56 protein-coding genes and 2 riboswitches (2 of these 58 only partly in view) are annotated in these 57,671 nt (G+C 42.2%); of the genes, 45 read left to right on the top strand and 11 right to left on the bottom strand.

Features of this window, described 5'->3' with window-relative positions; translation table 11 throughout:
• The 4 genes from C6Y01_RS13870 to C6Y01_RS13855 all read left to right on the top strand — a co-directional run.
• Nucleotides 1-516, top strand: the 3' portion of a protein-coding gene (locus tag C6Y01_RS13870) for a MurR/RpiR family transcriptional regulator (protein ID WP_034660518.1). It extends 342 nt beyond the left edge of the window; the window shows 516 of its 858 coding nt (coding positions 343-858); its start codon lies beyond the left edge, outside the window; the stop codon is at nucleotides 514-516.
• A gap of 184 nt (nucleotides 517-700) precedes the next feature.
• Complete coding sequence (gntK, locus tag C6Y01_RS13865) at nucleotides 701-2,245, top strand: gluconokinase (protein ID WP_106038335.1); 1,545 nt, start codon at nucleotides 701-703, stop codon at nucleotides 2,243-2,245.
• Between the two features lie 24 nt (nucleotides 2,246-2,269).
• On the top strand, nucleotides 2,270-3,598 hold the full coding sequence (locus tag C6Y01_RS13860; RefSeq protein WP_095285595.1) for a GntP family permease: 1,329 nt from the start codon (nucleotides 2,270-2,272) through the stop codon (nucleotides 3,596-3,598).
• An 89-nt stretch (nucleotides 3,599-3,687) separates the two neighbouring features.
• Nucleotides 3,688-4,794 (top strand): DNA alkylation repair protein, encoded by a 1,107-nt coding sequence (locus C6Y01_RS13855; protein ID WP_106038334.1) that lies wholly within the window; start codon nucleotides 3,688-3,690, stop codon nucleotides 4,792-4,794.
• Nucleotides 4,795-4,825: 31 nt separating this feature from the next.
• On the opposite strand, the gene C6Y01_RS13850 is transcribed toward C6Y01_RS13855, so the two are convergent.
• Nucleotides 4,826-6,163 carry an amino acid permease gene (locus C6Y01_RS13850; RefSeq protein ID WP_106038333.1) on the bottom strand — a complete coding sequence of 446 codons (1,338 nt, stop codon included), beginning with the start codon at nucleotides 6,161-6,163 and terminating at the stop codon, nucleotides 4,826-4,828.
• Nucleotides 6,164-6,482: 319 nt separating this feature from the next.
• Between C6Y01_RS13850 and C6Y01_RS13845 the strand changes: the two genes are divergently transcribed.
• A complete protein-coding gene (locus C6Y01_RS13845; RefSeq protein WP_095285597.1) occupies nucleotides 6,483-7,997 on the top strand; it encodes a methyl-accepting chemotaxis protein in 1,515 nt (504 codons plus the stop codon).
• Between the two features lie 42 nt (nucleotides 7,998-8,039).
• Here the strand turns inward: C6Y01_RS13845 and C6Y01_RS13840 are convergent, their stop codons facing one another.
• Entirely contained in the window at nucleotides 8,040-9,023 is a 984-nt protein-coding gene (locus C6Y01_RS13840) for a Gfo/Idh/MocA family protein (RefSeq protein ID WP_106030695.1), read from the bottom strand.
• A 144-nt stretch (nucleotides 9,024-9,167) separates the two neighbouring features.
• On the bottom strand, nucleotides 9,168-9,527 hold the full coding sequence (locus tag C6Y01_RS13835; RefSeq protein WP_034660511.1) for a MerR family transcriptional regulator: 360 nt from the start codon (nucleotides 9,525-9,527) through the stop codon (nucleotides 9,168-9,170).
• A gap of 310 nt (nucleotides 9,528-9,837) precedes the next feature.
• Between C6Y01_RS13835 and yidA the strand changes: the two genes are divergently transcribed.
• Complete coding sequence (gene yidA / locus C6Y01_RS13830) at nucleotides 9,838-10,650, top strand: sugar-phosphatase (RefSeq protein WP_034660510.1); 813 nt, start codon at nucleotides 9,838-9,840, stop codon at nucleotides 10,648-10,650.
• 36 nt (nucleotides 10,651-10,686) lie between these two features.
• On the opposite strand, the gene C6Y01_RS13825 is transcribed toward yidA, so the two are convergent.
• Nucleotides 10,687-11,694: a helix-turn-helix transcriptional regulator gene (locus C6Y01_RS13825; protein ID WP_106038332.1), complete on the bottom strand. Its 1,008-nt coding sequence runs from the start codon at nucleotides 11,692-11,694 to the stop codon at nucleotides 10,687-10,689.
• A gap of 129 nt (nucleotides 11,695-11,823) precedes the next feature.
• On the opposite strand from C6Y01_RS13825, the gene C6Y01_RS13820 reads away from it, so the two are divergent.
• Both C6Y01_RS13820 and C6Y01_RS13815 read left to right on the top strand, forming a co-directional pair.
• The gene (locus tag C6Y01_RS13820) at nucleotides 11,824-12,531 is read left to right on the top strand and encodes a class I SAM-dependent methyltransferase (RefSeq protein WP_034660508.1); all 708 of its coding nucleotides are present in this window, start codon (nucleotides 11,824-11,826) and stop codon (nucleotides 12,529-12,531) included.
• On the top strand, nucleotides 12,528-13,625 hold the full coding sequence (locus tag C6Y01_RS13815; RefSeq protein WP_106038331.1) for a saccharopine dehydrogenase family protein: 1,098 nt from the start codon (nucleotides 12,528-12,530) through the stop codon (nucleotides 13,623-13,625). Before C6Y01_RS13820 ends, C6Y01_RS13815 begins: the two co-directional genes overlap by 4 nt.
• A 229-nt stretch (nucleotides 13,626-13,854) precedes the next feature.
• Here C6Y01_RS13815 and C6Y01_RS13810 read toward each other — a convergent pair whose 3' ends face one another.
• A complete protein-coding gene (locus tag C6Y01_RS13810) occupies nucleotides 13,855-15,678 on the bottom strand; it encodes an acyltransferase family protein (protein WP_106038330.1) in 1,824 nt (607 codons plus the stop codon).
• A 240-nt stretch (nucleotides 15,679-15,918) separates the two neighbouring features.
• Between C6Y01_RS13810 and C6Y01_RS13805 the strand changes: the two genes are divergently transcribed.
• The 11 genes from C6Y01_RS13805 to C6Y01_RS13755 all read left to right on the top strand — a co-directional run bounded on the left by C6Y01_RS13805 (nucleotide 15,919) and on the right by C6Y01_RS13755 (nucleotide 26,236).
• On the top strand, nucleotides 15,919-16,794 hold the full coding sequence (locus C6Y01_RS13805) for an aldose 1-epimerase family protein (protein ID WP_034660504.1): 876 nt from the start codon (nucleotides 15,919-15,921) through the stop codon (nucleotides 16,792-16,794).
• Nucleotides 16,795-16,854: 60 nt separating this feature from the next.
• Entirely contained in the window at nucleotides 16,855-17,799 is a 945-nt protein-coding gene (gene deoR, locus C6Y01_RS13800; RefSeq protein ID WP_106038329.1) for a DNA-binding transcriptional repressor DeoR, read from the top strand.
• Between the two features lie 83 nt (nucleotides 17,800-17,882).
• Nucleotides 17,883-18,554 carry a deoxyribose-phosphate aldolase gene (deoC, locus tag C6Y01_RS13795; protein WP_034660502.1) on the top strand — a complete coding sequence of 224 codons (672 nt, stop codon included), beginning with the start codon at nucleotides 17,883-17,885 and terminating at the stop codon, nucleotides 18,552-18,554.
• A gap of 166 nt (nucleotides 18,555-18,720) precedes the next feature.
• Nucleotides 18,721-19,902, top strand: a complete 1,182-nt coding sequence (locus tag C6Y01_RS13790; protein ID WP_034660501.1) for a NupC/NupG family nucleoside CNT transporter — start codon at nucleotides 18,721-18,723, stop codon at nucleotides 19,900-19,902.
• A gap of 25 nt (nucleotides 19,903-19,927) precedes the next feature.
• Entirely contained in the window at nucleotides 19,928-21,229 is a 1,302-nt protein-coding gene (locus tag C6Y01_RS13785) for a pyrimidine-nucleoside phosphorylase (protein WP_095285603.1), read from the top strand.
• Nucleotides 21,230-21,410: 181 nt separating this feature from the next.
• Nucleotides 21,411-21,854, top strand: a complete 444-nt coding sequence (locus tag C6Y01_RS13780) for a MarR family winged helix-turn-helix transcriptional regulator (protein ID WP_106038328.1) — start codon at nucleotides 21,411-21,413, stop codon at nucleotides 21,852-21,854.
• Nucleotides 21,855-21,868: 14 nt separating this feature from the next.
• Nucleotides 21,869-22,507: a nitroreductase family protein gene (locus tag C6Y01_RS13775; RefSeq protein WP_034660498.1), complete on the top strand. Its 639-nt coding sequence runs from the start codon at nucleotides 21,869-21,871 to the stop codon at nucleotides 22,505-22,507.
• 25 nt (nucleotides 22,508-22,532) lie between these two features.
• Complete coding sequence (locus C6Y01_RS13770) at nucleotides 22,533-22,826, top strand: putative quinol monooxygenase (protein WP_060597613.1); 294 nt, start codon at nucleotides 22,533-22,535, stop codon at nucleotides 22,824-22,826.
• A 189-nt stretch (nucleotides 22,827-23,015) separates the two neighbouring features.
• Nucleotides 23,016-25,397, top strand: a complete 2,382-nt coding sequence (locus C6Y01_RS13765; RefSeq protein WP_034660496.1) for an immune inhibitor A domain-containing protein — start codon at nucleotides 23,016-23,018, stop codon at nucleotides 25,395-25,397.
• 208 nt (nucleotides 25,398-25,605) lie between these two features.
• Nucleotides 25,606-25,863, top strand: coding sequence for an ORF6C domain-containing protein (locus C6Y01_RS13760; RefSeq protein ID WP_034660495.1), 258 nt, complete (start codon nucleotides 25,606-25,608; stop codon nucleotides 25,861-25,863).
• A 1-nt stretch (nucleotide 25,864) separates the two neighbouring features.
• Complete coding sequence (locus C6Y01_RS13755) at nucleotides 25,865-26,236, top strand: DUF1304 domain-containing protein (protein WP_034660494.1); 372 nt, start codon at nucleotides 25,865-25,867, stop codon at nucleotides 26,234-26,236.
• Nucleotides 26,237-26,269: 33 nt separating this feature from the next.
• Here C6Y01_RS13755 and C6Y01_RS18980 read toward each other — a convergent pair whose 3' ends face one another.
• Nucleotides 26,270-26,434 (bottom strand): hypothetical protein, encoded by a 165-nt coding sequence (locus C6Y01_RS18980; RefSeq protein WP_003214630.1) that lies wholly within the window; start codon nucleotides 26,432-26,434, stop codon nucleotides 26,270-26,272.
• A 254-nt stretch (nucleotides 26,435-26,688) separates the two neighbouring features.
• Between C6Y01_RS18980 and C6Y01_RS13750 the strand changes: the two genes are divergently transcribed.
• The 11 genes from C6Y01_RS13750 to bglH all read left to right on the top strand — a co-directional run bounded on the left by C6Y01_RS13750 (nucleotide 26,689) and on the right by bglH (nucleotide 39,107).
• The gene (locus C6Y01_RS13750) at nucleotides 26,689-27,345 is read left to right on the top strand and encodes a type 1 glutamine amidotransferase domain-containing protein (protein ID WP_106038327.1); all 657 of its coding nucleotides are present in this window, start codon (nucleotides 26,689-26,691) and stop codon (nucleotides 27,343-27,345) included.
• A 138-nt stretch (nucleotides 27,346-27,483) separates the two neighbouring features.
• Entirely contained in the window at nucleotides 27,484-28,611 is a 1,128-nt protein-coding gene (locus tag C6Y01_RS13745) for a hypothetical protein (RefSeq protein ID WP_106036379.1), read from the top strand.
• Between the two features lie 56 nt (nucleotides 28,612-28,667).
• Nucleotides 28,668-28,771, top strand: a riboswitch (TPP riboswitch).
• Between the two features lie 86 nt (nucleotides 28,772-28,857).
• Nucleotides 28,858-29,544, top strand: a complete 687-nt coding sequence (gene tenA, locus C6Y01_RS13740) for a thiaminase II (RefSeq protein ID WP_034660490.1) — start codon at nucleotides 28,858-28,860, stop codon at nucleotides 29,542-29,544.
• The gene (locus C6Y01_RS13735; protein ID WP_034660488.1) at nucleotides 29,541-30,140 is read left to right on the top strand and encodes an ECF transporter S component; all 600 of its coding nucleotides are present in this window, start codon (nucleotides 29,541-29,543) and stop codon (nucleotides 30,138-30,140) included. Before tenA ends, C6Y01_RS13735 begins: the two co-directional genes overlap by 4 nt.
• Nucleotides 30,115-31,713: an ABC transporter ATP-binding protein gene (locus tag C6Y01_RS13730; protein ID WP_106038326.1), complete on the top strand. Its 1,599-nt coding sequence runs from the start codon at nucleotides 30,115-30,117 to the stop codon at nucleotides 31,711-31,713. The genes C6Y01_RS13735 and C6Y01_RS13730 overlap by 26 nt, the downstream gene beginning before the upstream one ends.
• Nucleotides 31,703-32,437 (top strand): energy-coupling factor transporter transmembrane component T family protein, encoded by a 735-nt coding sequence (locus C6Y01_RS13725; protein WP_034660485.1) that lies wholly within the window; start codon nucleotides 31,703-31,705, stop codon nucleotides 32,435-32,437. The genes C6Y01_RS13730 and C6Y01_RS13725 overlap by 11 nt, the downstream gene beginning before the upstream one ends.
• Nucleotides 32,438-32,586: 149 nt before the next feature.
• Complete coding sequence (locus C6Y01_RS13720; protein WP_034660484.1) at nucleotides 32,587-33,426, top strand: methyl-accepting chemotaxis protein; 840 nt, start codon at nucleotides 32,587-32,589, stop codon at nucleotides 33,424-33,426.
• A 171-nt stretch (nucleotides 33,427-33,597) separates the two neighbouring features.
• Nucleotides 33,598-34,413 carry a YwqG family protein gene (locus tag C6Y01_RS13715; protein ID WP_034660483.1) on the top strand — a complete coding sequence of 272 codons (816 nt, stop codon included), beginning with the start codon at nucleotides 33,598-33,600 and terminating at the stop codon, nucleotides 34,411-34,413.
• 235 nt (nucleotides 34,414-34,648) lie between these two features.
• Nucleotides 34,649-35,482, top strand: coding sequence for a BglG family transcription antiterminator LicT (gene licT, locus C6Y01_RS13710; protein WP_034660482.1), 834 nt, complete (start codon nucleotides 34,649-34,651; stop codon nucleotides 35,480-35,482).
• A gap of 327 nt (nucleotides 35,483-35,809) precedes the next feature.
• Entirely contained in the window at nucleotides 35,810-37,717 is a 1,908-nt protein-coding gene (locus C6Y01_RS13705; RefSeq protein ID WP_095285609.1) for a beta-glucoside-specific PTS transporter subunit IIABC, read from the top strand.
• Nucleotides 37,689-39,107, top strand: coding sequence for an aryl-phospho-beta-d-glucosidase (gene bglH, locus C6Y01_RS13700; RefSeq protein WP_106038325.1), 1,419 nt, complete (start codon nucleotides 37,689-37,691; stop codon nucleotides 39,105-39,107). The genes C6Y01_RS13705 and bglH overlap by 29 nt, the downstream gene beginning before the upstream one ends.
• 53 nt (nucleotides 39,108-39,160) lie before the next feature.
• Here the strand turns inward: bglH and C6Y01_RS13695 are convergent, their stop codons facing one another.
• Nucleotides 39,161-40,285, bottom strand: a complete 1,125-nt coding sequence (locus C6Y01_RS13695) for a 5-methyltetrahydropteroyltriglutamate--homocysteine S-methyltransferase (protein ID WP_106038324.1) — start codon at nucleotides 40,283-40,285, stop codon at nucleotides 39,161-39,163.
• An 87-nt stretch (nucleotides 40,286-40,372) separates the two neighbouring features.
• Nucleotides 40,373-40,485: riboswitch (SAM riboswitch) on the bottom strand.
• A gap of 211 nt (nucleotides 40,486-40,696) precedes the next feature.
• Here C6Y01_RS13695 and C6Y01_RS13690 point away from each other — a divergent pair.
• Nucleotides 40,697-41,374, top strand: coding sequence for a DUF3298 and DUF4163 domain-containing protein (locus C6Y01_RS13690; RefSeq protein WP_106038323.1), 678 nt, complete (start codon nucleotides 40,697-40,699; stop codon nucleotides 41,372-41,374).
• Nucleotides 41,375-41,457: 83 nt separating this feature from the next.
• Here C6Y01_RS13690 and C6Y01_RS13685 read toward each other — a convergent pair whose 3' ends face one another.
• The gene (locus C6Y01_RS13685; RefSeq protein ID WP_003215411.1) at nucleotides 41,458-41,637 is read right to left on the bottom strand and encodes a hypothetical protein; all 180 of its coding nucleotides are present in this window, start codon (nucleotides 41,635-41,637) and stop codon (nucleotides 41,458-41,460) included.
• A 287-nt stretch (nucleotides 41,638-41,924) separates the two neighbouring features.
• On the bottom strand, nucleotides 41,925-43,157 hold the full coding sequence (gene pepT, locus C6Y01_RS13680; RefSeq protein WP_034660475.1) for a peptidase T: 1,233 nt from the start codon (nucleotides 43,155-43,157) through the stop codon (nucleotides 41,925-41,927).
• 226 nt (nucleotides 43,158-43,383) lie between these two features.
• On the opposite strand from pepT, the gene C6Y01_RS13675 reads away from it, so the two are divergent.
• From C6Y01_RS13675 to C6Y01_RS13655, 5 genes are all read left to right on the top strand, one after another.
• Nucleotides 43,384-43,707: a WXG100 family type VII secretion target gene (locus tag C6Y01_RS13675; protein WP_034660474.1), complete on the top strand. Its 324-nt coding sequence runs from the start codon at nucleotides 43,384-43,386 to the stop codon at nucleotides 43,705-43,707.
• A 4-nt stretch (nucleotides 43,708-43,711) separates the two neighbouring features.
• Complete coding sequence (locus C6Y01_RS13670; protein ID WP_034660741.1) at nucleotides 43,712-44,908, top strand: DUF6861 domain-containing protein; 1,197 nt, start codon at nucleotides 43,712-43,714, stop codon at nucleotides 44,906-44,908.
• A gap of 12 nt (nucleotides 44,909-44,920) precedes the next feature.
• Nucleotides 44,921-45,679, top strand: a complete 759-nt coding sequence (locus tag C6Y01_RS13665; protein WP_095285611.1) for a hypothetical protein — start codon at nucleotides 44,921-44,923, stop codon at nucleotides 45,677-45,679.
• 21 nt (nucleotides 45,680-45,700) lie between these two features.
• A complete protein-coding gene (locus C6Y01_RS13660) occupies nucleotides 45,701-46,228 on the top strand; it encodes a YfjD family protein (RefSeq protein ID WP_106038322.1) in 528 nt (175 codons plus the stop codon).
• Nucleotides 46,229-46,326: 98 nt separating this feature from the next.
• Nucleotides 46,327-46,794: a helix-turn-helix domain-containing protein gene (locus C6Y01_RS13655; RefSeq protein WP_095285613.1), complete on the top strand. Its 468-nt coding sequence runs from the start codon at nucleotides 46,327-46,329 to the stop codon at nucleotides 46,792-46,794.
• 61 nt (nucleotides 46,795-46,855) lie between these two features.
• Here the strand turns inward: C6Y01_RS13655 and C6Y01_RS13650 are convergent, their stop codons facing one another.
• Nucleotides 46,856-47,203, bottom strand: coding sequence for a helix-turn-helix domain-containing protein (locus C6Y01_RS13650; RefSeq protein ID WP_095285614.1), 348 nt, complete (start codon nucleotides 47,201-47,203; stop codon nucleotides 46,856-46,858).
• Nucleotides 47,204-47,410: 207 nt separating this feature from the next.
• Here C6Y01_RS13650 and C6Y01_RS13645 point away from each other — a divergent pair, with 207 nt between their 5' ends.
• The 6 genes from C6Y01_RS13645 (at nucleotide 47,411) to C6Y01_RS13620 (ending at nucleotide 53,136) form a co-directional block, all read left to right on the top strand.
• Nucleotides 47,411-48,400: an asparaginase gene (locus C6Y01_RS13645; protein WP_003215391.1), complete on the top strand. Its 990-nt coding sequence runs from the start codon at nucleotides 47,411-47,413 to the stop codon at nucleotides 48,398-48,400.
• Nucleotides 48,401-48,428: 28 nt separating this feature from the next.
• Complete coding sequence (aspA, locus tag C6Y01_RS13640) at nucleotides 48,429-49,850, top strand: aspartate ammonia-lyase (protein WP_034660470.1); 1,422 nt, start codon at nucleotides 48,429-48,431, stop codon at nucleotides 49,848-49,850.
• A 143-nt stretch (nucleotides 49,851-49,993) separates the two neighbouring features.
• Nucleotides 49,994-51,400 carry a Na+/H+ antiporter NhaC gene (nhaC, locus tag C6Y01_RS13635; protein ID WP_095285615.1) on the top strand — a complete coding sequence of 469 codons (1,407 nt, stop codon included), beginning with the start codon at nucleotides 49,994-49,996 and terminating at the stop codon, nucleotides 51,398-51,400.
• Between the two features lie 295 nt (nucleotides 51,401-51,695).
• Nucleotides 51,696-52,121: a YwqH-like family protein gene (locus tag C6Y01_RS13630; RefSeq protein WP_106036382.1), complete on the top strand. Its 426-nt coding sequence runs from the start codon at nucleotides 51,696-51,698 to the stop codon at nucleotides 52,119-52,121.
• Between the two features lie 38 nt (nucleotides 52,122-52,159).
• Nucleotides 52,160-52,423, top strand: coding sequence for a YwqI/YxiC family protein (locus C6Y01_RS13625; protein ID WP_060597596.1), 264 nt, complete (start codon nucleotides 52,160-52,162; stop codon nucleotides 52,421-52,423).
• 287 nt (nucleotides 52,424-52,710) lie between these two features.
• Complete coding sequence (locus C6Y01_RS13620; RefSeq protein ID WP_034660466.1) at nucleotides 52,711-53,136, top strand: YwqH-like family protein; 426 nt, start codon at nucleotides 52,711-52,713, stop codon at nucleotides 53,134-53,136.
• A gap of 48 nt (nucleotides 53,137-53,184) precedes the next feature.
• Here the strand turns inward: C6Y01_RS13620 and C6Y01_RS13615 are convergent, their stop codons facing one another.
• On the bottom strand, nucleotides 53,185-53,397 hold the full coding sequence (locus C6Y01_RS13615) for a hypothetical protein (protein WP_223249929.1): 213 nt from the start codon (nucleotides 53,395-53,397) through the stop codon (nucleotides 53,185-53,187).
• Nucleotides 53,398-53,533: 136 nt separating this feature from the next.
• Between C6Y01_RS13615 and C6Y01_RS13610 the strand changes: the two genes are divergently transcribed.
• The 3 genes from C6Y01_RS13610 to uxuA all read left to right on the top strand — a co-directional run.
• Nucleotides 53,534-55,492 (top strand): BglG family transcription antiterminator, encoded by a 1,959-nt coding sequence (locus tag C6Y01_RS13610; protein ID WP_034660465.1) that lies wholly within the window; start codon nucleotides 53,534-53,536, stop codon nucleotides 55,490-55,492.
• A gap of 89 nt (nucleotides 55,493-55,581) precedes the next feature.
• Nucleotides 55,582-56,892, top strand: a complete 1,311-nt coding sequence (locus C6Y01_RS13605; protein WP_034660464.1) for a PTS sugar transporter subunit IIC — start codon at nucleotides 55,582-55,584, stop codon at nucleotides 56,890-56,892.
• Between the two features lie 14 nt (nucleotides 56,893-56,906).
• Nucleotides 56,907-57,671: the 5' portion of a mannonate dehydratase gene (uxuA, locus tag C6Y01_RS13600; RefSeq protein ID WP_034660463.1), read on the top strand. The gene runs 300 nt beyond the window's last position; the window shows 765 of its 1,065 coding nt (coding positions 1-765); it begins with the start codon at nucleotides 56,907-56,909; its stop codon lies beyond the right edge, outside the window.

Below are 57,671 nucleotides of genomic sequence, written 5' to 3'. Positions count from 1 at the left end.
AGCTTTCAATTGTTGAATCCAGAGGATGTAGAAAAGGCCATACAAATCATACATGAAGCGAAACGCTTAGAGTTTTATGGGAGTGGTGGGTCTGGACTCATTGCAACAGACGCTTTTCATAAATTTATGAGGACAGGTATCAACTGTATTGTTCACACAGATTCTCACTTTCAAGCGATGTCTGCTGGTCTCCTTGACCAGCACAGTACAGTGATCGGTATATCTCATTCTGGACGTAATAAAGATTTACTCGATGCGATGAAAACAGCAAATGGAAAAGGAGCCAAAACCATCGGCATTACAAGCTATCAGCGCTCTCCATTGAGTCAGCTTGCAGATGTCACGTTGTATACAGCGACGCAAGAAACGGCTTTTCGAACAGAAGCGATGTCTGCAAGACTTGCTCAGCTGACTGTCATTGACGTTCTATATTTTGCACTTGCTCACTTAAGGCAGCAGGAAACAATAACAAATTTAAAGCAAATGCGAGAAACCATATCACAAAAAAGGGTGTAATGATTCCAAAAATAAATTTTTCTGATGATGAAAAATGCTGCCATGGTAACGATTGTGAGCTTTTGGATGAAAATAATTTTCTTTACGGTCGTTGAATGTCGAAAAAAATATTTTTATAATGGGATTTACAGGTATATCAAAAACTACATATGTGATTTCAAATCAATGATTGGGCGTGATACAGATGAAGGGAAACCAGGCGGTAATTGGTTTGGATATTGGAACAACAAGTACAAAGGCGGTTCTGTTTGGACCACAGGGGAAAGTAATAACGAAGCATTCAGTACCTTATGATCTCATTCAGCCCCAGCCAGCATGGGTTGAGCAGGACCCTGAAAAGATATTAGAAGCCGTCATTGCGAGTGTAAGAGGTGCATTGATGACAGCAGCATTTGATGTAGCAAATCTCATCGGTATCGGGATTAGTACTGCGATGCATTCCTTAATTGTGATGGATGAGGATGGCAAGGCGTTAACGAACAGTATCATTTGGGCAGATAACAGAAGTGCAGAACAAGCGAAACGAATCTTATCAGATATGGATGGCTTCCACATTTATAAAAGGACAGGTACACCGATCCATCCAATGTCACCGCTTTCAAAAATACGTTGGATCAAGGAAATGACACCTGATCTCTTCAAGAAGGCAGCGAAATTTATTTCTATCAAAGAATATATTCTTTATCATTTCTTCGGTCAGTATGTCGTCGATTATTCAATCGCTTCAGCAACAGGTCTGTTCCATTTGGAAACGCTTCAATGGGATGAACAGGCGCTTCGTATTGCTGGAATTGAAGCCAGTCAACTGTCTGAACTTGTCCCAACGACGTATCAGCTGAGAGGACTTCAGCCTGAGATTGCACTGCGCATGGGCATTAAAGAAGATACACCATTTGTGATTGGTGCGAATGATGGCGTTCTAGCGAATTTAGGTGTTGGCGCGATTGGAAAAGGAGAGGTGGCTGTTACGATTGGGACAAGCGGTGCGGTCCGTACGGTTGTAGACAAACCAATCACAGATGAGCAATCAAGAACGTTCTGCTATGCGCTGACAGATAAACATTGGGTTGTGGGAGGACCGACCAATAATGGCGGGATCATGCTGAGATGGCTGAAGGATGAATTTGGATCTTCAGAGGTGGAGGTAGCAAAGCGCCTTGGTGTGGACCCTTACGATTTAATGATGGATATTGCGGAAAAGATTCCAGCAGGCTCAGAGGGACTGCTGTTTCTGCCATTTTTATCGGGTGAGCGTGCACCTTATTGGAATCCAAATGCGAGAGGCACCTTCTTTGGGATCGGTCTCCAGCATAAGCGGGAGCATTTTATTAGAGCTGTGTTAGAAGGCGTCATTATGAGTGTTTTCTCGATCGGTGTTGCCTTAAGAGATTTAACCGGTTCTGCAAAGGATGTCAGAGCTTCGGGCGGATTTGCACGATCACCGCTGTGGCGGCAAATTTTAGCGGATACGATGGGCAGAGAAGTACTTGTTCCAGAAAGTTATGAAGCGTCAGCACTTGGGGCGGCTGTCCTCGCACTTCATAGTTTAGGTCATATGGAAGAGATAGAAGAGGTTCAAGAGTGGATTCGAATCTCTGCCCGTCATGAACCTAATATGAAGAACAATGAAACTTACATAGAGCTGTTTTATTTATATGAGCGTCTCTACGATAAACTGAAGGATGAATTTGATGTCATTAGTGCGCTGCAATTAAAACAAAATCGTTAAACATCAGGGAAAAGGTGGGAGAACATGCTTTTATTCATCGTGATTGCGGCGATTGTCCTTTTACTCATTCTCATTACAATCGCTAAGCTGAATCCATTTGTGAGTTTAATTATTACTTCTATGCTAGTGGGCTTTGCTACTGGAATGGATTTGCAGGAAATCATTCAATCGATTAAAACGGGATTAGGCAATACGTTATCATTGCTGGCCATTGTTCTAGCGCTTGGTACAATGCTTGGGAAAATGATGGCTGAATCAGGGGGAGCAGAGCGGATAGCTCAAACTTTAATCGGCCGGTTTGGGACGAAAAATGTGCATTGGGCAATGATGTTTGTTGCCTTTATCGTGGGGATACCTGTCTTTTTCCAGGTCGGTTTCGTTCTTCTCATTCCTTTACTTTTTACAATTGCCATTGAAACAGGCATCTCGCTCGTGACAATTGGGCTCTCGTTAATTGCTGGCTTGTCTGTCGTGCATGGACTAGTGCCGCCTCATCCAGCGGCAATGGCAGCCGTTGGCATCTATCATGCCAACGTGGGGAAAACCATTTTCTTTTCTATAATTGTCGGATTGCCGACAGCGATTATTGCTGGACCGCTGTATGGTAAGTGGATTGGAAAACGGATACATAAACCAGTTCCGGAGATGCTGAGGAAGCAATTCACTGAACGAAATGAAGATCGAAGGCTCCCCGGCTTTGCGAATACGATGATTACCATATTGGTGCCGGTGATTCTGATGCTTCTTGCCACATTGGCGGACATTATCTTACCAGAGGACAATATGTGGTTCCAGGTATTCAAGTACATCGGGGATCCAATTACAGCACTGCTGATTGCAACGGTGTATTCTTTCTTCAGTCTTGGCTTTATGCAAGGAATGAGCCGTGACCGAGTGCTTTCATTTAGCAACGAGTGCTTAGGACCAATCGCTTCCATTTTGCTTGTCATTGGAGCAGGCGGGGCTTTCAATAATGTGCTCATTGATTCGGGCGTTGGTGATTATATTGCAGATGTAGCCAAACACTCGCCGATTTCACCGATTTTGCTAAGCTGGCTAATTGCTGCGGTGATTCGTGTAGCAACAGGATCTGCGACGGTCTCTATGATGACGGCAGCAGGTATTGTAGCCCCAATTGCTGCAACTATGCCGGATGTGAGCAGAGAGCTGCTTGTGTTAGCCACAGGAGCGGGTTCGTTAATTTTATCTCACGTCAATGACTCTGGTTTTTGGCTGATCAAGGAGTATTTTGGTATGACCATTAAAGAGACGTTTTTGACATGGACGGCTATGGAGACGATCATTTCCGTTAGTGCTATTGCATTTATTATGATCATTAATATGTTTATATAGCGAACAACAGCCTGGTTCTTTGGAATTGGGCTGTTTTTGCTTGTTGTGATACCACTTTCTTCAGATTGGGGTAAAATAATGATATTGAGATGTGGGAGGCGGACACGATCGAACCATTAAAACATGTGTACCATGAATTATTTATTCAAGAATTAGCGGAGAAACTTGTACAGGCTTCGACTGGATTTGATGCTGAGCAATTCCAGCGGCTCGTGCTTCAAGAGGATTGGCAGCAGCTTGAGTTAAAAGGACGGATGAGAAGAGTCACTGAATCGATGCATGCCTGTCTGCCTGAGGATTATAAGCAGGCAATTGAGGTACTGCGTCAGGCAGCCCCGCATTTTTCAGGGCTTAGTGCGCTCGTATTTCCAGACTATGTCGAGACATATGGCCTTGCACATTGGGATCTCTCGATCAAGGCGCTCGAATTCTTCACGCCTTTTTCCACTTCTGAATTTGCCGTTCGGCCATTTCTGATTCAAGATCAAGACAAAATGCTGGCGCAAATGCTCGTATGGTCTCAGGATCAAAATGAGCATATACGGAGGCTTGCTAGTGAAGGCTGCAGACCGCGCCTGCCATGGGGCTTATCTGTTCCTTCGCTTAAAAAAAATCCTTCGGTCACACTGCCGATTTTGGAAAATTTGAAGTCTGACTCGGCGCGGTATGTGCAAAAAAGTGTGGCGAACCATCTAAATGATATCTCAGCAATTCAGCCTGATCTGATGAAGCAGACAGTTCAAAACTGGTATGGAACTAACAAACATACGAACTGGATTGTCAAACATGCATCCCGTACTTTACTCAAAAAAGGAGACCCAGATATCATGGCTTTGTTTGGCTATGGAGACGATCCATCCGTTCAGGTAACGGATTTGAAGATAGTACAAGACCCTATTCGGATCGGTGAGAAAATGACTTTTCATTTTACACTTCAGGCCGATAAGCCGCTAAAGCTGCGTGTAGAGTATGCCATAGACTACGTCAAAGCTCGGGGGACCCGCAATCAGAAGGTATTTAAAATTACAGAGTTTGAAACAGGCTCAGCATTACATAGAGAATTCGTCAGGTCACAGTCTTTTCAAAATATGACGACGAGAAAACATTATGAGGGAACCCATACTTTATCGATTATCATCAACGGTATCCCAAAAGCGTCGGTTGATTTTGAAGTAACAGAAGCCAGCAGCTCATGAAAAAAACCCGCCATTAGGCGGGTTTTGGCGTTTAAGCCTTCTTTTTCATTAAGAATGAAGCAATGATGGCTGCGACTAAGAAAACGATGCTGATAATCGAGCTAGGCAAGTTTTCTGGTCTGAATAGAAACATCACAAAACTCACACTTAGTACAAGACCTGCAAATAAAGTCAAATACGGAAACAGCCACACCTTAAAATACGGCTCCTGTGGATATTTCGGGCGAAGTTTCAGATGTGCCATGCAAATGCTAATCCAAATGAGTGAAACAGCAAAACCAGGAATAGCCAGCATATAGCTGAAAATTTGCTCTGGATATAAGTAAGCAAAGAATGTTCCGATGAGAAGAAACAGAACGGTCACCCATAAACTCAAAATGGGTACGCCTCTTTTATTGACCTGTGCCAGCTTTTTCGGACCGCCATCTGATTTAGAGAGAGAATGCATCATTCTCGTCGTTCCATAAATGCCAGAATTGGCCGCAGATAAAACGGCTGTAATTAATACAAAATTAATGAAGTGAGAGGCGCCTTGCATACCGGCTGCTGAAAAGACTTGAACAAATGGGCTGTTATTTGGATCAATTTGATTCCAAGGAATGAGTCCGCAGATGATCAAAATCGGCAAAGTGTAAAATAAGATAATACGCCACATCATACTTTTAACAACACCAGGCAAGACCTTCTCGGCATCCTTTGTTTCTGTAATGGTCAGCCCGATCAATTCAGAGCCCCCGTAAGAGAAGATAACGACTAATAAAGATGCAAAGATCGCACCCCATCCGTTCGGGACGAAGTTTTGATAGTTGGTGAGTGCAGGTGTGCTTTGTTCGTTCGGAATGATCCCAAATAATAGGGCTGCACCAAGAATAATAAACACAATAATAACGAAAATCTTCATTCCAGCGAACCAAAACTCAATTTCACCAAAGTATTTTACATTATTTAAGTTAATTCCGATGACTAAGAGTGAGCAGAGTAAACATAGTGACCATAGCGGCACGTTCGGCATCCAGTATTGAAGCAAGCTACCTGCCGCGATAATCTCAATGACACACACAGTGAGCCACATGAAACAGTAAACCCAGCCGACGACAAATGAAAAACGTTGACCAAGCGCAATCTGTATCAGGTCGCGAAGGTTATTTCCCGGATAGACAATCGCCATTTCAGCTAAGGCTGCCATCACGATGAGCAATAATAATCCGGCAAATACATAGGAAAAGATGACCCCTGGACCTGCTAAACCGATTGTATCGGCACTTCCTTTAAAAATTCCTGTACCAATGACCCCGCCCAATGCAATCATGCGAATGTGACGCGGTGATAAAAGCTTTTTTAATTCTTGTTGTTCCTGATTCGCGCTCATGACGTTCTCCTTTTTTAAAAATGCTTATGTTCCATTTTCTTTTTTCGGGACGTCAGTGTCAATATAAAAAAAGAGATTTTTCAGACAAAAAAGGCGGTTGTTTCTTTCAAATGAGCCGTTTTTTTCCATAAATCCTTTCCATCATCCATCACCAAAATCTGAAACTTCGTGAAAAAATGAACATTTGCCTTAATTATGACATAAACAATTTTCAGTTTTTGTCGATATATCTTTTGTAATACTAAAGTCCTAATAAAGAATTGTTTATAACTGTAAAATATTTCAAAAATGTATGAAGAAGTGAAAGGAGTTATGAAAGATGTTTATGAGAAAAGCGAATGATTCATCGTCGGGAACCCTTTTAAATGAAAGCAGTCAATTAGTAGAACGAATTGAGAAGGGAGACCTTTCAGCAAGAATAGATACTGCTGCATTCTCTTCAAGTCAAACGATTGAAGCAGTAGCCCAAATAAATGAAGCTTTGCAAAAGATGCAGGAAGTAAATGAAGATATTCAAATGCGGATGAATTTAGTGACAAAAGCCATTCAAGTTGGTTTATGGGATATGATCGTTGTCGCTGGAGATCCGGTCAATCCAAAAAATGAGTTCACATGGACGGATGATTTCCGCAAAATGATCGGCTTTCAAAATGAGCACGATTTTCCAAATGTTTTAGACAGCTGGGCATCTCGAATCCATCCGGATGAACAAGAATATACCTTAAATGCATTCTCTTCGCATTTATTGGATCATTCGGGACGTACACCATATGATATCGAATATCGCTTGAAGTTGAAAAACGGAGATTATCGCTGGTTCAAAGCAACTGGCACGACCATTCGTGATCGAAATGGTGTCCCTCTTCGTGTAGCGGGAGCTCTTTTTGATATTCATGATCAGAAATTGAAAGAAGAAGAGCTGCAAGCATTCGTGACGAGATATGACTTGATCAACCGTGCGCTTGTGGAAGCTCCTTGGGACATGGTCGTAGAGGCCGGCGATCCAGTCAATCCGAATAACGAGTTCTGGTGGTCCCCGCAGTTCAGAAAAACGCTTGGTTTTACGGATGAAAAGGATTTCCCGAACGTGTTAAGCAGCTGGAGCGATCGCCTGCATCCTGAGGATCAAGAAAAGGCTCTCCAAGCTTTTGCAGATCATTTAAATGATCACTCTGGACGCACACCATTTGACATTGATTACAGATTGCAGAGCAAAAATGGCGAGTATCGCTGGTATCATGCAGGTGGTGAAACCATTCGTGATGAAAAAGGTGTTCCTCTTCGTGTGGCTGGAACCATTCGTGACATCACGTTAGAGAAAAACAAAGAGAAAACAGCGAATGAAATGGCTTCACAAGTAGAACAGCTTTCAAGTTCGATCAGCGAGATGGTATCAGGCATCAGCTCTGTGACAAACCAAGCGCAAGAGCTTGCTGTCGCACAAGAGCAGTCAACATCTGCTGCCAATCTAGCAAAAAATAGTGCAGATGAGACGAAAAATATTTCTGACTTGATCAAAGAAGTAGCGAACCAAACGAACCTGCTTGGTTTAAATGCTGCGATCGAGGCAGCGAGAGCTGGTGAGCAAGGAAGAGGATTCTCAGTCGTTGCAGATGAAGTGCGTAAGCTGGCGCTTCATAGTGCCAATGCAACGGAGAATATCGAATCTAGTTTAACGGAAATGAAAACGCAAATTGATGAAATTCTTGAAAATATTTCGAACATGACAGCTCTTACGCAAACACAGGCTGCTTTAACAGAGCAAGTAAATGCTTCAGTCGATGAAGTGAACCACATGTCTCAGCGCCTTGTGGCCTATTCAAAGAGTATTTAATCATCAAAAACCGCCCTCTCGCATAGAAGGCGGTTTTTTTGATTAAAATTGATCTGCTGGGAAAACAATACCTGCATCTTTTCTTGCAGCTTCAAGGACTTTCATTACGGAGAGACTTTCATCAAGCCATGCATAGCACTGTTCATAATTTTTTGTTTCAATGATGTGCTGAAAAGCTTCTGTTTCATAAAACAGGCGGTTTGAATTTGTTTGTGCATTGAGTGAGGTCACCTGATCATTCACATGAAGTAACACTTCCTCGCAGCCATTCACCCCATTTTTCACATGAATGAAGCCTTTTTCTCCTTGAATCAATGCAAAATTCATGCTGCTTGTATCCTTACTGCCGACACTTGTCGCAATGAAATCATTGTAGGTGAAAGTCAAAACACCAGATGTATCGATGCCATTTGGGTGACGGTTTGCCTGGTAGCGGACCTGTTCTGGTGATCCGAAGAGGTTCATGATGAAATGGACATTATAGATATTAATATCCATCAACGCTCCTCCGGAGAATTCAGGGTTAAAGACATTTGGCGTTTCGCCGGCTAGCAGCTGATTATATTTGCTTGAATATTGACTATAGTTGCATTGAACCAGTTTGATTTTACCTAATTGATGAAGGTGCTTTTTAATCAAATGATAGTTTGGCATATGAACGGTCGTAATGGCTTCAAATAAGAGAAGCTGCTTTTCCTTTGCGAGTGCGATTAAGGCTTCCAGCTCTTTGACATTAGAGGTGAAAGGCTTTTCGCAAATCACATGTTTTCCGTGTTCCAATGCAGCTGCGGCATGCTCGCTATGTAAACGATTCGGTGATGCAATATAAACGGCTTCAATGTTCGGATCTTCTAGCATAGCCGTTAAGTCCGTATAAGTTGTTTTCACACCAAATTGGTCTGCGAGCTTCTTTGCCGTTGCTTCCTTTCTTGAATAGACGGCATGACAAGAAGCGCCTTCAAGCTGTTCAATCGCTTGCAAGAAGCTTTCCACAATCACACCTGTTCCAATGGTTGCAATGTTCATTCTACTCAAAACCCCTTCCACTCGTTTGATATCAAGTAAAGCTGTCTCTAGTATAACTGATGTTTGAATTACACGTGCACTTGAGGCCTGGGCGGAGAGGGGTGCCAGTGGCAAACACCGGCACATTTTTGGCAGCCCTTACAATTAGCTGATGTCCGCTAATGTTTGTTTTGTTAACAATTGAATGGCAGCCTTCCTCTTCTTTAACTCTTGAATGGAGTGTTGAATATCCTCAACTTTTTGTTCGAGCAGCTGTTCAGCTTCTGTTTTTGATTGTTTTTCAAATAGTGATTTGATAATTTCGCGAATTTCTTTGAGTGAGAAATCTAGCTTTCTTGCTTCTGTGATAAAGGAAAGCATGAGTACATATTTTTTATCATATAAACGATAGCCGTTATGTGCTCTCTTTGGTTCGGGGAGCACACCCTCATTTTCGTAAAAACGAATGGTTTCAATATGCACACCAGACAGTTTTGACAATTTACCTCTAGTAAACGTAATCATTCCCTGCACCTCCTTTCTTTGCTATCCATCATACAATTAGATTTGCTAGTTTCAAAATGTTCAGTCGTGAACATTTGTTTTCATTTTCCCATTGGAAAAGGGCACAAACTCTGTTTAAAGCAGGATGAATAGAATACGATATAATAGAGTAGGCAGATGACAATTTTGTTACAGGTGAGAACAAGTAGACAGCGTGATGAAAAAACGATAGGCTAAAATAGGTAAATAGTAATGATATAGCCTGTCATCATATAGATGATGGCTCAAAATAGTGACAGCACGTTTTTTGCTGAGAAAAGGGGACCAGTGAATGTATAAATTAGTTGCAATTGATATGGATGGTACGTTATTAAATGATCAACATATGGTGACAGCTGAGGTGTTTGAGGCCATTCAACAGGCGAAGGCAGAGGGAGTTAAGATTGTATTATGTACAGGACGACCTATTGGTGGAGTGAATCGCTATCTAGATGATCTTCAGCTCAATCAAGAAGGAGACTATGTGATTGCCTACAATGGGGCGCTTGTCCAAAACAGCCATACAAATGAAGTGGTGTCAGAACTGACATTATCCTATGATGATTTGACTTCTTTATATGAGCTGAGCCGTGAGCTCGATACACCGATGCATTATTTCGATTCCGCTCATTTGTACACACCGAATCGTGATATTAGTGAATACACAGTACTTGAATCTTATTTAACAAAGCTGCCGCTTAAATATTTACCTGTTGAAGAGGCAGATCCTTCAATGAGACTTCCGAAGATGATGTATATTGATCAGCCAGAACGGTTGGAAAAGACGATACAAGCCATTCCATCTGAAGTAAAAGACAAGTACATGATGGTGAAAAGCACAGATTTCTTCCTTGAAATACTGCATCCTGAAGTCAGCAAAGGAAACGCCGTGAAGCTTCTAGCGAAAGAGCTGGGAATTGCTCGTGAAGAGGTCATGGCCATTGGTGACAATGGGAACGACGTATCGATGCTGGAATTTGCGGGCTGCGGCGTTGCCATGGGAAATGCCATTGATGATGTCAAAGCAGTAGCGGATGTTGTGACAAAATCCAATAATGAAGCCGGAGTAGCACATGTCCTGCATGAGTTAGTTTTAGGAAAATAAACAAAAAAGCGGTCTACCAGTGAGGTAGCCGCTTTTTTATATGTGAGAGAAAAAGTAAACAAGCATCCGTCTGCTGCTCAAATTTGTCTTTTGCAGCATCGCCTTCACATGATCATGGACGGTATGGGTTGAAATAAATAAAGTACTGGCGATTTCCTTTGTAGACTGTCCCTTTAATAAGCAGTCGAGGACGTTCATCTCTCTTTCTGTCAGCCGGTACGTTTTTGCCGCATAAGGAAGAATATCATTTGTTTGGGCTCTCTTGATGTGAATCATGACAGCCTCTTCCTGCCCGGCTGCCTGCGCTAATCGAAATGCTTGAAGAGAGAGAAACAGCCCCGTAGGCATTCTCGTCATGCTTGCCGCTGTTTGGTCGATACCTCCGTATAAAAGTTTAGCCCCTAATGCTCTGAACGGGCGCGGCATGGTCGCCTTGTCATGGATTTGTTCAAAGGCTTGAAATGTATGAAGCCAATGAAGCCCTGTCTCATTTCCATAAAGAAGATTGTAATCGTGTGAGAGAATGAGGAAACCTTGCTGCTCCGCTGCGTCATCCTCTTCAGTATCTCTTTTCTTGAAAAGTTCATCTCTTAGCTTGGCTGCGAGTCTGGGCGTTTGTTCGAAGACCGCTCGGATATCTTGTTCTTGAAAAGGTTCCTTGTCCTTTAGACGATATAGGCTGGCAATACCCCAGCATTCTCCTTGAATCACAAGGGCTGCCCGCAATTCATCAGACCATCCTTTAGGCAACAAAATGTCTCTGTAGCGATCACTGTTGAGATATTCCCCGCTTTGGACTAAGCTCGCAGCATGAATAGGGCCTTTGACTAGAGACTCATGTTGATGCACGTCCTTTTTTAAGAACTCATTTTGAAACAGCTGATCATGAATTTCTTCAATCGGTTCATCTGTGAAGGAACCTGTCGAGAGGAGAGTGGCTGGATCAATGGTCGTGATACAGGCGGCATCAAAATCAAGGACGGCAGCAAGCTCGTCCCGAATGTGTTGTCTCAGCTGCTGAAAATGAGTGGCTGGATTGGTCACATGATCTCCTCCTCAAAAATCCCCACTTTTAGGGATCGTGTTTTTTGATGTCTCTTTTTACAATAAAGATGTCATACCGTTAGTGTACAGGAAACGATGTAAAGCGGAAAGGAACTGGAGGAGAAGGACATGAAAGGAAACCAGCATTGGCACGATCCCGTAGCTGAATCATACGCAGCCACGATTGCTCATAAAGTACCCGGCTATCAGCTATTGCATGAGTTGACAATAGACGTATTAGAAACTGAAGTAAAGGGAGCGGCTTCTCGCATTTTGACTGTTGGAGCGGGCGGGGGCGAAGAGATCATCAACATGCTTCAAAGAAAAGAAGACTGGCTCATCACAGGAATCGATCCGTCACCTTCTATGCTGGATATGGCGAAACAGCGAGTTGGACAGCTTCAGATGGAGGCGCGTGTTACATGGCATGAGACCGTATTAGATAAGGTTTCTGCTGAACCTGTTTACGATGCAGCGATGAGTTTGCTTGTGATTCATTTTATAGAAAAGCGCCAGCCCTTTTTAGAGGAGATTGCCCGCAGGCTTCAACCAGATGCACCGCTTGTGTTGGCATTTATACAGGGAGAGATGAAGTCCCATACATTTCAACAGGAGCTTTTCATGCTTTCTCTTTTCATGCAGCGGCAGGGTCTAGAAAAAGAAGTGTTTACATCCTTTAAAAACAGGCTGGGACACGCGACACACCCTGTTCCTGAGGAAGAGATAAGAGAGCATTTAATCAAAGCGGGATTTGAAGACATCAGACCTTATTTTCAGGCAGGAATGATCAAAGGGCTTGTTTGCAAGCGAGGTCGAAGAGAGGCGGATGAGAAATGAGATCACAGGTGATGGTGATTGGCGGCTATGGACATGTTGGACAGCAAATATGTCTACAGTTAAGCGAAGTGTATCCCGGGCAAATTGTTGCGGCAGGCAGAAGCTATGAGAAGGCAGAGAAATTTTCACGCCACACAAAAGGGAAGGTTCGTCCTTATCAACTAGATGTCAGTGAGCCGTTATTTTCGGACTGGATGGATAAAACAAAGCTGGTGATCATGTGTCTTGATCAAGAAGATCCGTCATTTGCTGAAGCAGTTCTGCGGTCAGGCATTGATTATATTGATATCTCCGCGAAAGGGGCGTACATGGAGCAGGTGGCAAAGCTGGATCAGCGGCACATCGGTGCAACGGCTTTGCTCAGTGTCGGGCTTGCGCCTGGCCTTACGAATTTATTGGCAGCGAAAGCAGCATCTATGCTCTCATCAGTGAATCAAATAGATATAGGGATTATGCTTGGGTTGGGTGATCAGCATGGAAAAGCCGCTATTGAATGGACGCTTGATCATGTCCATACTGACTATGTGCTTACTAAGCATCATCAGCGTAAAAGAGTCAAAAGCTTTACTGGAGGTAAACGGATAGACTTTGGTGGAAGTCTTGGAAAGCGGCATGCCTATCAGTTCCCCTTCTCTGATCAGCAGACATTGCCTTCGACGCTCCGCGTGCCTTCTGTGACGACAAGGCTCTGTTTTGATTCCCGCGCGGCAACGCGTGCATTTGCCTTCACAAGGAGTCTCGGAATGACGTCCCTTCTCACTGTGCCGAAAATCAAGAAACGAGCCATTTCCATGATTCAATCTGCTCAAATGGGAACAGATCAATATGCAGTGAAAGTGGAGGCTACAGGAATGGATGGGAACAAGATTCATCAAGCAGCGCTTGGAATAAAAGGACGCGATGAGTCTCAAGCAACAGCTCAAGTCGCCATTGCAGCGGCTCTGCATTTATTGAACAGGCGGTTTCAGACAGGTGTTTTTCATATCGAAGAAGTATTTTCTCTAGCGTATGAGAACGGTGATTTTGCTTTGGTGGATCAAACAACGAAGGAAAAGCGGGTGTTAGCGGTTAGAGCCATCCTTTTGACGGAATAAAAGAAGACTAGCAGAATGCTAGTCTTCTCAGCGTGTAGACAAACCCTCGCATTCGGTGTCAGTCCTGCGTGCCGGTGCTCACGAATGTTAAATTCGCTCCGCTCCGGTACTCGTCCTTCCTAGACTGCAAAGGTTTTCTATCACGCTGAAAAGAAGACAAAAGGCTAAAATGAAGATCATTTTAGCCCTTTGTCAACAATCTGAGAAGACTAGCAGGATGCTAGTCTTTTTATGATGAAGATGACACATCTCCTTTTTTCTTGATGCTCGCTGTAATGAGCTGTGTCAATGTGTCAGAGCCTTTTGTTGAAAGGTGAACACCATCCGGCTGAAAATAAGAGGGCTGTCCAGTAGCGGCTGAATGCCAATCGACAAGGGTCACATTGGAATATTGATCGGCCACTCGCTGAATGACTGCATTCACATCATTTTCCCAAGACCTTGGGACTCTCGTGTTCACAAGGAAAATGTGCGCCTTTGAAAATTGTTGAATGAATGCTGTCAATGTGCCCTCAGTAAAATAGCCATTCGTGCCAAGCTCAATAATAACAGCGACATCAGATTGATTAAATGAAGCATATTGAGGAGCGATGCTGACGGCTTCGTTCATTTGTCTGCCAACCTTTGCATCGATGGTGATTTGTGCATATGCTTTTTCAAGATTCGGCGCAATGTCCAGCATGACGGAATCACCAATAGCAAGAATTTGGTGAAACTGTTTCTGATCTGCTGCTTTCTTCTCGTGTTTTTCTTTCTTTTTCTTAGCTTTTGGTTCCGCAGAGTCTCCTGCTTTTTTCGGTGCCGTCTTAATTTGTGTCACTTCCTTGGCATGTGGGGACGTATGGGACGAACTGGACATGCCAATGGTAAATAAGATCAAAAGAGCTGCTGCGATTCCAAGGAACACTTTATGAGACGTAGACCATTGTTTGAATCCCTTTTTCCAAATAGACCAAGAGGCAAAATATTGTCTGAAGCCAAGCCGGCGAATTGGTTGTTCGATGAAGCGGTAAGAGGCCTCTGCAATGAGTAAAATGGCCATGATCTGCAATGCGACACGCCCCATAGAAGGCTGTCCAATTTCAATGACAGGGGTGGTCAGCACGATGATGGGATAATGCCACAGATAAATACCATAAGAACGCTTTCCGAGCCAGACGAGCGGCTGATAGGAGAGCCATTTCCCTAAAAGACTTGCAGGGTGGCAGATGCACGCAATTAAAATCGCTGCATTAAGACAGAATAAAAGCATGCCTCCCTGATAGAGGAAGCCGTCAAATTCGTCCACTGCATAAACACATAGAAGAAAAACCGCAAACGAACCAAAACCAGCGATATGTAAAATACGTCTGCCAACAGGAAGTAACTTTTTGCTGGACAGTCTTTGCATGGGCCATACAAATGCCAGGCTGCACCCGATCAGAAGCGCAAATGCACGAGTATCTGTTCCGTAATAAACTCTGCTTGGATCGGTATCTGGTGAATAAAGAATCGCCATCCATAAGGCGGAGACAAGTGCAAGGCCAAAGGTGATCATTGGCAGATGGGATCTATTTTTCACCCATTTTAGTCCTGCAATCAATAGTACCGGCCAAATGATATAAAATTGCTCTTCTATCGCCAAAGACCACAAATTTTTCAGTGGAGATACAGCGTTGAAGCTATCAAAATAAGACAGCTGATGGAAGATGTACCACCAGTTACTGACATAAAAAAAGGACGATAAGGCATCGCCACGAATGGACAATAGTGCATTCGAACCCGCAATCGCACACCAGCTGACGGTTAAAAAAATCATCACGTAAGCAGCTGGAAGAAGCCTTCTGATCCGGCCCATCCAAAATGGTAAAAGCTCTTGATAGCCCAGATCCTGCTTATGTAACAAGATCGTCGTAATCAAGTACCCAGAAATCACAAAAAACAAATCAACGCCAAGAAACCCGCCGCTTGCAGGTCCGATATGTAAGTGATAAGCAATGACTGCCAATACAGCCACAGCCCTCAGCCCATCTAATCCTAATATATAACGTAAACGATTTTCCTTGCTGTTCATGAAAATGAATCCCCCATTTATGTCAAAACGCTTCTTTTTTGTTGTCATTCCAAAAGAACAACGATTCTTTTATTTTATATAAGATTAGACGGATCAGCATCACATTTTGTTGGCGAATTTCTGTCTTTTTTTAAAATTTTTATATAAAGAAAGAATTGATGGCCTGGAAGGCTGCCTTATTTTTATACTCAAAACCAAAATCCCTGTCATAATAAAAGAGAAGGAAAGGGGATGTGTGGAATGAGAACGATTGAAAATGATCAGTTATTGATTCAGGTCAATGAGAGAGGTGCCGAGGTCACAGAGGTGCTTCACAAGGAAAGCGGACGTCACTATATGTGGTCTGGCGATCCTGCTTATTGGGGCAGGGTGTCGCCAGTCTTATTTCCAATTGTCGGACGATTAAAGAATGACCAATACAAGATAGGTGATCAAACCTATGAGCTCGCGCAGCATGGATTTTTGCGAGATGTTGATTTTGATTTATATGAAGAAACGAAACATACGGTGACCTTTCAATATGAATCAAAAGGCCGCCACATCGAGCAGTATCCTTATGAATTTACCGCCCGTATTCGATACGAGCTGTCGGAAAATGGTCTGACGATTTCCTGGGAAATTGATCATGACGGAGATGACACGATGTATTTCTCCATTGGAGGGCACCCCGCATTTCATGTCCCGCTTGTTGAAGGTGAGCGCACAGCAGATTACTACCTGACATTGACCCCTTCCAATGAGTATCTTCCTGTCCAATATGAACTAAAAAATTCACTTGTCAGGGAGAAAGAAAAAGGCATTCAACTTGAACCGATTCAGCTTCGACCAGAGCTTTTTCAGCATGATGCGATGATCTATAGTCATATCAATCGAGTGTCATTGATTTCTCAGGCAGGTCACGGGGTTGAGGTTGATCTCACTGGTTTTCCGTTTGTTGGTATTTGGTCACCTTATAATAAAGAAAAAGGCACAATGGCTCCATTTGTATGTATTGAGCCTTGGTACGGTATTGCCGATGTTGAAGGGGCGAATGGCCAGTACAAGGAAAAGTTCGGTATTCAAACTTTAGAGAAGAATGAAACCTTCCAAGCCGCCTATACGATTTTCTTCAAATGAACATTTGTGCATGATAAGATGAACATTTTGTTATGATAGAAGAAAAAAGGAGGCGTACGAATGGATCGGGAGAAACAACAACTGAGTATTGAAGCGGCAAGGCTTTATTATTTATCGGATTACAGCCAGCAGGAAATTGCCAAACAACTCGACCTGTCGAGACCAACTGTGTCTCGGCTGCTTCAATATGCGAAGGAGAAGGGGTACGTCCAGATAACGGTAATGGACCCATTTGAAGACTTAAATGAGCTATCTTCATTGCTCAAGGAAAAATATGACCTGCTCGAAGCTCATGTGGTGTTTTCGCCCAAAGATGATTATCCAACGATTACCGAATACTTGAGCCAATTTGGTGCCGAGTACTTGCAAGACACAGTGAAAGACGGTGATATCGTTGGTGTGAGCTGGGGAACCACCATGTATCAAATTGCCCAAAAGATGCAACCTAAACAGGTCAAAGGTGTGGAGGTTGTCCAGCTGAAGGGTGGGATCAGCCACTCCCATGTGAATACATATTCTGCGGAAACCATCCAGCTGTTTGCTGAGGCCTTTCAAACAGCACCGCGCTATTTACCGCTTCCTGTTGTATTTGACAGTGCTGCCGTCAAGGAGATGGTTGAGCAGGACAGACATATTCAGCGCATCATTGAAATGGGGAAACAGGCGAATATTGCTGTGTTTACTGTTGGAACGGTAAGAGATGAAGCACTTTTGTTTAGACTTGGTTATTTCCGTGAAGAAGAAAAAGCGCTGCTCAAAGCATCCAGCGTCGGAGACATCTGTTCGCGCTTTTATGATCAGGAAGGGCACATTTGCAGTGAAGCGATTAACAACCGCACTATTGGTGTGGAGCTTGATGATTTAAGGACTAAAGAACGCTCCATTCTTGTCGCTGGTGGACATCGCAAGGTTGCTTCTATCCACGGGGCACTAAGAGGAAAATATGCGAACGTATTGATTATTGATCAGCATACAGCAAAGGCTCTTTTAAATGTCACAAAATAGATGAACAAAATTTCATAACTATGTTTACAAATGTTCATCGGTCATATATGATGAAAGTATCATAATTAAAAGGAAGTGTAAGCATGACGATAGCAAAGCTCATTGATCATACAGCACTAAAACCAGATACATCTAGAGCTGCCATTATGCAGTTACTTGAAGAAGCAAAAACTCATCAATTTGCATCCGTTTGTGTGAATCCAACTTGGGTATCTCTTGCAGCGAAGGAACTAGCAGGAACAGGCGTTGATGTATGTACAGTCATCGGTTTCCCGTTAGGCGCAAACACAACAGCAGTGAAAGCATTCGAAACAAATGATGCGATTGAAAACGGTGCAACTGAAGTGGACATGGTCATCAATATCGCGGCATTGAAAGACGGCGAATATGATGCAGTTGAACAAGATATTCGTGCTGTTGTAGACGCAGCAAAAGGCAAAGCCTTAGTGAAAGTCATCATTGAAACTTGTTTATTAACAGATGAAGAGAAAGTCAAAGCTTGTGAGCTTTCAGTAAAAGCTGGCGCTGATTTTGTGAAAACATCGACTGGATTTAGTACAGGCGGTGCAACAGTTGAGGATATCGCATTAATGCGTAAAACAGTTGGACCTGACATTGGTGTAAAAGCATCAGGCGGCGTGAGAACAAAAGAAGACGTTGAAGCGATGACAGCTGCAGGCGCTACCCGCATTGGTGCCAGTGCAGGCGTTTCCATTATCAATGGGGATCAATCAGCACCTTCGAAAGACTATTAATTCATACGATCCTATGGTAGGATAACATTCGTGACTCATAAATGATGAAAAAGTCATAAGCGGAAGGATCTCACTTCTGGGAATTTCTTCCGCTCTTTGTTTGCGAAATATGGTTTGTTCCATACAAGCGCATTAATGTAAACGAATTCATTCGAGGAGGAAAAACATGAAATACGTGATTGGTATCATCGGTTTGCTGGTGATTCTCGCCATTGCATGGCTGGCTAGTAACGGGAAAAAACGAGTAAAATTCCGTCCAGTAATTGTCATGATTGTACTGCAATTTATTTTAGGTTATATTCTGCTCAATACAGGTGTTGGGAACTTCCTAGTCGGAGGCTTTGCAAAAGGATTCCAAATGCTTCTAGGCTATGCCGGTGAAGGAATCAACTTCGTATTTGGCGGGTTAATGAATGATAATGCGTCAACTTTCTTCATCAACGTCTTACTGCCGATCGTCTTTATTTCGGCATTGATCGGTATCTTGCAGCATTGGCGTATCCTTCCGCTTATCGTACGCGGAATCGGTTATTTGCTTAGCAAAGTAAACGGTATGGGGAAACTAGAATCTTACAACGCAGTAGCGTCTGCGATTTTAGGACAATCAGAAGTGTTTATTTCTATTAAAAAGCAGCTTGGATTGTTACCTCAGCAGCGTCTTTATACATTATGTGCATCTGCGATGTCGACAGTATCGATGTCTATTGTCGGTGCGTACATGCAAATGATTAAACCAGAGTACGTGGTCACAGCACTTGTGCTGAACCTATTTGGTGGATTTATTATCGCGTCTATTATCAATCCATATGAAGTGGCTAAGGACGAAGACATGCTCGAAGTCGTTGAAGAAGAAAAGCAATCCTTCTTTGAAATGCTTGGCGAATATATTATGGATGGTTTCAAAGTAGCGATTGTTGTCGCTGCGATGTTGATTGGATTCGTTGCATTAATTGCGATGATTAATGGAATCTTTACAGCTGTCATCGGTGTTTCTTTCCAAGATGTACTTGGATATGTCTTTGCCCCATTTGCTTTCCTTGTCGGTGTTCCTTGGAGTGAGGCGGTACAGGCAGGAAGTATTATGGCAACGAAAATGGTATCCAACGAATTTGTGGCGATGCTGGCTCTAACTGGAGATGGCTTGCATTTCACAGCTCGTACAGAAGCAATCATTTCTGTATTTCTTGTGTCATTTGCGAACTTCTCATCTATTGGTATCATTGCTGGAGCAGTCAAAGGCTTAAACGAAAAACAAGGGAACGTTGTCGCACGCTTTGGATTAAAGCTGTTATTCGGTGCAACACTTGTCAGCTTCTTAACAGCAGGCGTTGTCGGTTTGATTTACTAATTTAAAAAAAGGAATGGTGAAAACAATGAGAATGGTAGATATCATTGCGAAAAAACGTGACGGAAAAGAATTATCTTCAGAGGAAATTTCTTTCTTTGTCAAAGAATATACGGACGGAACAATTCCTGACTACCAAGCAAGTGCCTTGGCTATGGCAATTTTCTTCCAAGATATGACGGATCAAGAACGTGCAGACTTAACGCTCGCTATGGCGAACTCAGGAGACACGATTGACCTGTCTGCCATTGAGGGCATTAAAGTAGACAAGCACTCAACAGGCGGTGTAGGTGATACAACAACACTTGTACTCGCTCCTCTTGTGGCTGCACTTGATGTACCTGTTGCGAAAATGTCTGGCCGCGGCCTTGGACATACAGGCGGTACAGTGGACAAGCTTGAAGCGGTAAAAGGCTTCCACGTAGAAATTACAAAAGACGAATTCATCGAGCTCGTGAACCGTCATAAAGTAGCGGTCATTGGGCAATCAGGCAACCTGACACCAGCGGATAAAAAGCTTTATGCCCTTCGTGATGTGACAGGTACCGTTAACTCGATCCCGCTCATTGCAAGCTCTATTATGAGTAAGAAGATTGCTGCTGGTGCAGATGCAATCGTACTAGATGTGAAAACAGGCGCAGGTGCTTTCATGAAAACCCCTGAAGACTCTGAGAAACTTGCAAAAGCAATGGTTCGCATCGGAAACAACGTAGGCAGACAAACGATGGCTGTCATCTCTGATATGTCTCAGCCGCTAGGATTAGCGATTGGAAATTCCCTTGAGGTGAAAGAAGCGATTGATACACTCCGAGGCGAAGGTCCTGAAGACTTAAACGAGCTTGTGCTCACATTAGGAAGTCAAATGGTTGTTCTTGCGAAAAAAGCAGAGACACTTGATGAAGCAAGAGAAAAGCTAATTGAAGTCATGAAAAACGGCAAAGCACTTGAGAAATTCAAGGAATTCTTAGAAAATCAAGGTGGAGACGGCTCGATTGTGGATCAGCCGGAAAAACTGCCGCAAGCCCCTTACCAAATCGACGTTCCTGCAAAGGAATCAGGTGTGGTTGCTGAAATCGTCGCAGACGAAATCGGTGTTGCAGCGATGATTCTTGGAGCAGGACGTGCAACAAAAGAGGACGAGATCGACCTATCTGTCGGCATCATGCTGAACAAAAAAGTCGGCGATCGTGTTGAAAAAGGAGATTCACTCGTGACACTTCATGCAAATCGTGAAGATGTTGCGAATGTCATGGAAAAAATTTATAACAACATCCGCATCGCAGATCATGCTGATGCACCAACTCTCATTCACACTGTGATCACAGAATAAAGGAAAAAGGACAAAAGTGCTTCGTCGCTTTTGTCCTTTTTTTGTTCATTTCTTTTTCTATTGAGATAAAAAATTTCACTTTATGAAACAAACCACTTGCAATCATCAAATAATGGGTGTATATTAGTTGACGAGTCAATGATTGATATATCAACTAATTGATCTGAATAGAAAAGAGGGGATGGCATTGACTGCATTTTGCTCTGAAAAAGCAGAGGTATTATACCGTTTGCAGTGCGTGAACCGTATGATGGGTGCGAAGTTCGAAGCATGCACGGGCATCAGCCAATCAAGACTAGAGTTGCTATCACTGTTATTCCAAGCCGACGAAATCAGCCAGTCAGATTTGCAGAAAAAAGTGAATATTGACAGTGCGGCTGTGACGCGTCACTTAAAACAGTTAGAAACAAAAGGAATGGTTACGCGCAGAAGAAAGCCAGAAGATAATCGAGTCACACTTGTTCGTCTGACAGAAGAAGGCAGAACGAGAATCGAAGCTTCTAAAAAAGAAAAAGAACGATTTATCTCAGAAATGCTTGAAAACGTAAGTGACGAAGAACGAAAGCTTCTCACTGATGTGCTCATGCGAATACAACAAAACATCGAAAAGATTCAAACAACCTAAAGGAGTGTTTCAACATGGCTGCAACATTAAAAACAAACGATTTTATGGAAATTATGAAAGGGCGCCGCTCCATTCGTAACTATGACCCAGCTGTGAAAATCAGCAAAGAAGAAATGGCAGAAATTCTAGAAGAAGCAACAACGGCTCCATCATCAGTGAATGCACAGCCTTGGCGCTTCATGGTCATTGACAGCCCAGAAGGAAAAGAAAAGCTTGCACCACTTGCAAAATTTAACCAAACACAAGTGTCAACATCAGCAGCTGTCATTGCAGTATTTGCAGATATGAAAAGCAATGAATACTTAGATGAAATTTATTCAAAAGCAGTAGAGCATGGCTACATGCCGCAAGAAGTGAAAGAAAGACAAATTGCTGCACTAACTGCACACTTTGAGGTTCTTCCAGAGCAAGTCAATCGCGAAACAATCTTAATTGACGGTGGAATTGTGTCTATGCAGCTTATGCTTGCAGCACGTGCACACGGCTATGATACAAATCCAATTGGCGGATTTGATAAAGAAGTCATCGCTGAAACATTTGGCTGGGATAAAGAACGTTATGTACCAGTGATGCTGTTATCAATTGGGAAAGCTGCTGACGAAGGTTATGCATCTTACCGCTTACCGATTGAACGCATTACAGAGTGGAAATAATATCTTTTCAAAAGGAGACGATCATATGATTATTATTCATGCAGGGATGACCATTCATCCAGAAAAAGAAAACGTATTTCTAGAAGAAATCAACGCATTAATGAAAGCTTCACAAGCGGAAGAAGGCAATGTATCCTACAAGCTGTTCAAGGATACAGAAAAGGAAAATACCTTTTTAATGGTAGAAGTGTGGAAAGATGACGCTGCGGTTCAGAGCCATAATGCAAGTGCACATTTCCAAGCTTTCGTAGCGAAGGCAAAAGAATTCTTAGCCGCTCCACTTGATGTTGTTGCATTTCAAGGCCAGCAGCTTTCATAGTAAAACAACAAACACCCTAGGCGGTTATCGTCTAGGGTTCTTTTATTTTCGACACCTTGTTCCACCCATTTCATTCCCGTATTGTGCATTTTCCACAAAGTTTCTGAAAATAAAATGTTTTTCGACTTAAGTATATTGGAATATGCTAGAATGAGATATTATTTATTACCAAATTAGGGAGGAACTAATATGAAAAAAGGGAAATGGACGAGCATTGCACTAACGGCTGTCCTCAGTTTAGGCACATTGGCAGCTTTCAGCACCCCTCTATCTGCCCACACCACAGAGAAATCAACATCCTCAGATGGCGGTCATTATTCAGGTATTCCATTTGACGCAAGTGTCGTGAATGAAGACCGTCTCATCAAAGCCTTGAAAAAACAAGGAAAGATCAAAAAGAATGCCAATGAGGCAGAAACCCAAAAAGCATTAAAGAAATATCTAAAGAAAAAAGAAGAATCTGCCATGAAACAAAGTGCAAGCACCTTAACAGAAGAGCCTGAATTTCTGAAAGAATACAAACAAGAGGTACATAACAAATTAGCCAACAAGAAAAAGTTAAAGAAGCATAAAGGAAAAGAAGGGAATCATGTAAAACCGGTCAAAAGGGAAAAGTATAAAGGCGATGTTCGCAATGATAAGGTATTGGTTTTATTAGTAGATTTTAAAGATTATAAGCATAATAGTATTAAAAAAGAAGAGACTGATATGTACTATGACAAGTACAATCAACAGCACTATCAAGATATGCTTTTCGGAAAAAATGGCTACATCGGTCCAGATGGTAAACGCAAAGTATCCATGAAGCAATATTATGAAAAGCAGTCCGGCGGTAGTTACACAATCAGTGGAACAGTTGCAGGATGGTATACAGCTAAGCATGAAGCAGCCTATTACGGTGGAAACGTACCAGACGAATCAGGCAGTGATGGCAAACCGCGTGAATTGGTGAAAGAAGCACTCGAAGCAGCAGCAAAAGACCCGAACATTGATCTCGGTGAATATGATCAATGGGACCGCTATGATATAGATGGAGACGGCGTTTATAACGAACCAGACGGCATCATTGACCATCTGATGGTCGTTCATGCTGGCGTAGGTGAAGAAGCTGGCGGCGGACAACTTGGCTCTAATGCGATTTGGTCGCACCGCTGGTCACTTGGTGATGTATTTGAAATTCCAAACACTGAATCTGAAGTCGGGCAAGGCGGAAAATTAGGTGCGTTAGATTACACTATCGAGCCTGAAGATGGCGCGGCAGGCGTGTTCACACATGAATTCGGACATGATCTTGGTCTTCCTGATGAGTACGATACACAGTACACAGGCGGAGGCGAGCCTGTTTCATACTGGTCGATCATGTCAAGCGGAAGCTGGGCAGGTAAAGTCCCTGGAACGGAACCAACAGGCTTTAGTCCATATGCGAAAGAAATGCTTCAAAACTTACATGGCGGTAACTGGCTTACTGGACAAACCATTGATGGTAAAACATTAAAGAAAAGCAAAACAGTGCTAATTGATGAAGCAGCAACAAAAGGAACGAACCATGATGCGGTTCGAGTGGATTTACCAGATAAAGAGATTGTGGTCACAAAACCTGCTCAAGGACAATATTCGTACTTCAGCGGAACAGGTGACAATTTGAATGCGACCATGACGACAACAGGTATCGATTTGTCGAAGGGGAGCAAAGCAGAGCTTACATTTAAAGCATGGTACGATATCGAAGAAGATTATGATTATGCGTATGTAGAAGTACGTGAAAAAGGAACTGATCAGTGGAAGACCATTTCTGGTAACATCACGAATGATCGAAATGAAGCAGGTGCGAACGAAGGCAATGGAATTGACGGAAAATCGGACGGATGGGTAGATGCAGCCTTTGATCTTTCTGCTTATGCAGGGAAGAAAATCGACCTGCAATTCCGCTATACAACCGATGCAGGCTATTCACTGCCAGGCTTATTTGTAGATGATTTAAACATCACAGCAGATGGGACGAAAGTGTGGTCAGATGATGCCGAGGGCACGTCTAAGTTCACCTTTAACGGATTCTCAAAATCTAATGGAAAACAATATGCACCCCAATATTATTTGCTAGAGTGGCGCTCTTATGCTGACGTTGATAAAGGCTTAAAGCATATCAAACGTGGGGCAAGCCTCATGAGCTATAATAACGGTTTGGTCGTGTGGTATGTCGATCAATCCTATAGTGATAACTGGGTAGGAAATCACCCAGGGAACGGTTTCCTTGGGGTAGTAGATGCAGATCAGCAAGTATTGCAATGGAGTGACGGCTCCATTGCTGCCACAGGCTTCCAAGTACATGATGCAGCATTTTCTTTGAATCCAAGTACGAAGCTGAATATTGATTATACAGCGACAACAGGCTTAACGTTGGCAGATCGCTATATTCGCCCGACTCGTACATTTAGTGATAAAAAGAATTATGTGAATCCAAATAACCCAGATGCAGGACGTGATGTACCAACATATGGTCTATCCTTTAAAGTCGTTGGACAAAGTAAGGATCGTTCTGTTGGAAAGGTATTAATTTCTAAAAGTAACTAAACAGAAAGCCGGATTTTACCATTGAATCCGGCTTTTTGATATGGTAATAAACTGTTTTTGATGAAAAGGACGGCTTTTTGGTCGAATGTCTGTTCTTTTTTATTTTGATATCCGAATGAAACCATTATATAATAGAGACTGGAAGGTTTTTCTTTCATTCATGGTTCTTTTTTAGCTGTTAAAACAAAGGAAAGGATGAGCGTTACCAATGAGTTGTGTCACTGCTAAGCAATTAAAGGTGATTAGAGGGACGATGCAGACTTTTTGCAGCCATTTGGAGTATGATGGTCACGGTAAGCTTCATATCAATACCATCATGGCTTTTATTAAAAAGGAATTCGGTGTGAGAAAAATGAAAGACATTCCACAAAGCCGGTTTACTGAAGCGCTTGAATTAATACAAGACTTTGATTTATACACGGATAAAATAGAGATTCGTGATCGTCTATCAGAAAGGAATAACTAAATTGAATATTTTAGCAATGATATTAGTAGGAATTGTCGCATTAGAACACATTGTCATTATGTTATTAGAAATGTTTTTTATGGAATCAAAGATGGCAAAGAGATCCTTTAAGCTGCCAGAACACTTGCAAAAGGATCCAAATGTAAAAGTGATGTTTGCCAATCAGGGGCTTTATAACGGGTTTTTAGCTGCAGGACTCATTTGGGGGCTCATTCTCGGATCGAATACTGTTGGATATATGATTCAGCTATTTTTCATTCTTTGTGTGATCATCGCTGCGGTATTTGGCGGTGTGACCTCTAATAAATCAATCATCATCAAGCAAGGAGTACCAGCGCTGCTTGCATTAATTGCGCTTATCCTGGCAATTTAACCATAAATAAAGCCGCCCTAGTGAGGGCGGCTTTTATCTTTTTCGAAGACCCATCAGACGAATAATGGATGTCAGACAAAGAGCAACGGCAACAGCCAAAATAATTTTTCCATACATGACCCCTGTTAGGTTCATCAAAAAGACGGCCAATATGATACAGAGCGTGATGATGATCATCACAATCGAATAGGTTTTCATCTCTTTTCCACTCCTTTTAAAGTCCCCTCACATCCGAGAGGTCTATCCATCTTACCTCATATGATATCACTCAATGACAATTTTACATGAAATTCCCTACCAATAGAATGTGACATATTGATTAGATTTGATGTCATGCCATATTTTTTAGACAATCGGGTATACCATAAAGAGCTGCATTGAAGTTTAATTGCTTGATATTTAATTGTGCAAAATATAAAATAACCATATGATATATCGAAAGGATGATCAAGATGAGTAAGAAAGTGTTATTAGTATCGACAAGCAGTTCGGAAATGAACGGACATCCAACAGGCTTATGGCTAGAAGAATTGGCAGAGCCATTTCATATTTTTAAAGAAAATGAACTAGATGTCCAAATTGTCTCTATTCAAGGAGGCACTGTGCCTATTGATAAAAATTCCATTCCAGAAGGTGTTCCAGCGCAATATGAAGATGTATATGAATTACTTCAAGACACAAAGGCGCTTACAGATGTGAACCCAGCCGATTATGATGGCATCTTCTTTGCGGGAGGACACGGCCCAATGATCGACTTTGCATCTAATCAACTGGTAGCCGATGCAATCTTAGCCATTTCAGACAAAAATGGTGCAGTCGGAGCTGTTTGTCACGGCGTTTCAGCATTCGTTGATGTGAAGGATCAAAATGACAAATCTTTTATCGAAGGCAAAAAAATCACAGGCTTCACAAACGAAGAAGAGGAAGCTGTTCAGCTGACATCAAAGGTTCCATTTTTATTGGAAACAAAACTTCGTGAGCAAGGGGCAGCGTTTGAAAAAGGAGATGCCTTTGCACCATTCGCTGTAGTTGACGGGCAAATCATTACTGGACAAAACCCAGGTTCCAGCGCAGAAACAGCACGCCTGTTTGTTAAAACCATTTCATAAAATGATCAACCAGTCGTAATATATGCGGCTGGTTTTTTTGTCATAAAGATGTCCTAAAAAAGACCAAAACAATGAATAGAATAATGGTAAAATATTAACAGGGCAAAAAACCCAATTAAGGAAAAAGGGGATGTTCCTGTGAGAGCATTTTATGTGAAAATCACTGCAGCTTTATTGTCTATTTTACTTGTCACAACAGGTTTATTTTCACCAGCATTAAAAGCAGAAGAAGCACCGAAATCAGATGGGAAATTGTCACCACTGACGGAAAAAGCCATTCAGCAAGTGCAAGAGTCGTTTTTGAAGCAGGATGAAGGAACCGCTATCCAACAGAAGCAACTGAAAAAATCTTTTAAAGTAGATAAGAAAAATGGAATCAGTATCAAACGAAAAGCCGCTAAAGATGGCAAGATGCGTACATCTGCCATTCGCTCCATTGATGGACTAGCAATCAACCAATCTGTTGTCTTATCAGAGGACGACCCAGTTGATTTATGGTTTTTAAGCACATCTTCACCTCAGGCACTCATCAGCCGGATTACCTCTTCAAATCCCGATTATTTCGTTCAATTATTTGTTGTTGATTATGAAACAGGACAAGCGTACCCAACAGACCTGATTCAGCCCGCAGGCAGTCTCCTTGGTTTGACCAACTTACCAGCAGGTGACTACGCATTCGGTATCACAAGCGGTGGAGATTTCGGAGACTCTTACACGTTACAAGTGAATGCAAAAAACCCGCCCAATTTCACAGGGGCTGCGTCCCTATCGTCAACCTTACAATACTTTGTAGCTGAGTATGCAAATGGGGATGTATTTGCAAATGGCGCAAAAGTATACAACAAGCAATCGAAGACAGCAGATTATGAATGGGAGCGTGTATTTTATTTCTCTTATGATGGTAAATACGAACAAAGAACCCACTCAATTTCAAGTGTAAAAGTGAAAAGCATTTCCGCTCCAGTGTCGTACTCAGCGCCTTATGCAAGCTCCTCAGAGGCCATTCTCGTCTACTTAGATGTTGAGACATTGTTTATGTACCATCAATCTTCATATGCAAGCGGTCAATATTACCACGATACCTTTGTAGATACACTTGGCAAGAAAACGCCAAGGTATTTAGATATTGATGATATGACAAATTACGGTGATCATATTTTAGCTGTTGATTTGAAAACAGGAAAGCCAATTGATTTCTTCAGTGTCCTTAATTTTTACTATGCCGCAGGGATCGAGAAGCTGCCAACGATCAAAACATTGAATTAAGAAAGGCGGTTGACATCAAATCACCACATGTGTAGAGTAAAGATAATTAAATGATATAAGTCCACTAGGGGAGTCATGTATGACTGAGACAAGAGGAAATCTTGGACCCTTTGAACCTGATCTAGTTCGTACTAGCGGAGGGAAGTGGAGCTGGACCTTGTCTTATTCATGATTGAATCGATAAGAAGGCCGCTCCATTTGGGGTGGCTTTTTCATTTATTCAACTGAAGAAGAGGAGGCTTTTTTATGACATTTTCAGCGCAATTAAGAAAAGAAACAGAACCATTATTTGAAGCCATTTATCAGCATCCGTTTGTCAGAGGGCTGGCAGCAGGAAAGCTGGAAAAGGAACAGATCATTCATTACGTCAAACAAGATGCAGAATACTTACATGCATTTATTAAAATTTATGCAGCGGCTCTAAGCAGATGTACAGACAAAGAAGATATTGCCTTTTTCCATCAACAAATTGCGTTTGTACTAGATAGTGAGACGCACCCTCATCAAAATCTTTGCCGAGTGGCAGGTGTATCGTATGATGAGCTACAAGGTGCTTCATTGGCTCCGAGTGCTCATCACTATATTCATCACATGCTGCAAGTCGCCCAGGAAGGCACGCTTGGGGAAATCATTGCTGTCCTGCTTCCATGTCCTTGGACATATTGGGAAATTGGAAAACGAATGCTCTCAGACGTGCAGCCTGACCCGTCACATCCGTTTTATGAGTGGATCACGTTTTATGGAGGGTTAACCGACTCTATTACAGTGGAGCTTTGCAAGCGGCTCGATCAGCTGGCGGAAGGAGCAAGTGAGAAGGAAAAGGAAAAAATGAAACAGCACTTTATCTTAAGCTGTCAGCTTGAGTACAAGTTTTGGGAAATGGCGTTTACGGTGGAAGAGTGGCCAGTTCCATTGCAGGTGCATTCATCATGACATGGAAGATGAAAGAAGTCGTCCTTGCTGTCATTTTATCCGTTGCGTGCGGTGTCATCTATTTAGGATGGTCCACACTTTACTTACCAATTACAGCATTAGTTGGCCCAGCAGGAGGCAACATCATGTTTGGCATTTGGGTGATTGCCAGTCCAATCGTCGCGTATATCATCCAAAAGCCGGGAGCTGCCCTGATTGCAGAAACAGCCGCTGCCGCTGTGGAATTACTGACAGGCAGCCACTTTGGTCTTTCAGCCCTGCTGATTGGTGTATGCCAAGGGCTTGGGGCAGAAATCGCCTTTGCTCTTTTTGGTTATAAACGTTATCGCATGTGGACACTAATGCTGTCAGGTGCCTTTGCAGCTGTTGGAGCAATGGCATATAGCCTCGTTGCAAATGGCTTTGGTTATTACACGCCTCAAGTTTTACTCATCACACTGATGACTCAAATCATCAGCGGGATGATACTGGGCGGATGCTTAGCGAAAGTTGTGGTGGACGCATTATCCAAAACCGGTGTACTGAATCAATATGCTATCATGAAAGAAAAACGAAACAAAGGTGAACAGCATGGATTCATTTCTCGCGTGCAATAATCTCACTGTCCGTTTTTATGAACAGCCTCAGCCTGTTTTGCATCAAATCTCTCTTTCCATTCAAAAAGGAGAAAAGGTGCTTATTTTAGGACCAAGCGGAAGCGGTAAATCCACACTCATTTCAGTTCTGGCTGGGATTATTCCAGAACATATGGAAGCTGACATGCAGGGCGAAGTGATATTGCAAAGACATACAGGCGTCATGTTTCAAGATCCTGATTCCCAGTTTTGTATGCACCGCGTCAATGAAGAAATTGCCTTTAGCTTAGAGAACCGTTCCGTCCCTCGTGAAGAGATGGATGACATCATTCAGCAGCTCATGCAAAAAGTCCAACTCGATGTCGATCCGAATACAGACATTCATACATTATCTGGCGGCATGAAGCAGCGATTGGCACTTGCTTGTTTACTAGCGTTAGAGCCAGATGTGCTGTTCTTTGATGAACCGACCGCACAGCTTGACCCAGCAGGCAGAATGGAGGTTTTCCAGCTGCTACAGCAGCTTGCAGGTGAGCAGCGACAAACCATGATTTTTGTAGAGCATGTGCTAGATGGTGTCATCGAATGGATGGACCGGGTGATTTTATTAGACGATCAAGGCAGCATTTTAGCAGAGGGGCCTCCAAAAGATGTGCTCGCGACATATGAAGAAGAAATGAAAGAGGCAGGGATTTGGCGGCCGAAATTATTTCCCGAGAAATGGTCCACAATTATTCAAGACCCATTTCATCCAATGAGTCAAACGCTTATGCAAACCTTTGAAACAAGAAAAGAGCAGCGTAAAAAAGTGCCGTCGACTGAGCGAGAGACCATCATTCGCACAGAAGATCTTCAATTAAGCTACGGGAAAAAAAGGATTATGAGTGACCTTCAGCTGGATATCAAAGCAGGGGATTGGGTGGCGATAATTGGGGAAAATGGAAGCGGGAAAAGCACATGTCTCAAACATTTAGTCCGTTTAGAGCCAACGAAAAAAGGCAGCATTTTCTTAAAAGAGACACCCCTCAAAAAGTGGTCTGACCGACGACTATATGAAAAAGCAGGCTTTGTGTTTCAAAATCCGGAGCTTCAATTCATACAAGACACAGTCTACGATGAAATCGCATTTGGTGGAAGACAGCGAAATTGGCCAGAATCCGTTGTGCAAGAAAAAACAGTTCAGCTATTGGAAGAGTTCGGTTTAGAGAAGCATGCAAAAGCGCATCCTTTCACCTTAAGCTTAGGTCAAAAAAGAAGATTGAGTGTGGCCACAATGCTCCTTTTTGATCAGGATGTACTATTGTTAGACGAACCGACTTTCGGGCAGGATGAAAGAACGGCGAAGGAATTAATGAGGCGTTTGAAAGAGCGTCAATGCCAAGGCACCACCATTTTGATGGTCACACATGATATGGACCTCGTCGATAAGTGTGCCGATCAAGTGCTTCTTTTTCACCAAGGAAAGCATGTGTATGATGGCACGCCTTATGATTTATTTTCAAATCAGGAACTTGTCGATGCTTATCAGCTGAGAGCCCCTTTGCATTATCGCTATGTGGCTGAAAGAAAGGACGTGCTGACGATTGCAAAGTAATCACTCCTTTCTTTCCACTGTGAATCCAGTCATCAAATTACTCGCTCATCTGCTCGCGATGTGTTGTCTCATGGCGATATCTGACCCTAAAACAACCTTCATCATCTGGCTGTTTGCACTTGGTATTGGACTTGTCTTAGGCGGATGGAATATGAAGTATCTTTTCACAAGACTTGTCCCTTATCTGCTCTTTTTTATTCTCGTATTTTGGATGATGGCGGCCTTTGGCAAGGGGGATCATACTGTTTGGAAGTGGGCATGGTTTCATATCACAGAGGAGAGTTTGAAAAATGGCCTTACCATTTCTTTCAGAATGCTTGGCTTTGTGACATTCGGTCTCCTTTTTACGTCCACAACAGATTTGACGGCCTTTATGATGAGCTTAATACATCAATGCCGAATGTCCCCAAAATGGGCATATGGGATGCTTGCCGGCTTCCGGTTTATCCCGTTATTTCAAAGTGAATTAAAGCAAATGAAGGCAGCACATAAAATCAGAGGCTATAAGCAAAAAAACAGCTGGAAAGCCTTTATGCGTTATGCACTTCCTCTTTTTACGCAGGGCGTACGAAAATCAGAGCGCTTAGCGATTGCGATGGAAGCACGAGGTTTCACGGGGGCGAGGGAGCGGACGTATTATCATGTCATCAGCACTTCGTGGATCGACTATATGTATCTTTTGCTCATCGGTATCAGTGTCTTGATGTGCATGTCCTTTTTTTAAAAATACCCACATTCTCTTGATAGAATGTGGGCTTTTTATATGTCTTAGGTCATTTGATTGATATTAGTGCACATTACAGGCTGTAATAGACCTTATAACGAACCGATAAAGAGGATGTACTGAGAAAAAGAGAGGATGAACGTGAGCGAATGTCACAGAGAATTGATAACATAATAGACGCTTTACCAATCATTGGACTAGCTATGAGAGAGCAACTAACCTTTTCTGTTTTAGGGAAAGAGAAGGTTCTTTATTATCAGCAACATGGGAACATTGACTTAGGGTTTAAAGCTGGGGACATAGTAGCTCCAGGGTTCGAAAACTTTTCTATGTTGAAAAATGGGAGAGAGCCATCGTTTATCCAAATTCCGAAAGAGGTATACGGGATTCCAATGGATATTGTAGCCGTTCCAATTAAAGATGAGACGGGTCAAGTAGTCGCTGCTTTCTGCGTGGCCTATGACCAGACCAATCAACAACGATTAGATCACATCATGACGGAGAGCAACCAAGCTTCCGAAAAACTAGTCGCAATGGTACAGCAAGTTGCCGCACATTCAGAGGAACTACAAGCGACAAGTGAACAAATTCTACAAAACACGAAAACCACTGTAGAAAATTCCTCTAAAATCAATCAAGTGTCCAATCTTATAAAAGGTATCTCTGATCAAACGAACTTACTTGGACTCAACGCATCAATTGAAGCTGCAAGAGTAGGTGAAGCAGGAGCAGGCTTCGGAGTGGTCGCAACGGAAGTAAGAAAGCTGTCAACTCACGCCAAACAAGCGACGACGGATATTGAAACAGCGCTAAAAGATGTGCAGGGATCGATTAAAGGAATGGAAGAAGAAATAGCACAAATTGTCGCTTCCTCTGAGCATCAAGCAGAGCTTGTAGGCACGTTCACAAAAATTATTGAAGGTCTTCATGAAACAAATGAAACGATGAAATCACTGGCAGAAGACTTAGTGAACTATCAAGTGAAATAAAAAATACCGACCAAAACCTCCAGATGAATCGGAGGTTTTTTTACGTTTTAAGGTGGGCAAGTTGTTCGGATAATGACCGATTTATCGCTGACAGGCAGGGTACACTTCTGTATGATAGAAAAAGAGATACTAGTCTGGTCAGTAGACCTATTCATAAGGAGGAAGACCATCGTGACACAATCAGCGAAGCTGCAAGAAATAATAGCACCTTACCGTACAATGTTAGATCAAACTGAACAACCAATGATTCAATTACAGATGAAACAAGGAAAAACAGGACCATACGACAGCAAAATTGCAGGCGATCCTTACTTCCCAAAAAACGACGAATATCCAGTTGATGGTGAAGGACACCCTATGAAGCTTTTGGCACAAATAAATTTTGGACAGCTGCCGAAGCTGAAGGATTATCCAGAAACAGGACTTTTGCAAGTCTTTATTTCTGTGCATGATGATCTTTATGGGATGAATATTGACCATAAAACAGAGCAAAAAGATTTTCGGATCAAATTTATTGAGGAACCTTTCTTGGCAGAAGAAGAGCTGTTGACTGATTTTTCTTTTGTGAAAATTCCAGACGACTTTTATTTTCCTGTGACGAAGGAAGGCGCAATTACAGGTGAACTGGCAAGCGAAACGGTCAGTGTAGGAGATTTTCGCTTTGAAAAAGTCACAGGTAAGCGAAGCTGGGACCTATTCGAAGATGTAAAAGGCATTGATGGAGATGAAGCTGATGCCCTGCTAGATGAATTTCATGATGCAGCGAGTGGCTTTGGTCACAAATTGGGCGGATATCCAGGCTTTACACAAGAGGACCCGCGTACCTATGAAGACCAGGAACATACCGTTCTGTTATTACAAATCGACTCAGATGATGAAGTAGATCTGTTGTGGGGAGATTGCGGAATCGCCAACTTTTTTATCAAACCAGAAGACCTCAAACGAAAAAATTTCGAGAATGTCGTCTATAATTGGGATTGCTCCTAATTTTGTAAAAAACACTCTTTAAGCACTCTTTTTAGAGTGTTTTTATGTATGTTTTTAGACTTTTTTGCCCCTATTTCGTCATTTTTGAGAGGTAATATGTCATTCTTTCTAGTTGACCGTATCAAAAAAAAATGTAAAATCATCTTAAAGTCCTCTTTTTTGAAGATAATAATAAAATGACATATCAATCTACAATGAGATGCTCGAAAAAGCGGAATGTACTGGGGGGTATCAATTGATCATTTCGAAAGTAATCAATAATAATGTGGTCAGTGCGTATGATGACGAGCAGCATGAGCTGGTCATTATGGGCAGAGGGATCGCTTTTCAAAAGAAAAGTGGAGATCCGATTGACGAAGAACGTATTGAAAAAGTATTTTCCATTCAAAATAAAGATATATCAGAAAAATTCAAAACCCTGCTTTATGATATTCCGATCGAGTATATGCAAGTGTGTGAGGCGATTATTGATCATGCGAGAACAACCCTTAATAAAAATTTGAATGACAGCATCTATGTGACACTGACGGATCATATTACCTTTGCTATTGAACGTCATCAAAAAGGAATGGACATCAAAAATGCTTTGCTCTGGGAAATCAAACGGTTGTACAAAGAAGAGTTCATGTGTGGTGTAGAAGCGATCCGGATTATTCAGGACAAGCTTAACATTCATCTTCCTGAGGATGAAGCCGGTTTTATTGCGATGCATATTGTCAATGCAGAGCTCAATGAAGAAATGCCGAACGTGATTCAAATTACCAAACTCATTCAAGATATTTTAAATATCGTCAAGTATCACTTTCAAATTGATTTAGACGAGGAATCATTAAATTATTTCCGTTTTGTCACGCATTTGAAGTTTTTTGGACAGCGTCTGTTTAACGAAACACAAATGGAAAATCAAAATGAATTCCTGTATGAAGTAGTAAAAGAGAAAAACACCGCGGCTTTTCAATGTGCTGAGAAAATTAATGATTATGTTCAAAAAGAATACAACCGAAGTCTCATAGAAGATGAGATGCTATATTTAACTTTGCATATCGACAGAGTGGTAAAAAGAAAATAAATTCAAAAAGAAAGCGTTGACATCATAAAATTAACATGATAATTTATAACTATAAACGAAATAACCCACAATCTTTTAGGATTGTTACTGGTCAAGCAGGCAAAACCTAAATCATTGTCCCTATCTTTGATAAGGCGTGATTTAGGTTTTTTTATATCTAAAGACTTATAAAAATTAAATAACGATCAATCGCTATGAAGGATTGTTACTGGTTAAGCAGGCAAAACCTAAATATCGATTAATGTCTGAATTGCTATTTCTCGGACATTAATGGATGTTTAGGTTTTTTCTATATCATGATTTAATCAACGATTGGAGGGTAATACAATGAACCACAAACAAACAGCAAAAGAAGTTCTAGAGCTTGTCGGCGGTGAAAAGAACGTCAAGCACGTCACGCATTGTATGACAAGACTTCGCTTCAACTTATACGATGAAGGCAAAGCGGATAAAGAGAAGCTGCAATCAACAGACGGCGTCATGGGTGTGAATCAAAGCGGAGGCCAATATCATGTCATTATTGGCAATGATGTTTCAAATGTCTATCAAGCGATGATTGCTGACTCAGGACTGTCAACAGATGTAAAGTCAGGCGGTACAGAAGAAGCATCAAAACAAAATGTGATATCAAAGCTTTTCGATTTTATCTCTGGTGTCTTCACGCCGATTCTTCCAGCCATCGCTGGAGCCGGTATGATCAAAGGAATATTGGCACTCATGCTTACGTTCCAGTGGATATCAGATAAAAGCAGCACGTATGCAATTTTAACAGCCATCGGAGACGGAGCCTTTTACTTCTTACCGATTCTACTAGCTGTAAGCGTAGCCAAAAAACTTGGCACAAATCAGTATATTGCCGCTGCCATTGCAGCAGCAGCACTGCACCCGCAGTTAACTGCTTTACTGGGTGCGGGAAATACAGAATTTCTAGGCTTGCCAGTGGTTTCTGTTGTGTACTCTTCATCGGTGATTCCAATTCTACTTACCATCTGGCTCGGCTCATATGTTGAAAGATTTGCAGAAAAATATAGTCCGAAATCATTAAAGATCATCCTTGTTCCAACGGTCACACTTCTTGTCGTTGTACCAATTATGCTCATCGCTGTTGGACCGCTTGGTGGGATTATCGGAAATGGTCTTTCAGGTGGAATTGATTTATTGTTTAAACATGCAGGTATTTTGGCCGGACTCTTGATCGGCGGCTTCATGTCACCATTGATCATTACGGGTATGCACTATGCACTACTTCCAATCATGATCAACAACATTACGTTAAACGGTTTTGACTACATTCTCCCAATGATGTTTGTAGCGAATATGGCCCAAGCAGGCGCAGCATTCGGTGTCTTCTTAAGATCAAAAAACAAAACATTCAAATCATTGGCGATGTCTACAAGTATCACAGCATTAATGGGTATTACTGAACCTGCTATGTATGGTGTGAACATGCGATTGAAAAAACCGTTCTTTGCAGCCCTCATTGGTGCAGCAGCAGGCGGCGTGTTCATGTCGATCTTTAAAGTAAAATCATATGTTGTGTCGGGATCAGCAGGTATTCCAGGTATCCCAACATTCGTTGGCCCAACATTTGTCTACTCAATCATCGGTTTAGTGATCGGCTTTGTCGTAGCAACCATCATGACACTTGTTCTAGGGTTCAAAGATGTACCAGTGAAAGATGATACAAAGGCAGACAAACCAGAAGAAAAGAAAGATACAGCAGCACTTCAAAATGAAGTGGTACAAAGCCCGCTTGAAGGTCAACTAAAGCCGCTAAATCAAGTGAATGATGCAACATTCTCTAATGAAATCATGGGTAAAGGTGCAGCCATTGTCCCAACAGTTGGACGTGTTGTAGCACCGTTCAACGGTAAGGTTGAAACCATTTTTCAAACGAAACATGCCATTGGCTTAAAGAGTGACCAAGGCACAGAGCTTCTCATCCATGTTGGAATTGATACAGTGAAGCTTGGCGGAAAGCATTTCACAAGTCATGTGCAGTCAGGTGATCTTGTTCAAGCAGGAGATGTGCTCGTTGAATTTGATATCGAGGGCATTCAGCAAGAAGGCTATGATGTCACGACACCAATTATCGTCACCAATACAAATGATTTCGCACAGGTTGATGCGAAAACAGATGGCACGATTACAGTGAAAGAGACACTGCTCACAGTCAGTGTAGAAGAAAATGAGGAGGGCATTCAACATGAACAAGTTAGAAAAAACATTTCCTAAAGGTTTCTTATGGGGCGGCGCTGTTGCAGGCAACCAAATTGAGGGTGCTTATAATAAAGATGGAAAAGGCTTATCGACAGCTGATGTATCACCGCATGGTATTATGCATCCATTTGATGAATCAATGAAAGATCTTAATTTATATCATGATGCAATCGACTTCTATCATCGCTATAAAGAAGATATTGCACTCTTTGCAGAAATGGGATTCAAGTGCTTCAGACTATCCATTTCTTGGCCGCGTATTTTCCCAAATGGCGACGATGCTGAACCAAATGAAGCAGGCCTTGCTTTTTATGACAGAGTATTTGATGAACTGCATAAACATGGAATTGAACCAGTTGTCACGATTTCTCATTATGAAATGCCGCTTGCACTTGTGAAAAACTACGGCGGTTGGAGAAACCGTAAGCTTGTCGATCTTTATGAAACATATGCGAAAACGTTGTTTACTCGCTATAAAGACAAAGTGAAATATTGGATGACCTTTAATGAAATCAACGTCGTGTTACATGCGCCTTTCACTGGCGGCGGACTTGTATTTGAAGAGGGTGATGACGAGAAAAGCATTCAATATCAAGCAGCGCATCACCAATTTGTTGCAAGTGCTTTAGCTGTCAAAGCAGGACACGAAATCATTCCTGATGCGAAAATCGGCTGTATGATTGCAGCGATGACGACTTATCCGTACAGCTCAAGACCAGAAGATATGTTTGCTGCAATGGATCAGGATCGTAAAACATTGTTCTTCTCAGATGTACAGGCAAGAGGCTACTACCCAGGTTACATGAAACGATACTTCCGCGAAAATGGAATTCATATTGAGATCCAAGATGGTGATGAAGACATCCTAAGAAACCATACAGTGGACTATATTGGCTTCAGCTATTACATGAGCTTTGTGACAAGTACAGATCCAGAGATTCTTGGACAAGTGACTGGTGGTAACCTATTTGAAGGCGTGAAAAACCCTTATCTAGAAGCAAGTGATTGGGGCTGGCAAATTGATCCAAAAGGACTTCGTACAACACTAAACCAGCTATATGACCGTTACCAAAAACCATTGTTTATCGTAGAAAATGGACTGGGAGCTGTCGATCAAGTAGAAGAAGACGGGTCCATTCAAGACGATTACCGAATTGATTACCTCAGAAGCCATTTGCTAGAGGCGAAAGAAGCCATCGCAGACGGAGTAGACCTGATTGGTTATACAAGCTGGGGCCCAATTGACCTTGTCAGCGCATCAACAGCTGAAATGAAAAAACGCTACGGCTTCATTTATGTCGACCGTGATAATGAAGGAAACGGTACATTAGATAGAAAGAAAAAGAAAAGCTTTGATTGGTATAAACAAGTGATTGCTACGAATGGTGAGCATTTATATGCTTAAAAGAAAAAGACAAACCGCTCAATCTACGGTTTGTCTTTTTTTCGTCAAAGAGACTACGAAGTCCACACTTGATCCGCAATCTCAATTACATGACGAAGCTTTTCCCATTGCTGCTCTTCTGTTAACAGATTGCCTTCCTCCGTTGAGGCGAACCCGCATTGTGGACTCAAACAAATTTGATTAATGTCCACGTATTGAGCCGCTTCCTCGATCCGCTTTTTAATCTGTTCAACAGGCTCAAGCTCACCGTATTTTGAAGTGACAAGGCCTAGTACGATTTGTAGGTTAGGGTTCTTCACATAGCGAAGGGGTTCAAAACCGCCAGAACGATCGTCGTCGAACTCTAAAAAGAGACCATCCAGATCTAAGCCGGCAAAAATCGTTTCTGCCGCTGCTTCATAACCGCCTTCAGCTGCCCACGTCGATTTAAAGTTACCACGGCAAATGTGCATGGTGATCACCAAATCCTCTGGACGATCGGCAACCGCTTCATTGATTGTTTTCGCAAATGACTCACGAAGTTCATCTTCTTCTCGGCCAAAGGCTTTGATTTGTTCATGACCTTTTTCAGAAAAGAATACGGCCCATGCGGTATCATCGAGCTGTAGATAACGGCAGCCTGCATCATAAAAAGCACGGATGGCTTTCTTATACGCCTGTGCCACATCATGGTGGAATGCCTCTAGGCTGTCGTATACTCCTTCTTCAAGCTTTCCACGGAAAAAGAGCATATTCGGACTTGGAATCGTCATTTTAGCTGTATGATCACCAGCGATGCTGTGAAGGAATCGATAATCCTCCAGCATTGGATGATCTGTAAAATCAATCTTGCCTGTTACCTTGATGCCACGCGCTTTTGTCATCGTATTGTGGAATTGAATACCTTGATCCGCTTCAAATCCTTCGACTCCATCTAATCCCTCAAGAAAGTCAAAATGCCACCATGCACGTCTGAATTCTCCATCTGTGACAACCTCTAATCCAATTTCTTTTTGCTTCTCCACAATGCGTGTAATTTCTTCATTTTCAATTTGTCGGAGCTGCTCTGCTGTCAGTGTGCCGTCTGCTTTTTGCTTGCGTGCTTCCTTGATACGTTCTGAACGAAGTAAGCTGCCTACTTGATCTGCGCGAAATGGCGGTTTCGTTGTTTTCTTTCCAATGGTTTGTACTTGTGTCATGCTGAATCCCTTCTTTCTACAGGTTAAAAATCAAATAAAAAAGCTCTTCCTTGGATAAGGAAGAGCATCATATACTGAGAGAACTCTGCCTTATCTTCAAACAAGCATCTGCTTGCCTAAGGAATTAGCACCATTCTGTTCCTAGGAACAGCGGTTGCCGGGTTTCACAGGGCCAGTCCCTCCACCACTCTTAATAAGGTTACCTTTTGATTCAATTTTCTTAATATACACAATTATTCAACCTTTTCGAGAAAAAGTCAATGGTTTTTACTGTTTAATTTTCTACATAAACAAATAACGGTAAACAAACCCGATGTGGAAAAAGGAAGAATAATATGGAAATAGCGCTTCTTTTGGTTCTTTTGTCATGGTATACTCAATTGGTAATAGACAAAAATGGGGGTTTTTACTATGACGATGAAAAAAGGCCTAACGATCAGTCTGCTTATTTTTTCGCTGATTGTTTCGTTGTTTGCGCCAGTTGGATCGGCGGATGCCAAACAAGCAAAAAAAGCAAAAGTAAGCACACACTATTATAAAAAGAAAAAAACGTTCAAATATGCACAGGTGAAAAACCTAAGCAAGGCGCATATGAAAACCATCAATCGTGATTTGAAAGAAGATATTTCCTTCTCCTATTCTACGTACTTGTTCTTAAAGGACGAAGCGAAAAAGGAAGGCTTTGGGAAGATCACGTACGAAAGATCGTTTAAAACGAAATTTAACAATGGGAAGAAGCTCAGTATCTTAAACTATGACTACATGAATGATGGTGGAATGCATGGGGATACGATGGTTTCCAGCATGAACTATGTGTTAACAAAGAAAAAGACAAAGCAGCTGTTCTTGACAGACGTTGTGAAAACAAAGAAAAAACGTACGAAAGTAAGAGATTATATTTATAACTACACAAAGAAACATAAAAGCAAATTCTATGCGAACCTGAAAAAAAGTGACATTGAAATCAACTACAACACGCAGTATTACTTCACGAAAAAGGGAATTGCTGTTGTCTTCCAGCCATATGAAATTTCACCTTATTATGTAGGAATTCCTATGATTCAAGTTCCTGCGAAGGTATATAAATAAAAAGAAAAACGGCCAATGAATCTGGTCGTTTTTTGTTATTTACTCAAACAAAAAGAGCCCCTCATGAGGCTCTCTCTTTAGATTTATACTTGTTTAGGTGCATCATTTAGTGGATGACGGCGTTTTCCGTTGTAGTGGCGGCGCATACGAAAGATTTCAAACTCCGAAAGCTCTGCGCTTTTTCGTTTTGGTGTGCGGTTATCTTTTTTGAAAGAGAATAGTAAGTAGCAGCAAAGTGAAGCGATAATCAATAAAATCATCATATGACATTCCTCCAATTCATCCTATTCTTTAGTGTAGACAGGGTGAGTGATGTTTATAACTGAAAATAAGCAGCAGAATCGGTTTAGTTCTTAAGGTTTAGTCGATCTGCTAATTTAGGTCTAAAATACTGGTTGTTTTTAACTATTATATTTCCAGTTATTGCACTCGTCAAGAAGAATTTTTCTGGTGTTGTCTCTATTAGTACGAAAAAGTGTCATAAAAGTTTCAGAAAATTGTAAACTTTTATTAAAAAACCGTTCCCGAACAGGAACGGTTTTAAACATATCTATGCTTTTTCTTCAAATAAACGTGCGATTTCAACGATGACTTCTGTTGCTTTCACCATGTTCTCGACAGAAATAAATTCATATTTACCGTGGAAGTTTTCCCCGCCAGTAAAGATGTTTGGCGTTGGAAGACCTTTATATGAAAGCTGGGAGCCATCTGTACCGCCGCGGATGGGTTCGATCACAGGTGTCACTGAGCGGTTTTCCATTGCTTCATGGGCAATATCCACAATATGTTTCACCGGCTCAATTTTTTCTCTCATATTATAATATTGATCTTGAATGCTGAGATTTATGCTGTTTTCTCCGTAGATGGCTTTTAAGTCATTTGCTATTTTTTCAAATAGTGCTTTGCGATCGTTAAATTTGTCTTTATCAAAATCACGAATAATATATTGCAGCTCTGCTTCTTCGACTTCTCCTACAAACTTCGTGAGATGGAAAAATCCTTCGTAGCCTTCTGTATATTCCGGAGATTCATCAGAAGGAAGCTTGTTATGGAAGAGCATCCCAATCTTCGCAGCGCTGACCATTTTGTCTTTTGCTGTCCCTGGGTGGACGTTGTTTCCTTTAATTGATACTTTCGCACCTGCTGCGTTGAAGCTTTCATATTGCAGCTCCCCGAGCGGTCCTCCGTCAATTGTATAAGCATAGGAAGCGCCAAAGGCATCAACATCAAATTTGTGCGGCCCTCTGCCAATTTCTTCATCTGGTGTAAAGGCGACGCGAATTTTTCCATGCTTGATTTCTGGATGCTCAATCAAGTAATGCATAGCGGTCATAATTTCTGCGATACCTGCTTTGTTATCTGCACCAAGCAGGGTCGTGCCATCTGTTGTGATCAGCGTATGTCCTTGATATTTTTGTAAATTTGGAAACTGTGCTGGAGATAAAACGATATGTAGATTTTCATTTAAGGTGATGTCGCCGCCTTGATAGTTTTCATGAAGCTGCGGTTTCACATTCTTGCCGGTGAAGTCAGTGGCTGTGTCGATATGAGCCAGGAAGCCAATGGTCGGCACGTCTTTGTCAGTGTTAGACGGGATCGTTCCCATGACATAGCCGTTTTCATCCATTGTCACTTCTTGAATCCCGATGGACTTCATCTCTTCAACTAGCTGTCTCGCTAGGTTCAACTGTCCTTCAGTAGATGGGCAGCTTTCCTTTTCTGCATCTGACTGCGTATCTACCTTCACATAATTTGTGAAACGCTGAATCATTTCCTTTTTCATCTATACGTCACTCCTTTTGTAGAATACGTCCATTTTATCACGTCTTGAATGCGCTTCATAACAAGAAAGGTTTTCTCTGGCAATTAGAGAGTAAAAAGACCTACTTTCATTAGGTGGTGTGTTGAATGGTTCTTTAGGGTGATTTTTTTGGGTGTCTTTTTATTTATAATGAGGACATATAAAATCATCCATTTGTACGTTAAATTGGGAGAAAGGGGTGCGAAAGTTGGATTCTAGTCAAACGCTGGCACTCGCTCAAAAGTTTCAGGAAGCAGCTGATGAGATTCGGCAGTCAAAGCAGCTGCTGGAGAATCGGCTGAAGGCAGTAGGATCAGGCTGGCAGGGAGAAGCAAGGAATAAATTTGATCAAAGCTTTGAGGAAACAACGTCACGCTATGATCAATTTGAAAAGGACTTGCTTGAAACAAGTCAGGAACTGCGCGACGCAGCGGTCAAAATCGAGGAACGGAAAGCTGAAATTGCCAGAATGGAAGAGCTTGAGCGAAAGAGAAGAGAAGAACGGAGAGAAAGAAATCGAGAAGGGAGATGATGTGATGGCACGTGACATTGTGGTTGATCCAGATCAGCTGACAGGACTGGCGAATGATGTTGTAGGCGAACTGTCTGTCATTGAAACGAAGCACCGCGATTTACATAGTGAACTGGATGGTCTCATTTTAGGCTGTGATCCTCGGTATAGAAGCTGTTTTTCAGGTGTCGGGGATGCATGGGGAGCAGGACAAGCATTGATCAGTAAATTGAGCAGTGATGATATTGCGATTCGTCATGCAAAAGATAAAATGGTCGAAGCAGACGATATTTTACGGAAAATGTACAGCATCTATGATCAATATGGTACACTCACGAGCTTAGCTGGAATTGTGATGATGCAGGCGAAATACTATGGGCTTGGGATGACGACCTTCATTAAAGACAATGGCCGGTATGCAGCGCAGCATTCAAAGCTGCTGCTTGATCTGACCAGCCGGGTAGAAGGAACGAGATTTGACCGGCTAGCAAGGATTTGGCTGAGTAAAAAAGAATTATTAAAACGATCAAACTGGTCGATGGCTGACTTGGTCCATAAGAAATTCACAAAATTTTATCCTGACGATACGGTTGCCTTTACGAATAGCGTTCGTGATTTTACAAAAGGAAGTATCAATTGGAAGGACACGGCTGCTATCAAGTCTGTTCTGAAAAATGGATCAAGATTCGCGAAAGGAAATGCCATCATTGCAACGGTTGTCACTGGTGCAACGGAAACGGTCGGCTGTGGATTGAAAATTGCCGAGAACTATGCAGAATTCGGTGATCAGCCAGAAGTCCTTAAGCGTGAAAATGCGAAGGCTGTTGGAAATGCAGTGAACAATACGGTCTTTATCGCTGGCGGATCTGTCGCAGGTGCCGTTGTCGGAGGAGCTCTAGGAAGCTTTGCAGGACCGATTGGAACCGTTGTCGGAGGAGCCATTGGTTCAGCAGTCGGTGGATTTATAGGAGAAAAAGTCGCCAAGCTGACATCAGGCTTTGCTGAACAGGTTGCAGTGAAATTAAAGGACCCTATTCATGCGGTCGTCGATAAAGGGAAACAAGCATTTGAGCTGGCGGGTCAAGGTGTGAAAGCAGTCAATGACACCATTGATCAGGCAAATCAGGTGATACATAAAGGGATAGAAAAAACAAAAGAAACCGCTGATTCGCTCATAAAAGGTGCAGGCGATTTCTTTAAGGGTGCATTTTCTTTTGGATAAGGAGAGATCAAGTTGGATCAGCTAAGTCTAAGTATTGAGGAACTCATCTTTAGTTTTTACAGTGAAGGCTATTTTGAACAGGGCATGTCCTTAAAGGAAGCCTATTATCCTGATGTAGAGGACGAACGCCTTGGGTTTTTATTTGAAATTGCGTGCCGCTCTTTGCTCGCAAAAGGTGTACTTGAATTTCGAAACAGACAATACCGTTATAAAGGGGAATACCGTCATTTCATCCAGGCGATGAATGATGCATCTCACACCGTCAAAGCGTCTCGATTTGGGGATGTAGATGAAGAAGTCAGTACCTCCTTTCATACGACACAGACGGGCGTATATGCGCACCACACGCTTTATGATCAACAAGTCCATCAGATTCAAAAACTGAAAGACGATCAGCAGGCAGAGGAACAAGTGACTGCCTTTTTCAACATACAGATGAGTGATCACCCTGCACCTGTCATCACCTTGCAAGCAGAGGAATTTGAAATGCTATTAGAGCAAGCAAGTGAGGCGAAGAATGAGTGGCCTTCCTTCCTTCATCGAGCAGAGAACGAAGAACTCGTGCAGGCATTTGTTTCTGATGTAAAGACGAGAAAAGGAAAGATGGACTCCCTGATGAAGGTCGTCTACGACAAAAACAATACGCCTGATGTGGAGTCCATGTTATTTGTCATTCCAGGTGAGGAACAGTCGTGGCTTGTGTCTGGAATAAAAGAAAATGAATTTCGCATTGAGACGGCTCATAGAGACGGATTACGTTCTATATTCTAATGGAGAAAAGGAGAATGACGCTTGAATCCAAGTGAAGTAATAGAAGTGAGGAGCAGGACCTTTTTAAGGGTATGGGCATTCTTAGCAACAGGCGGCTTCGGTATAATCGGTATTTGGTTGTTTTCAGAAGCTCTTACATTTGAATCGAATTATACATTGTTTTTATTTTTAGGCGGACTACTAGGCATTGTTTATGGCTGGATCTCTTTCTTGATGATTTTACCGGCTTTTACGAAGAGAGGAAATGTGATTTTTCGCATTCAGCGCGGGAAGAATGGCGCGGTTTTACATCGCGGGCAAGCGATCCCTTTTCAAGACATTCAATCCATCGATATGCGCAGGCATCGGTACAGTGTACGGGGTTTTCTCTTCATGGATGTGTTGATTCGGAAAATAGACGGGAAATTGATCAAGATTCCAGCGTACAGTATTTTAGATGAAGAAGTATTCGAGCAAGCCGTCAAAAAAGAGATCTACCCATATTTAAATCAGTCAGCCCAAGAGAACTGGAGACAGCAGCATGGTCAGGTCGAAGAGCAGATCGACTAGGATGTATTTTCCATGATTCCGAAGGATGAGGTGCCACTTTTTCGAAGAAATCGTGTATGATGTCAGTAAAGACTGAACACTCGGAGAGGTGATGAGAGATGGATAAAGAGATGGTAATCGACCTCGTCACAGAACAAATGGCACGGATTCGAAAAGAAAAGAATTATACGCAGGACCGCATGGCTGAGGTACTTGGTCTATCGAAACGGCATTTGCAGCAGGTTGAAAAAAATAGGCTGCGCCTCAACTGGACGCAAACTGCGTCCGTATGTGCATTATTCAGGGATAGTGACATTTTAAAAGGGACACTTGGGGATGATCCGCTTGAGATTCTGGAAGTCGTGGCACATGATGAATTGCATCTATCGGTGGAACGTACGATTGGCGGAAAGGTTTGGTGGCGGACGTCTATCAAAAAAGGCACATTTCGTCTTCAGCAAAATGTGCTTAGTCAGCATTACCGCATCTTAGATGATGAGAATTATCGCTATTATAGTTCGTTTAATAAAGATGAAGCGAAGCGGCGGTTAGAGGAATTAAGTCAGCTGTCTTCTCCTTATTCATAAGCAGCTGATAGGAAAAAGGAAAGAGAGGCACCCGATTGATAGGGGCCTCTCTTTTCTGTGTTTATACTTTTAGAGTGTTTTTCGCCCGAATAAAGGCAACAAGCTGTTTGATTTCTTCATCATTTAGGGGAACGCCGTCGACAAGGATGATTCCTTCTTTTGCTTCCGTCAGTTCAATTTTGATATCAGAGATTTTGCGTTGTATCTCTGGCTCGTCCGTTCTACCAAGTAAAAAATCAATGGACGTATCATACAAATCAGCCAGCCGCTTCACTGCTTCAAGCGAAGGTCGTCGGTACCCAGATTCGTAACCGGCATAGGTGCTTTTGGCGATACCTAGGCGATCTGCCGTATGCTGGAGAGACCATTTTTTCTTTTTTCTAAGGGTGGTTAAACGATCGAGTATCATTACATGAACGCTCCTTTATATACAACAACAGTATATCATATTTTGACATGGAATGTACGCGTTATGCGTAATAATTTCTTGATTAATTCGCGTTATGTGACTATAATGGCAATGAAGGTACGCGTAAAGCGTATATTATAGAATAGCACAAGCTAGCTTATAATATGTGTGACAAACGAAGTAATTTTATTGAAAGAGGTGGACCTGTTGAAGAAATTATTGCTTTTAACCACTGGTGGGACGATTGCATCTGTAGAGAGTGAAAACGGTTTGGCTCCAGGTGTTAAAGCTGAGGACCTTTTAAGCTATTTAAACGAAATTAATGCAGAGTATACAATGGACACAAAGTCCCTAATGAGTATAGATAGTACAAATATGCAGCCTGAATACTGGGTGGATATTGCAACAGCCATTTATGAAAATTATGATCAATATGACGGTTTTGTTGTCACGCATGGTACAGACACGATGGCCTATACATCAGCAGCTCTTTCTTATATGCTGCAAAATCCGGATAAGCCAATTGTCATTACAGGCTCACAAATCCCGATTACGTTTAAGAAAACAGATGCGAAGAAAAACATCACCGATGCGATTCGCTTTGCATGTGACGGCGTAGGCGGCGTGTATGTTGTCTTTGATGGCAGAGTCATTCAAGGAACACGCGCAATCAAACTAAGAACGAAAAGCTACGATGCATTTGAAAGTATTAACTACCCATATATTGCATCGATTGAAAACCATCAAATTGAATACAATAGCAAAGTAAAAAGATCGTCAATGAAACCGCTTAAATTAGATGCATCCTTAAACACCGACGTTTGTCTCTTGAAATTGCACCCAGGTCTAAAGCCTGAGTTCTTAGATGCAATCAAAGGTGTGTACAAAGGAGTCGTGATCGAAAGCTACGGCAGCGGCGGTATTCCTTTCGAAGGAAGAAACCTTTTAGAGAAAATCAACGAATTGCTCGAAGAAGGCATTTCTGTTGTCATCACAACTCAGTGTCTTGAAGAAGGAGAAGACATGAGCGTGTATGAAGTAGGACGCAAAATCAATCAAGAACTGGTGGCACGTTCACGAAACATGAACACAGAGGCTATCGTGCCGAAACTCATGTGGGCACTAGGTAAAACAACAGACCCAAGAGAAGTGAAAAAGATTATGGAAACGCCAATCGCAGAAGATTTAGTGATTTAACTATTCTATAGAAAGCAGGTCATATCAGATGGTTCAAGCAACTTATCGCTATGAGAAGGATTTTCTTGGTGAAAAAGAAATTCCGGCAGACGTGTATTATGGGGTTCAAACCCTTCGTGCAAAAGAAAATTTTCCAATTACAGGATATCGCATGCATGAGGAACTGATCAGAGCCTTTGCCATCGTGAAAAAAGCAGCAGCTCAAGCCAATATGGAAGTTGGACGTTTATATGAAGGAATTGGCAATGCCATCGTACAAGCCTCTGATGAGGTCATTGAAGGCAAGCTGCATGAGTACTTTATTGTAGACCCAATCCAAGGCGGCGCAGGAACGTCGATGAATATGAATGCCAATGAAGTGATTGGAAACAGAGCATTAGAAATCATGGGACATCAAAAGGGTGAATACATCCATTTAAGCCCAAACACACATGTAAACATGTCACAATCAACGAATGACTCGTTTCCAACAGCGATCCACATTGCTGTATTGAAGCAGTTAGACATTCTGCTTGAGACAATGCAAACGATGCAGGACGTATTCCAAAAGAAAGCGAAAGAATTTGATCATGTGATCAAAATGGGACGTACGCACCTGCAGGATGCTGTTCCAATTCGTTTAGGACAGGAATTTGAGGCATACAGCCGCGTGCTCAGCCGTGACATTAAACGGATCAACCAATCAAAGCAGCATTTATATGAAGTGAATATGGGTGCAACAGCTGTTGGGACAGGCCTAAACGCAGATCCTCGTTATATTGAAATCGTGGTGAAGAAGCTAGCAGATATTTCTGGTCTTCCGCTTGTAGGCGCAGAGCATCTCGTTGATGCTACGCAAAATACAGATGCTTACACAGAAGTGTCCGCCGCATTAAAAGTATGCATGATGAACATGTCTAAGATTGCCAATGACCTTCGCCTAATGGCTTCTGGTCCGCGTGCAGGTCTTGCTGAAATTGCATTGCCAGCTCGTCAGCCGGGTTCATCCATTATGCCAGGGAAAGTCAATCCAGTCATGGCAGAGCTCATTAACCAAATCGCATTCCAGGTCATTGGGAATGACCACACCATCTGTCTTGCCTCTGAAGCAGGTCAGCTTGAGTTAAATGTGATGGAGCCTGTTTTGGTCTTTAACTTACTTCAATCTATTAGTATAATGAATAACGGATTCCGTTCATTCACAGATCATTGCTTAGTGGACATTGAAGCAAATGAAAAACGTTTGAAAGAATATGTGGAAAAAAGTGCAGGCGTCATTACTGCGGTAAACCCTCACTTAGGCTATGAAGCCGCGGCTAGAATCGCAAGGGAAGCCATTTTGACAGGACAATCGATCAGAGATCTTTGCTTGCAAAATGATGTGTTAACAGAAGAAGAACTTGATATTATTTTGAATCCATATGAGATGACAAAGCCTGGTATTGCGGGTGCAGAGCTCCTAGAGCGATAATTATATCAAAAATTTTATTTTATTAATATGTAGAATTGCCTGTGAAATAGAGAAAAACAGGCAATTCACTTTCTTTCGAATTGACACACTTTTTTCGCAATATTTTGAAAACGCTTAACGCGTACACAAAGGGAGGAAACACAATGAAATCACCACGTCTGCCGTCTATGTTAGAAGTCGTGTCTGTACTTGGCTTGTTTTTAGCAATTGTTTTATCTTTTACTCTTTATTTCAAATTGGATATTCAACTAGCATTGTTTATCTCATGGTTTATGGTTATCGCATTAGGTATTCGATTGGGGCACTCCTATAAGGATCTTCAAAATGCGATCACAAAAGGGATATCGAATGGTTTAGAAGCCATTTTAATCTTAATTGCAGTAGGTGCACTTGTTGGTACATGGATTGCAGGTGGGGTTGTACCTACGTTAATCTATTATGGTTTAGAGTTTATTCATCCTAATATCTTCTTATTAGCTACACTTGTCATCTGTGCACTCATGTCCATTGCAACAGGAACCTCTTGGGGGACGGTTGGAACGGCAGGGATTGCGATGATCGCAATTGGTGAAGGGCTAGGTATTCCACTTCCGATCGTGGCAGGTGCCGTCTTATCTGGTGCTTATTTTGGAGATAAATTATCCCCATTATCAGATAGTACAGTGCTCGCTTCCTCTCTTTCAAAAGTGGACGTGCTGGCACATGTTCGAGCGATGATGGTTTTATCCATACCAGCCTTTGTCATTACGGCCATTATGTTTACGGTTACAGGCTTTATGTATGGTGGACGCAACATTGATCAAAATAAGGTAGAATTTTTGAAAAATGCCCTGCATGATACATTTACCATTAACATTTGGATGGTCATCCCAGCAGTAGTGGTTGTATTACTGCTCGTATTTAAGAAACCTTCAATGCCTGTTATTGCCATTGGTGCTCTTTTAGGATCTATTTGGGCGATGGCTTTCCAAGGAATGAATCCGGCAGATGCGATTGGTTCAGCATACAATGGCTTCTCTATTAATTCAGATGTAGATTTCTTAAATACGCTGTTAAATCGTGGTGGTATTGTGAATATGCTTGGATCTTTAGTGGTCATTATTCTCGGGCTTGGGTTTGGTGGCGTGCTTGAATATCTAGGCGTTCTAAAAGTGATTGTCGCTACTTTCGAGAAGAAATTATATAATGCAGGAAATGTAACCCTATCTACACTTGTTGTAGCATTCTTTGCAAATATTTTTGGATGTGCAATGTACGTTTCATTAATTCTTACACCGAAAATTATGGAAAAAAGCTACGATAAATTGAAAATAGACAGACGCGTTCTATCTAGAAACGCTGAGGTCGGTGGAACAATGACGTCTGGTATGGTCCCTTGGTCAGATAACGGGATTTATATGGCGGGAATTCTAGGCGTATCCACATTCTCTTATTTACCATTTATGTGGTTGAGCTTTGTTGCCATTGGTCTTGCTATTATTTATGGATATACAGGGAAATTCATCTGGTACGTTAAGAATCCACAAGAATCAGAAGAATCGGCTTCATAAGCCGTTTACAAAAGCCGCCTCAATTAGGCGGCTTTTGCTTGTCCTAGGACCGAGAGACTACATATGATATAAAGAAGATGATCGGGAGTTTAGACCCTTTATAAAAGAGGTCTAAAGAGGTAATGTGAAGCAGAATGAAAGCATATTTATCCCATAAAAAGGGTACAAATCCCTATTCAAACATGAGTCTTTGAACCTTATAATAACAATAATGGAAAAAGTGCTATTCACCTTACGCTCGTTTAGAGGAACTCTAAGCAGCGTTTTTATTTTTTGTCAGGAGGAGGAACCCATAATGAGCTTATCGGATATGCTGTCTGCCCTAAACGGTGGCATTACAAGTAAAAAAGCAGAAATCGAAGAGAAAATCGCTCGACTGAAAAAGGCGAAAAGTAAGGTCGAACGTGAACAAGATGCGGCAGAAACAGACCTGAAGCAAATCAAGCAGCCAAAGCTTGGGACCTCTTGGAATGGTGAGCGAAGCAAGGATTTCAAATCAGAGCGGAATGAAGCACATGATGCGCTGCAAACGATTGTGAACGACAAATACCCACGCTACGTGAGCCGCATCGAATTCAAAATCAGTACATTAGAAGCTGAACAGGCTGCGTTATCTTTTGCCAGTTCTTTAGCTGGAGACGCCGCACGTCTTGCTGAAAAAGGAGAAGACGCAGTAGAGGACGCCAAACGCTTGATCTCAAAAGCATGGAGCAGCTTGTAAAGCTGCTTTCATGCTGAACAAATCTGGAGGATATCACGATGGGACAAATTAAGTTAAACTACCAAACAGTTATGAATCAACTAGATGAAGTCTCCCAAGCAGTCGAAGCTTTAATGATGAAAAAAGCAGCAGATAAAGCGGGTGAAAACAGCCTTGAATTTGTGACCAAATGGACGGCACGTGAGGCAGAGGTGAACGAAATGGTCTCAAACTTTAAAGAAGCCTTAATTAAAAATGTCCAGGACACGCGCTCGAATGTGAAAACCTTAAAAGAACAGGACGAAGCGATTGCTGCAAAATAATCAGCACAATCGCTTTTATTTATGGATTACATTTGCATGATAAGAAATATAGTTCAATGGAATCATATAAAATTCAGGATGTACGACCTTGTATTATTCCGTTTTTCTTCCAAACGCGTCACTAAAAGGACACCTTTTCCCTATTTAAGACTGAGGCTTTTCACCTTATACTATACTTAATGAAAGCGAAACGATAGAAATGTCAGGATTGGAAAAATCAAGTGAGTCGATAGCTTCCAAGGCTCTGACGCTGTGCTTTCGTATGAGGTCCGATAGAGGTGGATGACATGAGTTTATCCGAGATGCTACACCATCTGCATATGGGAATTGAAAACAGACGTGCAGAATTTGATGAAATGATCTCTCGGTTAAAGACAGCCAAAAGCAATATTCGAACAGAACAAGATCTTGCGCAGTCAGACATAAAGGAAATTAAGAAGCCTGCTCTAGATTCGTCATGGAAAGGTGAGAGAGGAACCGACTTTCATCGCCACCGAAAAGACGCCTACCATGTAATGCACGACATCGTGAACAATGAGTATGAAAAATATATAACCGAGCTTGATCAAAAAATCTTGCACTTTGAATTAAAAAAAATGGAGCTGGCTGTTGCCAGTAATTTTGCCGGAAGAGCCCAGGACGTGATGGAAAAGGGCGAGGATTTTGCAAAGGATGTTAAACATTTGATTGAACGGGGCTGGAAAGCTCTTTAAAATAAAATATAAAACAGCCGTCTCATAAGCGAGCGGCTGTTTTTTTGTTTAGTCACATCCACCACCGCTATCGCCTGAATCTCCCCCGCAGGAGGCATCAGAAGCGTGATGAGTATATGAATCAGTATAGGTACTTGTCGTTGAACTGTGATGTGAAGAACGCTTAGCAGATGTACGTTTATCCTTTGATGTGAACAGGTGGGCAATGATTGCTCCTAAAGAAGCCAATATGATCATAACAACAAACATAAAAGAATCCATGATGTATCCCTCCTCTTGTTTCATCATCATACGATTGAGCCATATTGAGGTTCCCGATTTGTAAGAAAAACTGGGCAAAGAGTTCTATTTTCGTTTATGATGATAGGCAAAAGTAAATGCCAAGGGAGGAGAGCCCATGCTATCTTTACGTCAGGAGGAGCTCCTGAAACGCTTGATGCAAGCGGAGCAGGAACTGACAAGTGAAGAAATTGCCCGCATGATTGGCGTCACATCACGAACCATCCGAACAGATATGAAAGCGCTTAAATCTATAATAGATGAACATGGAGCCGCACTACATATCAAACGCGGGGCAGGGTATACATTGACCGTCGAGGATTATGGGGCATTTCGTACATTTTTGAAAAAGTCGCTGAGAGAAAGAAACGAAAAAAAGGAACAGGTCATTCCCAATCAGCCTAAAGACCGTGTGGCGTATCTATTGAAAAGGCTGCTTCTGTCTGAAGACTATATCAAATTAGATGGGTTGGCAGAGGAACTATTTGTGAGTGAATCGACAGTGAAGAATGATTTGAAAGCTGTCAGACATTTGTTTTCATTACATGGACTTTCTGTAGCACATCGCCCTAAATATGGATTGCGGCTGACAGGGGATGAAATGAAATTAAGATATTGTATGGCTGAGCATGTGTTTCAGCAAGAGCATGCGAACTCTGCGCTGTTACCTGAAGAAACGTATCAATTGGTTCAGGACATTGTGCGTTCACGTACAAAAGCAAGCGGACTTCATCTGTCAGAGATCGGTTTAAGTAATTTAGTCACCCACATCGCCATTGCATGCAAACGAATTGAAGAGAAAAAACTAGTCATGATGCCAGAAGCGGAATTGAAAGACATTCAAGTGCAGCCTGTTTTTCAAGTGGCTCAACAAATGGCAGAAGATATTCGGCATGTATTAGCTATTGATTTTCCGTTATCTGAAATGGCGTACATTGCGATTCACTTGATGGGAGCCAAGATGATGGCATATGGAGATGACGGCCATACGCTATTTCACCTTCTAGACGAAGATCACTTTCGCTTCACTCACCAATTACTTGCTTATGTAGAGGAGCACATGTCACTTGATATTCAATTTGATAAGGAGTTGATCGTTGGATTAAGTCTTCATTTGCGTTCCGCTATTCATCGTTTTAAGTACGATATGAACATTCGTAACCCCTATTTACCGGACATTAAAAGGCATTATCCCATTGCATTTGAAGCGGGTGTCTATATGGGGAGATGGCTGAAGGAAAAAGAGGGGGTCGAGATCCATGAGGATGAGATTGGGTATTTGGCGCTCCATATCGGTGCTGCAATCGAGCGGACAAAATCACAGCATGTGAGAAAGAGATGTCTTATTGTGTGTGCAACGGGTGTCGCCAGCAGTCAGCTCCTTCTTCATAAGCTGACGGCGGCTTTTAGCGGAAGGCTGGAGATCGCTGGAACTGCAAGTGTTGGGGATCTTCCTTCGTATGATTTGAGAAGCATTGATTTTATTATTAGTACCATTCCGCTTCAGAACACATTGCCGGTGCCAGTGATTGATGTACATACGATTTTAAGTGACGATGATATTGTACGGCTGAAACGTTTTGTGCAGGATCCACAGGATACAGGGGTTTTGCGGTATGTCAGTCCGGCGCTGGCATTTTATCAGCAAGACCTTCAATCAAGAGAAGAGGTTCTTCAATTTTTTGTGAACGTGCTAAAGGAACAACATCGCATCCCGGACGAGTTTGAACAATTATTGCTGGAAAGAGAGCAAGTGTCCCCGACATCGTTCGGTCATTTGGTCGCGATTCCTCATCCGATGAAGCCGGCAACAGATGACACGTTTTGTGCGATCTGCACGTTGAAAAAACCGGTGCTGTGGGGTGAAGATCGAGTACAAGTCGTTTGTTTGTTGAGTATCCAGAAGACGTATCAAAAAGAATTACAGTCGCTTTATCAATTTCTTGTGCGGCTGACAGAGCGGAAGGAAGTGGTGGAACAACTCATCAAGGCCGCTTCATTTGAGGAACTGACGGCGGCGCTTCAAATATTGGAGCATCCGAATGAAAAAACGGGACACCCATTTCCGCATCTGTGAGGAAAAAGATTAGATGTTAATGAAAGCGCTTTTAAAATAACATCAAAAAGGAGGATGATCACGAGTTTTTGCAAAGGGGGAGACGGATCATGAGCTTCAAGGAGAAAGCGGCAGACGTCATGGGGAATGTGGCTTATCGCATCACGAATCAGAAGTATATTATGGCGATTAAACAGGCATTTGTCACATTGATGCCAATCATCATTACAGGGGCTTTTGCTGTATTGGTGGCAAATATGATCATGAGCCCGGAAACAGGGCTTGCTCATTTTGAGATATTCAGATTTTTAGCGGAGCTTCAGCCAATTATGAAGGCAATCAATTATGCCACGCTGAACTTTTTAACGATTGGGGCTGTGTTCCTCATCGGGATAGAGCTTGGGAAAATCAACGGGCACAAGTCCCTGTTCCCAGGGCTGATGGCATTGATTTCATTTATATCTGTTATTCCAACGACACTTCTTCTTGAAGTTGATGGATCGATGCGTGAGGTTGTAGATGTACTGGCAAGGCAATTTTCTGATCCAAAAAGCTTATTTTTAGGGATGATCATTGCGATCATATCTGTGGAAATCTTTTGTAAGCTGACCGAGGTGAAATGGCTTCAAATCAAGATGCCAGATTCTGTTCCATCGAATGTTGCGACATCTTTTTCGTCACTTTTTCCTTCGATCATTACGATTACGATCATTAGTTCATTCGGCTTTGCATTTCACCGTTTGACAGGCATTTATTTGCATGAAGCAGTGTATAACGTGGTGCAGCGCCCGCTAGAAAGTGTTGTACAGGGTCTGCCGGGGATTTTAACGTTGATGTTTGTGGCGCAATTTTTCTGGGTGATCGGCATCCATGGCAACCAGATGATCAAACCGATCCGGGAGCCGCTCTTATTAGGGTCGATTGCAGTGAATATGACAGCATTTCAAGAGGGAAAAGAGATTCCGAATATCATCACGATGCCATTTTGGGATGTGTATATGAGTATTGGTGGTTCAGGTGTGACCATTGGGCTTTTGATTGCGATTTTTATTGCTGGAAGAAGGGAAGAGATGCGAAGCATTGCCAAGCTCTCATCTGGGCCGGGCCTCTTCAACATCAATGAACCCGTTATTTTTGGATTACCCGTTATGTTAAACCCTGTGATGGCAATCCCATTTATCGTCACACCGCTTGTGACAGGGACGATTGGTTACATTGCGACAGCTACAGGGTTTGCTGGAAAAGCAGTCGTGATGGTGCCGTGGACGACACCGCCGATTGTGAATGCATGGCTGTCAACCGCTGGCAGCATGGGAGCTGTCATTACACAGCTCATCTGTATTGTAGTAGCAGTCTTCATCTATTTGCCATTTGTTCTCTTGTCTAACCGCAAACCAGAAGCGGCACCAGATTCAGAATAAAAGGAGGGGCATGAATGAACATGCAATTTAGGTGGTACGGAGAGGACGATCCTGTTTCACTCGCACATATACGTCAAATTCCAGGCATGAAAGGCATTGTGAGTGCCGTCTATGATGTCCCAGCTGGTGACCTGTGGCCTGAGGAAAGGATTGCTCATGTAAAAGCACAGATTGAGAGACATGAACTTTCCTTTGAGGTCGTGGAAAGTCTTCCTGTCCATGAAGATATTAAACTTGGCAAGCCGAGCAGAGACGTCTATATCAAGCATTATCAAGAAAATATCCGACGATTAGCGAAGCACGGTGTGAAGGTCATTTGTTATAACTTCATGCCTGTCCTCGATTGGACACGAACGCAGCTAGACCTTCCATTAGCTGATCAATCCACGACCCTTGCCTATTTTCAGCATCAACTAGAACACATGGATATAGAGACAGATCCATTTTCGCTGCCAGGATGGGATATCTCTTATACACAGGAGGAAATGAAACAATTGATGACTGATTACAGGAAGCTTGGGGCAGAAAGGCTATTCGAGAACCTGTCTTATTTTCTACAACATATCATTCCGGTGGCAGCGGAAGAAAAGATCAACATGGCACTCCATCCAGATGACCCTCCTTGGGATATATTCGGACTGCCTCGTATTGTCAGTAATGAAAAACAGTTGGATCGTATTCTTGAGATCGATGGACGTTCTCAACATGGCCTCACCTTTTGCTCTGGTTCACTCGGCTGTGATGCGAAGAACGATGTTACGTCACTTGCGCGTAAATAT

This window comes from Bacillus sp. NMCC46, from assembly GCF_002998465.1.
Classification (GTDB): Bacteria; Bacillota; Bacilli; order Bacillales; family Bacillaceae; genus Bacillus.
The sequence above is the reverse complement of the archived record's forward strand: the minus strand, read 5'-3'. Positions and strand labels throughout refer to the sequence as shown.

What these genes read in the sequence shown, in the direction of transcription:
- C6Y01_RS13775 (WP_034660498.1), top strand. Translation starts at nt 21,869, where the DNA reads ATGGCTGCAACATTAAAAACAAACGATTTTATGGAAATTATGAAAGGG.
- C6Y01_RS13840 (WP_106030695.1), bottom strand. Translation starts at nt 9,023, where the DNA reads ATGAACATTGCAACCATTGGAACAGGTGTGATTGTGGAAAGCTTCTTG.
- C6Y01_RS13720 (WP_034660484.1), top strand. Translation starts at nt 32,587, where the DNA reads ATGTCACAGAGAATTGATAACATAATAGACGCTTTACCAATCATTGGA.
- C6Y01_RS13750 (WP_106038327.1), top strand. Translation starts at nt 26,689, where the DNA reads ATGAGTAAGAAAGTGTTATTAGTATCGACAAGCAGTTCGGAAATGAAC.
- yidA (WP_034660510.1), top strand. Translation starts at nt 9,838, where the DNA reads ATGTATAAATTAGTTGCAATTGATATGGATGGTACGTTATTAAATGAT.
- C6Y01_RS13605 (WP_034660464.1), top strand. Translation starts at nt 55,582, where the DNA reads ATGAGCTTCAAGGAGAAAGCGGCAGACGTCATGGGGAATGTGGCTTAT.
- C6Y01_RS13760 (WP_034660495.1), top strand. Translation starts at nt 25,606, where the DNA reads ATGAGTTGTGTCACTGCTAAGCAATTAAAGGTGATTAGAGGGACGATG.
- C6Y01_RS13685 (WP_003215411.1), bottom strand. Translation starts at nt 41,637, where the DNA reads ATGATGATTTTATTGATTATCGCTTCACTTTGCTGCTACTTACTATTC.
- deoC (WP_034660502.1), top strand. Translation starts at nt 17,883, where the DNA reads ATGACGATAGCAAAGCTCATTGATCATACAGCACTAAAACCAGATACA.
- C6Y01_RS13785 (WP_095285603.1), top strand. Translation starts at nt 19,928, where the DNA reads ATGAGAATGGTAGATATCATTGCGAAAAAACGTGACGGAAAAGAATTA.
- C6Y01_RS13790 (WP_034660501.1), top strand. Translation starts at nt 18,721, where the DNA reads ATGAAATACGTGATTGGTATCATCGGTTTGCTGGTGATTCTCGCCATT.
- C6Y01_RS13845 (WP_095285597.1), top strand. Translation starts at nt 6,483, where the DNA reads ATGTTTATGAGAAAAGCGAATGATTCATCGTCGGGAACCCTTTTAAAT.
- bglH (WP_106038325.1), top strand. Translation starts at nt 37,689, where the DNA reads ATGAACAAGTTAGAAAAAACATTTCCTAAAGGTTTCTTATGGGGCGGC.
- C6Y01_RS13690 (WP_106038323.1), top strand. Translation starts at nt 40,697, where the DNA reads ATGACGATGAAAAAAGGCCTAACGATCAGTCTGCTTATTTTTTCGCTG.
- C6Y01_RS13655 (WP_095285613.1), top strand. Translation starts at nt 46,327, where the DNA reads ATGGATAAAGAGATGGTAATCGACCTCGTCACAGAACAAATGGCACGG.
- C6Y01_RS13630 (WP_106036382.1), top strand. Translation starts at nt 51,696, where the DNA reads ATGAGCTTATCGGATATGCTGTCTGCCCTAAACGGTGGCATTACAAGT.
- C6Y01_RS13810 (WP_106038330.1), bottom strand. Translation starts at nt 15,678, where the DNA reads ATGAACAGCAAGGAAAATCGTTTACGTTATATATTAGGATTAGATGGG.
- pepT (WP_034660475.1), bottom strand. Translation starts at nt 43,157, where the DNA reads ATGAAAAAGGAAATGATTCAGCGTTTCACAAATTATGTGAAGGTAGAT.
- C6Y01_RS13705 (WP_095285609.1), top strand. Translation starts at nt 35,810, where the DNA reads ATGAACCACAAACAAACAGCAAAAGAAGTTCTAGAGCTTGTCGGCGGT.
- C6Y01_RS13850 (WP_106038333.1), bottom strand. Translation starts at nt 6,163, where the DNA reads ATGAGCGCGAATCAGGAACAACAAGAATTAAAAAAGCTTTTATCACCG.
- C6Y01_RS13615 (WP_223249929.1), bottom strand. Translation starts at nt 53,397, where the DNA reads ATGGATTCTTTTATGTTTGTTGTTATGATCATATTGGCTTCTTTAGGA.
- C6Y01_RS13735 (WP_034660488.1), top strand. Translation starts at nt 29,541, where the DNA reads ATGACATGGAAGATGAAAGAAGTCGTCCTTGCTGTCATTTTATCCGTT.
- C6Y01_RS13770 (WP_060597613.1), top strand. Translation starts at nt 22,533, where the DNA reads ATGATTATTATTCATGCAGGGATGACCATTCATCCAGAAAAAGAAAAC.
- C6Y01_RS13610 (WP_034660465.1), top strand. Translation starts at nt 53,534, where the DNA reads ATGCTATCTTTACGTCAGGAGGAGCTCCTGAAACGCTTGATGCAAGCG.
- C6Y01_RS13805 (WP_034660504.1), top strand. Translation starts at nt 15,919, where the DNA reads ATGAGAACGATTGAAAATGATCAGTTATTGATTCAGGTCAATGAGAGA.
- C6Y01_RS13780 (WP_106038328.1), top strand. Translation starts at nt 21,411, where the DNA reads ATGGCATTGACTGCATTTTGCTCTGAAAAAGCAGAGGTATTATACCGT.
- C6Y01_RS13835 (WP_034660511.1), bottom strand. Translation starts at nt 9,527, where the DNA reads ATGATTACGTTTACTAGAGGTAAATTGTCAAAACTGTCTGGTGTGCAT.
- aspA (WP_034660470.1), top strand. Translation starts at nt 48,429, where the DNA reads ATGGTTCAAGCAACTTATCGCTATGAGAAGGATTTTCTTGGTGAAAAA.
- C6Y01_RS13765 (WP_034660496.1), top strand. Translation starts at nt 23,016, where the DNA reads ATGAAAAAAGGGAAATGGACGAGCATTGCACTAACGGCTGTCCTCAGT.
- nhaC (WP_095285615.1), top strand. Translation starts at nt 49,994, where the DNA reads ATGAAATCACCACGTCTGCCGTCTATGTTAGAAGTCGTGTCTGTACTT.
- C6Y01_RS13730 (WP_106038326.1), top strand. Translation starts at nt 30,115, where the DNA reads ATGGATTCATTTCTCGCGTGCAATAATCTCACTGTCCGTTTTTATGAA.
- C6Y01_RS13670 (WP_034660741.1), top strand. Translation starts at nt 43,712, where the DNA reads ATGGCACGTGACATTGTGGTTGATCCAGATCAGCTGACAGGACTGGCG.
- tenA (WP_034660490.1), top strand. Translation starts at nt 28,858, where the DNA reads ATGACATTTTCAGCGCAATTAAGAAAAGAAACAGAACCATTATTTGAA.
- C6Y01_RS13650 (WP_095285614.1), bottom strand. Translation starts at nt 47,203, where the DNA reads ATGATACTCGATCGTTTAACCACCCTTAGAAAAAAGAAAAAATGGTCT.
- C6Y01_RS13820 (WP_034660508.1), top strand. Translation starts at nt 11,824, where the DNA reads ATGAAAGGAAACCAGCATTGGCACGATCCCGTAGCTGAATCATACGCA.
- deoR (WP_106038329.1), top strand. Translation starts at nt 16,855, where the DNA reads ATGGATCGGGAGAAACAACAACTGAGTATTGAAGCGGCAAGGCTTTAT.
- C6Y01_RS13695 (WP_106038324.1), bottom strand. Translation starts at nt 40,285, where the DNA reads ATGACACAAGTACAAACCATTGGAAAGAAAACAACGAAACCGCCATTT.
- C6Y01_RS13625 (WP_060597596.1), top strand. Translation starts at nt 52,160, where the DNA reads ATGGGACAAATTAAGTTAAACTACCAAACAGTTATGAATCAACTAGAT.
- C6Y01_RS13620 (WP_034660466.1), top strand. Translation starts at nt 52,711, where the DNA reads ATGAGTTTATCCGAGATGCTACACCATCTGCATATGGGAATTGAAAAC.
- C6Y01_RS18980 (WP_003214630.1), bottom strand. Translation starts at nt 26,434, where the DNA reads ATGAAAACCTATTCGATTGTGATGATCATCATCACGCTCTGTATCATA.
- gntK (WP_106038335.1), top strand. Translation starts at nt 701, where the DNA reads ATGAAGGGAAACCAGGCGGTAATTGGTTTGGATATTGGAACAACAAGT.
- C6Y01_RS13855 (WP_106038334.1), top strand. Translation starts at nt 3,688, where the DNA reads ATGTGGGAGGCGGACACGATCGAACCATTAAAACATGTGTACCATGAA.
- C6Y01_RS13815 (WP_106038331.1), top strand. Translation starts at nt 12,528, where the DNA reads ATGAGATCACAGGTGATGGTGATTGGCGGCTATGGACATGTTGGACAG.
- C6Y01_RS13860 (WP_095285595.1), top strand. Translation starts at nt 2,270, where the DNA reads ATGCTTTTATTCATCGTGATTGCGGCGATTGTCCTTTTACTCATTCTC.